Annotated in this window: 47 protein-coding genes (2 of these 47 running past the window's edge); 22 read left to right on the forward strand and 25 right to left on the reverse strand. The window is 64.0% G+C overall.

What is annotated here, in order from left to right; all coding sequences use genetic code 11:
- The 5 genes in view from AC0ZZU_RS13110 to AC0ZZU_RS13130 are tightly spaced (at most 4 nt apart) and all read right to left on the reverse strand, a layout consistent with a single transcriptional unit that may run on beyond the window.
- Positions 1–1,392, reverse strand: partial view of a vWA domain-containing protein gene (locus AC0ZZU_RS13110; protein ID WP_476341214.1) — the 5' portion only. It extends 327 nt beyond the left edge of the window; only the first 1,392 of its 1,719 coding nucleotides appear in the window; its start codon is at positions 1,390–1,392; its stop codon lies off the left edge, out of view.
- On the reverse strand, positions 1,389–2,465 hold the full coding sequence (locus AC0ZZU_RS13115) for a vWA domain-containing protein (RefSeq protein WP_476341216.1): 1,077 nt from the start codon (positions 2,463–2,465) through the stop codon (positions 1,389–1,391). Before AC0ZZU_RS13115 ends, AC0ZZU_RS13110 begins: the two co-directional genes overlap by 4 nt.
- On the reverse strand, positions 2,458–2,952 hold the full coding sequence (locus tag AC0ZZU_RS13120; protein ID WP_476341218.1) for a DUF4381 domain-containing protein: 495 nt from the start codon (positions 2,950–2,952) through the stop codon (positions 2,458–2,460). Before AC0ZZU_RS13120 ends, AC0ZZU_RS13115 begins: the two co-directional genes overlap by 8 nt.
- Positions 2,949–3,893, reverse strand: a complete 945-nt coding sequence (locus tag AC0ZZU_RS13125; RefSeq protein WP_476341220.1) for a DUF58 domain-containing protein — start codon at positions 3,891–3,893, stop codon at positions 2,949–2,951. The genes AC0ZZU_RS13120 and AC0ZZU_RS13125 overlap by 4 nt, the downstream gene beginning before the upstream one ends.
- A 4-nt stretch (positions 3,894–3,897) precedes the next feature.
- The gene (locus AC0ZZU_RS13130; RefSeq protein WP_476341222.1) at positions 3,898–4,857 is read right to left on the reverse strand and encodes an AAA family ATPase; all 960 of its coding nucleotides are present in this window, start codon (positions 4,855–4,857) and stop codon (positions 3,898–3,900) included.
- A gap of 231 nt (positions 4,858–5,088) precedes the next feature.
- Between AC0ZZU_RS13130 and AC0ZZU_RS13135 the strand changes: the two genes are divergently transcribed.
- Positions 5,089–6,378, forward strand: a complete 1,290-nt coding sequence (locus AC0ZZU_RS13135) for a T6SS phospholipase effector Tle1-like catalytic domain-containing protein (protein WP_476341452.1) — start codon at positions 5,089–5,091, stop codon at positions 6,376–6,378.
- Positions 6,379–6,501: 123 nt separating this feature from the next.
- Here the strand turns inward: AC0ZZU_RS13135 and AC0ZZU_RS13140 are convergent, their stop codons facing one another.
- Positions 6,502–6,855 (reverse strand): hypothetical protein, encoded by a 354-nt coding sequence (locus AC0ZZU_RS13140; protein WP_476341223.1) that lies wholly within the window; start codon positions 6,853–6,855, stop codon positions 6,502–6,504.
- A 160-nt stretch (positions 6,856–7,015) separates the two neighbouring features.
- Between AC0ZZU_RS13140 and AC0ZZU_RS13145 the strand changes: the two genes are divergently transcribed.
- Positions 7,016–11,881 (forward strand): NAD-glutamate dehydrogenase, encoded by a 4,866-nt coding sequence (locus AC0ZZU_RS13145; protein WP_476341224.1) that lies wholly within the window; start codon positions 7,016–7,018, stop codon positions 11,879–11,881.
- Positions 11,882–11,997: 116 nt separating this feature from the next.
- Here the strand turns inward: AC0ZZU_RS13145 and ppsR are convergent, their stop codons facing one another.
- The gene (gene ppsR, locus AC0ZZU_RS13150) at positions 11,998–12,816 is read right to left on the reverse strand and encodes a posphoenolpyruvate synthetase regulatory kinase/phosphorylase PpsR (RefSeq protein ID WP_476341225.1); all 819 of its coding nucleotides are present in this window, start codon (positions 12,814–12,816) and stop codon (positions 11,998–12,000) included.
- A 176-nt stretch (positions 12,817–12,992) separates the two neighbouring features.
- On the opposite strand from ppsR, the gene ppsA reads away from it, so the two are divergent.
- From ppsA to AC0ZZU_RS13190, 8 genes are all read left to right on the forward strand, one after another.
- Positions 12,993–15,368, forward strand: coding sequence for a phosphoenolpyruvate synthase (gene ppsA, locus AC0ZZU_RS13155; protein WP_476341454.1), 2,376 nt, complete (start codon positions 12,993–12,995; stop codon positions 15,366–15,368).
- A gap of 99 nt (positions 15,369–15,467) precedes the next feature.
- Positions 15,468–16,457 carry an alpha/beta fold hydrolase gene (locus tag AC0ZZU_RS13160; protein ID WP_476341226.1) on the forward strand — a complete coding sequence of 330 codons (990 nt, stop codon included), beginning with the start codon at positions 15,468–15,470 and terminating at the stop codon, positions 16,455–16,457.
- A 58-nt stretch (positions 16,458–16,515) separates the two neighbouring features.
- Complete coding sequence (gene rraA, locus AC0ZZU_RS13165; protein WP_476341228.1) at positions 16,516–17,007, forward strand: ribonuclease E activity regulator RraA; 492 nt, start codon at positions 16,516–16,518, stop codon at positions 17,005–17,007.
- 27 nt (positions 17,008–17,034) lie between these two features.
- Positions 17,035–18,030 (forward strand): zinc transporter ZntB, encoded by a 996-nt coding sequence (locus tag AC0ZZU_RS13170; RefSeq protein ID WP_476341229.1) that lies wholly within the window; start codon positions 17,035–17,037, stop codon positions 18,028–18,030.
- A gap of 66 nt (positions 18,031–18,096) precedes the next feature.
- Positions 18,097–18,345, forward strand: a complete 249-nt coding sequence (locus AC0ZZU_RS13175) for a CrfX protein (protein ID WP_476341231.1) — start codon at positions 18,097–18,099, stop codon at positions 18,343–18,345.
- Between the two features lie 2 nt (positions 18,346–18,347).
- The gene (locus tag AC0ZZU_RS13180) at positions 18,348–19,172 is read left to right on the forward strand and encodes a mechanosensitive ion channel family protein (RefSeq protein WP_476341232.1); all 825 of its coding nucleotides are present in this window, start codon (positions 18,348–18,350) and stop codon (positions 19,170–19,172) included.
- 90 nt (positions 19,173–19,262) lie between these two features.
- Positions 19,263–19,853: an RNA polymerase sigma factor SigX gene (gene sigX, locus AC0ZZU_RS13185; protein WP_158459048.1), complete on the forward strand. Its 591-nt coding sequence runs from the start codon at positions 19,263–19,265 to the stop codon at positions 19,851–19,853.
- Between the two features lie 110 nt (positions 19,854–19,963).
- The gene (locus tag AC0ZZU_RS13190) at positions 19,964–21,001 is read left to right on the forward strand and encodes an OmpA family protein (protein WP_476341234.1); all 1,038 of its coding nucleotides are present in this window, start codon (positions 19,964–19,966) and stop codon (positions 20,999–21,001) included.
- A 77-nt stretch (positions 21,002–21,078) separates the two neighbouring features.
- Here AC0ZZU_RS13190 and AC0ZZU_RS13195 read toward each other — a convergent pair whose 3' ends face one another.
- The 4 genes from AC0ZZU_RS13195 to AC0ZZU_RS13210 form a co-directional block, all read right to left on the reverse strand.
- Positions 21,079–22,749, reverse strand: a complete 1,671-nt coding sequence (locus AC0ZZU_RS13195) for a bifunctional protein-serine/threonine kinase/phosphatase (protein ID WP_476341235.1) — start codon at positions 22,747–22,749, stop codon at positions 21,079–21,081.
- A 7-nt stretch (positions 22,750–22,756) separates the two neighbouring features.
- On the reverse strand, positions 22,757–23,968 hold the full coding sequence (locus AC0ZZU_RS13200) for a nitrate/nitrite transporter (RefSeq protein WP_476341237.1): 1,212 nt from the start codon (positions 23,966–23,968) through the stop codon (positions 22,757–22,759).
- A 155-nt stretch (positions 23,969–24,123) separates the two neighbouring features.
- Positions 24,124–24,699, reverse strand: coding sequence for an ANTAR domain-containing response regulator (locus AC0ZZU_RS13205; RefSeq protein WP_476341239.1), 576 nt, complete (start codon positions 24,697–24,699; stop codon positions 24,124–24,126).
- Positions 24,700–24,712: 13 nt separating this feature from the next.
- Positions 24,713–25,927 (reverse strand): CmpA/NrtA family ABC transporter substrate-binding protein, encoded by a 1,215-nt coding sequence (locus tag AC0ZZU_RS13210; protein WP_476341240.1) that lies wholly within the window; start codon positions 25,925–25,927, stop codon positions 24,713–24,715.
- A 126-nt stretch (positions 25,928–26,053) separates the two neighbouring features.
- Between AC0ZZU_RS13210 and AC0ZZU_RS13215 the strand changes: the two genes are divergently transcribed.
- On the forward strand, positions 26,054–27,088 hold the full coding sequence (locus tag AC0ZZU_RS13215) for a quinone-dependent dihydroorotate dehydrogenase (RefSeq protein ID WP_476341241.1): 1,035 nt from the start codon (positions 26,054–26,056) through the stop codon (positions 27,086–27,088).
- Between the two features lie 97 nt (positions 27,089–27,185).
- On the opposite strand, the gene rmf is transcribed toward AC0ZZU_RS13215, so the two are convergent.
- Positions 27,186–27,401, reverse strand: a complete 216-nt coding sequence (rmf, locus tag AC0ZZU_RS13220; RefSeq protein ID WP_003248687.1) for a ribosome modulation factor — start codon at positions 27,399–27,401, stop codon at positions 27,186–27,188.
- Positions 27,402–27,951: 550 nt separating this feature from the next.
- Here rmf and rlmKL point away from each other — a divergent pair.
- Entirely contained in the window at positions 27,952–30,144 is a 2,193-nt protein-coding gene (rlmKL, locus tag AC0ZZU_RS13225) for a bifunctional 23S rRNA (guanine(2069)-N(7))-methyltransferase RlmK/23S rRNA (guanine(2445)-N(2))-methyltransferase RlmL (RefSeq protein WP_476341243.1), read from the forward strand.
- Between the two features lie 243 nt (positions 30,145–30,387).
- On the opposite strand, the gene dacB is transcribed toward rlmKL, so the two are convergent.
- The 8 genes from dacB to AC0ZZU_RS13265 all read right to left on the reverse strand — a co-directional run bounded on the left by dacB (position 30,388) and on the right by AC0ZZU_RS13265 (position 39,491).
- On the reverse strand, positions 30,388–31,851 hold the full coding sequence (dacB, locus tag AC0ZZU_RS13230; RefSeq protein WP_476341245.1) for a D-alanyl-D-alanine carboxypeptidase/D-alanyl-D-alanine endopeptidase: 1,464 nt from the start codon (positions 31,849–31,851) through the stop codon (positions 30,388–30,390).
- Positions 31,852–32,053: 202 nt separating this feature from the next.
- Positions 32,054–32,398 (reverse strand): YggL family protein, encoded by a 345-nt coding sequence (locus tag AC0ZZU_RS13235; RefSeq protein WP_158459057.1) that lies wholly within the window; start codon positions 32,396–32,398, stop codon positions 32,054–32,056.
- Positions 32,399–32,483: 85 nt separating this feature from the next.
- Positions 32,484–36,107: a transporter substrate-binding domain-containing protein gene (locus tag AC0ZZU_RS13240; protein WP_476341247.1), complete on the reverse strand. Its 3,624-nt coding sequence runs from the start codon at positions 36,105–36,107 to the stop codon at positions 32,484–32,486.
- An 8-nt stretch (positions 36,108–36,115) separates the two neighbouring features.
- Positions 36,116–36,739 carry a response regulator gene (locus AC0ZZU_RS13245; RefSeq protein WP_476341249.1) on the reverse strand — a complete coding sequence of 208 codons (624 nt, stop codon included), beginning with the start codon at positions 36,737–36,739 and terminating at the stop codon, positions 36,116–36,118.
- 302 nt (positions 36,740–37,041) lie between these two features.
- Positions 37,042–38,373 carry a deoxyguanosinetriphosphate triphosphohydrolase gene (locus AC0ZZU_RS13250; protein ID WP_476341251.1) on the reverse strand — a complete coding sequence of 444 codons (1,332 nt, stop codon included), beginning with the start codon at positions 38,371–38,373 and terminating at the stop codon, positions 37,042–37,044.
- Positions 38,374–38,457: 84 nt separating this feature from the next.
- Positions 38,458–38,790 (reverse strand): hypothetical protein, encoded by a 333-nt coding sequence (locus tag AC0ZZU_RS13255; protein ID WP_476341252.1) that lies wholly within the window; start codon positions 38,788–38,790, stop codon positions 38,458–38,460.
- Complete coding sequence (locus AC0ZZU_RS13260; RefSeq protein WP_476341254.1) at positions 38,787–39,167, reverse strand: phage holin family protein; 381 nt, start codon at positions 39,165–39,167, stop codon at positions 38,787–38,789. The genes AC0ZZU_RS13255 and AC0ZZU_RS13260 overlap by 4 nt, the downstream gene beginning before the upstream one ends.
- 9 nt (positions 39,168–39,176) lie before the next feature.
- A complete protein-coding gene (locus AC0ZZU_RS13265; RefSeq protein WP_476341255.1) occupies positions 39,177–39,491 on the reverse strand; it encodes an ElaB/YgaM/YqjD family protein in 315 nt (104 codons plus the stop codon).
- A 297-nt stretch (positions 39,492–39,788) separates the two neighbouring features.
- On the opposite strand from AC0ZZU_RS13265, the gene AC0ZZU_RS13270 reads away from it, so the two are divergent.
- The 4 genes from AC0ZZU_RS13270 (at position 39,789) to AC0ZZU_RS13285 (ending at position 42,641) form a co-directional block, all read left to right on the forward strand.
- Complete coding sequence (locus AC0ZZU_RS13270; RefSeq protein ID WP_476341257.1) at positions 39,789–40,997, forward strand: ammonium transporter; 1,209 nt, start codon at positions 39,789–39,791, stop codon at positions 40,995–40,997.
- Positions 40,998–41,079: 82 nt separating this feature from the next.
- Entirely contained in the window at positions 41,080–41,316 is a 237-nt protein-coding gene (locus tag AC0ZZU_RS13275; RefSeq protein WP_476341259.1) for a glutaredoxin family protein, read from the forward strand.
- A gap of 81 nt (positions 41,317–41,397) precedes the next feature.
- Positions 41,398–41,706, forward strand: a complete 309-nt coding sequence (locus AC0ZZU_RS13280) for a transcriptional regulator (protein WP_476341455.1) — start codon at positions 41,398–41,400, stop codon at positions 41,704–41,706.
- 50 nt (positions 41,707–41,756) lie between these two features.
- Positions 41,757–42,641 carry a pseudouridine synthase gene (locus AC0ZZU_RS13285; protein WP_476341260.1) on the forward strand — a complete coding sequence of 295 codons (885 nt, stop codon included), beginning with the start codon at positions 41,757–41,759 and terminating at the stop codon, positions 42,639–42,641.
- 19 nt (positions 42,642–42,660) lie between these two features.
- On the opposite strand, the gene AC0ZZU_RS13290 is transcribed toward AC0ZZU_RS13285, so the two are convergent.
- On the reverse strand, positions 42,661–44,226 hold the full coding sequence (locus AC0ZZU_RS13290; RefSeq protein WP_476341262.1) for a methyl-accepting chemotaxis protein: 1,566 nt from the start codon (positions 44,224–44,226) through the stop codon (positions 42,661–42,663).
- 126 nt (positions 44,227–44,352) lie between these two features.
- A complete protein-coding gene (gene acnA, locus AC0ZZU_RS13295; protein ID WP_476341264.1) occupies positions 44,353–47,094 on the reverse strand; it encodes an aconitate hydratase AcnA in 2,742 nt (913 codons plus the stop codon).
- A 255-nt stretch (positions 47,095–47,349) separates the two neighbouring features.
- Between acnA and rlmM the strand changes: the two genes are divergently transcribed.
- Positions 47,350–48,408: a 23S rRNA (cytidine(2498)-2'-O)-methyltransferase RlmM gene (rlmM, locus tag AC0ZZU_RS13300; protein ID WP_476341265.1), complete on the forward strand. Its 1,059-nt coding sequence runs from the start codon at positions 47,350–47,352 to the stop codon at positions 48,406–48,408.
- Positions 48,409–48,451: 43 nt separating this feature from the next.
- On the opposite strand, the gene dsbG is transcribed toward rlmM, so the two are convergent.
- The 3 genes from dsbG to dsbD are packed head-to-tail and all read right to left on the reverse strand — an operon-like array spanning position 48,452 to position 51,758.
- Positions 48,452–49,210 (reverse strand): thiol:disulfide interchange protein DsbG, encoded by a 759-nt coding sequence (dsbG, locus tag AC0ZZU_RS13305; protein WP_476341266.1) that lies wholly within the window; start codon positions 49,208–49,210, stop codon positions 48,452–48,454.
- Complete coding sequence (locus AC0ZZU_RS13310; protein WP_476341268.1) at positions 49,210–50,040, reverse strand: TlpA family protein disulfide reductase; 831 nt, start codon at positions 50,038–50,040, stop codon at positions 49,210–49,212. Before AC0ZZU_RS13310 ends, dsbG begins: the two co-directional genes overlap by 1 nt.
- The gene (gene dsbD, locus AC0ZZU_RS13315; protein WP_476341269.1) at positions 50,040–51,758 is read right to left on the reverse strand and encodes a protein-disulfide reductase DsbD; all 1,719 of its coding nucleotides are present in this window, start codon (positions 51,756–51,758) and stop codon (positions 50,040–50,042) included. Before dsbD ends, AC0ZZU_RS13310 begins: the two co-directional genes overlap by 1 nt.
- A gap of 174 nt (positions 51,759–51,932) precedes the next feature.
- Here dsbD and AC0ZZU_RS13320 point away from each other — a divergent pair, with 174 nt between their 5' ends.
- The 5 genes from AC0ZZU_RS13320 to pdxB form a co-directional block, all read left to right on the forward strand.
- Complete coding sequence (locus AC0ZZU_RS13320; protein ID WP_476341270.1) at positions 51,933–52,616, forward strand: response regulator; 684 nt, start codon at positions 51,933–51,935, stop codon at positions 52,614–52,616.
- Positions 52,613–53,932 carry an ATP-binding protein gene (locus tag AC0ZZU_RS13325; RefSeq protein ID WP_476341271.1) on the forward strand — a complete coding sequence of 440 codons (1,320 nt, stop codon included), beginning with the start codon at positions 52,613–52,615 and terminating at the stop codon, positions 53,930–53,932. The genes AC0ZZU_RS13320 and AC0ZZU_RS13325 overlap by 4 nt, the downstream gene beginning before the upstream one ends.
- A 150-nt stretch (positions 53,933–54,082) precedes the next feature.
- Complete coding sequence (locus AC0ZZU_RS13330; RefSeq protein WP_476341273.1) at positions 54,083–55,483, forward strand: diaminobutyrate--2-oxoglutarate transaminase; 1,401 nt, start codon at positions 54,083–54,085, stop codon at positions 55,481–55,483.
- Positions 55,484–55,575: 92 nt separating this feature from the next.
- On the forward strand, positions 55,576–55,818 hold the full coding sequence (gene tusA / locus AC0ZZU_RS13335) for a sulfurtransferase TusA (protein ID WP_324118140.1): 243 nt from the start codon (positions 55,576–55,578) through the stop codon (positions 55,816–55,818).
- A 93-nt stretch (positions 55,819–55,911) separates the two neighbouring features.
- On the forward strand, positions 55,912–56,772 hold the 5' portion of the coding sequence (pdxB, locus tag AC0ZZU_RS13340) for a 4-phosphoerythronate dehydrogenase PdxB (RefSeq protein ID WP_476341275.1). 282 nt of this gene lie beyond the right edge of the window; 861 of the gene's 1,143 nt are visible here — the first part of the coding sequence; it begins with the start codon at positions 55,912–55,914; its stop codon lies beyond the right edge, outside the window.

A 56,772-nucleotide genomic window follows, 5' to 3' on the forward strand; every position in this document is an offset into this window, starting at 1 on the left:
GCTGCCAGACGATTGCGCCTGGGCCTTGGCTTCGCGCTGGCGCAGCAGCTGCTCGACCAGCACCTGGTTGTCGAGGGCGGGCTGGAAGTCAGGCTGACGTTCGAGCGCCTGTTCGTAGGCATCCAGCGCGGCTTCCAGCTCACCGCCCCGGGCCAATGCGTTGCCCCGGTTGAAGTGCGCCGCAGCGGTGTTGCCCTGGGCAAAGGCGCGCGCCGCCGCAGCATAGTCGCCTGCCTCGAAGAGCGCCATGCCTTGCCACTGCGGGTCGCGAAAATGCCGTGCCGCCTCCATGGGGCGCTGCTGCTGGAGCAAGCGCGCGCCCTGCTGATCGGGGCGCAGCCAGAGGTCCTTGAATTCGAATGCATGGCTGGGCTGCGGCAGGACAAACAGCAAGGGCAGGCAGAACAGCCAGCCGCGTCGCCCTGCGCAGGCTGCCAGCAGCAACAGCGGCAGCAAAAGCCAATAGCCCTGGTCTGCCCAGCTGTCCAGTTGCATGGTCTGGCCCTGGTTGCTCAGGCTGCGCGGGTTGTCGAACAACCCCAGGCCGCGCAGGTCCAGGTCATCGATGCGGGCGTGACGATAGCGTCCACCCGTGCCGTTGATGAACGGCTTGAGGCTGGCAGCGTCCAGGCGCGGCAACAGAATGCCACCCTGCTCATCCTTGAGGAATTCGCCGTTGGCCTGGCGCACCGGAGCGCCTTCGCTGCTGCCGATGCCAAGCATCAACAGGCTCGGGCCCTGGCGGCCCAAGGCGCGAAGGATGCCGTTGCGCTCGGGGGTGCTGAGCGAGGAGCCGATCAGTAACAAGCGCCCCTGGCCCAGGCCGCTCTGGGCCAGCAGCGCCAGGCCCTTGGCAACCGCCAGGTCGGCACGCTGGCCAGGTTGCGGCATGATCGAGGGGGCCACTGCTTCGAGCAGGTTGCGGGTCGTGGCCAGGTCGTCGGACAGCGGCACCAGCGTGTGGGCGCTGCCGGCGTAGACGATCAGTGCGGTCTGGCTGTCGCGGCGATGTTCCAGGAGGTCGAAAATCTTGCGCCGGGCTTGCTCCAGGCGATTGGGCGCGCTGTCCTCGGCGAGCATCTGCGGGGTCATTTCCAGCAGGATCACCAACGGGTCGGCAGGACGCTGGCGGGTTTCCTCGAGGCGCTGCCAGCTCGGCCCGAGCAGGGCCAGGCACATCAGCGCCCAGGCCAGGCCCACGGCGATCCAGGGCAACTTGCTGGTGCTGCCATTGCCACCGCCCAGCAGCACGGCATGAAACTGTGGCGGCAGGATCATCTGCCAGCGCCCGGCACGCTTGCGCCGGTGCCAGAGCTTGTACAGCAGCCAGGCGAGCAGCGGGATCACCAGCAGCCAGAGCGGGCGCAGCCATTGTGGCCAAAGGGCAATCATCGGCGTTTCCTCAGGCGCAGTCGCTCCAGCCGCTGCCGCCATTGCGGCAGCGGCTGCAGGAACAGCGGCCGGCGCATCAACTGTTGCAGCAGGTTGTCGGGCCACAACGCGGCAACCACCAGCAGCACGCTCAGCAGCAGCGCCAAGGCCAGCGGCCAGGCGTACAGCGCCTTGGCGGTACGCGCCTGGGTGGGCTGCTGGGCGACCGGCTCCAGCTCATCGAGGGTGTCGCCGATGTTGTCCAGCTCCGCACCGTCATGCGCGCGGAAGTAGGCGCCATGGGTGAGCTCGGCGATTTCCCTGAGCGAAGGTTCATCCAGGTCCAGGCTCGGGTTCAGCCCCAGCAGGCCCGGCGTGCCGCTGGCCTCGGGGTTGGCGCCGATGCCGATGGCATAGATGCGCACGCCCTCCTGGGCGGCCAGCCGCGCGGCGGTCAAGGGATGGATCTGACCGCCGTTGTTGGCGCCGTCGGTGATCAGGATCAACACGCGGCTCTGCGCCGGGCGTTGGCGCAGGCGCTTGACGGCAAGGCCCACTGCATCGCCGATGGCGGTGTTCTTGCCGGCGATGCCAATCTGCGCTTCGTCGAGAAACGCGCGCACCGTGCGCCGGTCGAAGGTCAGCGGCGCCTGCAGGTAGGCCTGGCTGCCAAACAGGATCAGGCCGACGCGGTCGCCCTCGCGGTCCTGCAGGAAATCGCCAAGGAGCGTCTTGACCAGGCTCAGGCGGCTGATGTCCTCGTCCCGCCAGTGCATGTCGGGGTAGTCCATGGAGCCGGACACGTCCACGGCCACCAGCAGGTCGCGGCCGCTGGCGGCGATCGGGGTTGGCTCCCCCAGCCACTGCGGCCGCGCGGCGGCCAGCAGCAGGAGCAGCCAGATGATCATGTAGGGCGCCTGCTGATCCCAGGTAGGCAGGTTGAGGCGGGCGCGGCGCCCGGCCAAGCCTTCGAGTTCGTCGAGAAACCCCACCTTGAGCACCGGCTCGCCGCTGTCGGCCGCAGGCAGCAGCAGGCGCGCCAGCCAGGGCAGCGGCAGGAGCACGAAGATCCACGGCCAGGCCAGTTCAAACATGCTTGCGGATCCAGGTTTCGACCGCCTGGCTGAGCCCGGCGATGGCTTTGTCGTCCAGCTTGCACTCTGGCTTGTAGGCGCCCTCGACCAGCACCATCCAGCGGGTCAGCCCGGCGGCGGGGCAGCGATTGTCAAGGAACGCCAGCCACTTGCGGCCGTTGAGGGTATGGCTGTTGGCACCAGGATAGTGATTGCGGCACAGGCGCTTGAGCAAGGCGTTGATCTGCTGCAGCCACGCGCCAGCGTGGGCGCCGTCATACGGACGCGGCAGCCGGGCCAGCTCGCTCAATGCCTCCTGGCGAACCGGGTCCAGCGGCTGTTCGACCGGAACCACCTGCCGCTTGGCCGGGCGCCAGTGACGCACGCGCCAGAGCCCCCAGCTGAGCAACGGCAGCAGTACCAGCAGCACCCACCAGCCCGGCGCAGGGGGCCACAGGCCGATATGCGCCGGGGAGATCAGCGGATGCAGCTGGTCGAGCGGGTTCATTTACCGCTCCCCGGCCGCTGGGCCTTGAGGTACTCGCGCAGCTGCTCGACCATTTCGCTCTGGGTGCTCAAGGGCATCAGCACCACCCGCATCTTCTGCGCCAGCCACTCCCAGCGCTCGATGCGCGACTCGCTGCGCTGGCGGTAGAGCTGGCGCAGGTTGGCGTCCAGCGTGTCGAGCTCCAGGTGCGCACCGCGCTGGGCGAAGCGCAGCAGGCCAGCGGCCGGCAGGGCATGATCGAGAGGGTCGGACAGTGGCATCAGCAGCACGTCGCAGTGGCGTGACAGCAGGCTCAGGTGCTGCTCGACTGCAGGCGTCAGCGCGCGTTCGTCGCAGATGATGATTGCCAGGCTGCCCGGGCGCAGCACCTCACGGGCTCGGCGCAGGGCCAGTCCCAGGCTGTCGGGTTGCGGCGCGGCCTCGGTGTGCAGCGACTGGTTGACCCGCGCCAGGCGGTTGAGCAATTGCAGCAGGCTTTGCTTGCTGCGCCGGGGTTTGACCTCGTAGTGCTCGTTGTCGCCGAACACCAGGCCGCCGATGCGGTCGTTGTGGCCCAGCGCGGCCCAACCCAACAGCGCCGCCGCCTGGGCCGCGAGCACTGACTTGAACATCAGCCCCGAGCTGAAGAACAGCCGCTGGCTCTGCTCGACCATGATGAAGATCGGCCGCTCGCGTTCCTCGTGGAAAAGCTTGGTGTGCGGCTCCTGGGTACGGGCCGTGACGCGCCAGTCGATGTTGCGCACGTCGTCGCCTGCCTGATAGACCCGCACCTGGTCGAAGTCGACACCGCGCCCACGCAGCTTGGAATGGTGCAGGCCGACCAACGGGCTGCGCTGTCCCGGCCGGGAAAACAGCTGGATTTCGCGCACGCGATGGCGCATCTCGATCAGCTCGCCGAGGCTGATGCGAATGCCGGGGGAGACCAGCTGGGAGGCAGGCATGGGGTCAGGCGACAGCGACAGCGTCGAGGATGCGCTGTACCACCCGGTCCTGGTCGACCCCGGCAGCTTCGGCCTCGAACGACAGGATGATACGGTGGCGCAGCACGTCGAACAGTACGGCCTGGATGTCCTCGGGGCTGACGAAATCACGTCCGGCAAGCCACGCGTGGGCCCGCGCGCAGCGGTCCAGGGCGATCGAGCCGCGTGGACTGGCGCCGTAGGCGATCCAGTCCGCCAGCTCCGGGTCGAACTTGGCCGGGGTGCGCGTGGCCATTACCAGTTGCACCAGGTACTCCTCCACGGCATCGGCCATGTACAGGCCGAGGATTTCCTTGCGCGCGGCGAAGATTGCCTGCTGGCTGACCCGCCGCTCCGGCTTGGTCTCGCCATTGAGCGCCTCGCCCCGTGCCTGTTGCAGGATGCGCCGCTCCACGGCGGCATCGGGGAAGCCGATTTTCACGTGCATCAGGAAGCGGTCGAGCTGGGCCTCGGGCAGCGGGTAGGTACCTTCCTGCTCGATCGGGTTTTGCGTCGCCATCACCAGGAACAGTGGCGACAGGTCGTAGGTGCTGCGCCCCACGCTGACCTGGCGCTCGGCCATGGCCTCGAGCAGCGCCGACTGGACCTTAGCTGGCGCGCGGTTGATTTCGTCGGCCAGCACCAGGTTATGGAAGATCGGTCCCTGCTGGAACACGAAGCTGCCGGTTTCCGGACGATAGATCTCGGTGCCGGTGATATCGGCCGGCAGCAGGTCGGGCGTGAACTGGATGCGGTGAAACTGCGCCTCGACGCCCTCGGCCAGTTCCTTGATGGCCTTGGTCTTGGCCAGGCCCGGGGCACCCTCGACCAGCATGTGGCCGTCGGCCAGCAACACGATCAGCAGGCGCTCGACCAGCTTTTCCTGGCCAAGGATCTGGGTGGAAAGAAAAGTGCGCAGCGCGTTGAGCGCTTCACGGTGTTCCATCGTCGGTGATTCCTGGGCGTAGGCCCGGGTGTGCGGCGCTGCGGCCACCCGGGCGGGGGCTGATACTTTAATCCATCCGGCCCTGCGCCGACCAATGACCGCGTGGAAAAATCTCGAAAAACCTCGTCGTGGCCGAGGTTTGGGAGATTTCCTTCAGGATTTGTTGAGCTGGCTGATTTAGCCCGAGGCGCAGATGTCTTCCCATTCAGCTTTGACCGGGAGGGTCAGGCGATGGGAAATCAAGCGGTGACGGTACGCATCGGCGTCTTTTTCGACGGCACCGGCAACAATCGAGACAACAGCGTGCAGGGGCTGCAGAGCCCGGACGGGGTGCCGGTCGGCTTCATGGGCGGCAGCTACCTCAATGCCCAGACCAATGTCGCGCTGTTGCATGCGTTGTACCCGGAGGATGGGTGTCTCTATCTGAAACAGTATGTGGATGGAGTCGGAACGCTGGCGGGAGAGGCGGACTCCTGGTTCTCCCAGGCGACCGGGCGTTGGGATACAGGCGTGCAGGCGAGGGTGGCCGAAGCGGCGCAGGCCATCGGGCGGCAGTTGCTCGCGCTGTCTGTGGAGGATTCGGCGGTAGTCATCGGCGCGCTTGAGTTCGACCTGTTCGGCTTCAGCCGGGGCGCCGCGGCTGCCCGGCATTTCGCCAACGACCTGCGCAGCGGGTCCGGCAGCCTGCTGGCGCTCGCCCTGAAGGAATGTCCTGGCCTGGCCGCCGGTCGGTTCTCATGGGACGAAGGTGTTGTCATCAACTTCATCGGGCTGTTTGACACGGTAGCCGCCATTTTCTCGCCGCTGACAGACCAGAAGGGCATGGGCGACCTGCGCCTGCGACTCGATGCGGGCCTGGCGCGGCGTACGGTTCAGCTGGTGGCGGCAGACGAGCAGCGGCACCATTTTCCATTGGTCGGCAGTGAATACGACATCGTACTACCCGGCGCGCATGCTGATATCGGCGGTGGCTATCCAGAGGTGATGCAGGAGCAGGTGCTGGTGTGCAAGCCGCGCTCGAACCGCGTATCGCTGGGGACGCCGGTGGAGCGGACGGCGGCATATGCCGAAGTCAGTGGTCTGCTGGAAAGTGAAGGCCCGCGGACCCCGGCGCGCGTCGTGACTTGGACGCAGCCTCTGGAGCAGCACCGGGCGCGCCGGGAGGAGCCGCAGAAACAGGTATATGTGGCTTTATACCGGGAGCGAGAGGTGTTGGGTCATCTGTCCAGGATATATCTGCGGGTGATGCGGGAGCTGGCGGTCGAGGGTGGGGTGCCGTTTGCAGAGGTAGAGGAGGAGTTACCTGGGGAGCTCGAGATGATCAGCGGCAAACTGCTTGATTTTGCATTGGGGCGGGTGGCCGGGCCCGGGCTCAGCGAGGAAGAGGCAGGATTGCTGGATGCATGGTATATCCATGCCTCGGCGCATTGGAACCCGCTGAAGGGGTTGCGCAATAGTGGGCTGGACCTGCTGTATCTGGATCGGCCGGCGGAGGGGGGCAGGGTGGTGTTGACGGCGTGAGGGTTGCAAGGTGCGTGCCTTGAGGCTTGCAGCGCCCATGAGATCGAGCGCCGCTCGGGCAGTGGCGCGCCGTCCGCGCGAAGCGTGCGCTTGGGGCCTTGTGGCGCCGCTCATCGCTCGCCCTCAAACCTCGCTCACAAACACCCCAGTCCCCTGCAGGATGTTGCGCAAGGTCAACTCCACCTCCGCCAGATCCCCCGCCGGCGTCGCATGCAGAATCTCCAGGAAATCATCCCCCCGCAACGCATCTGCATCCCCGGCGGCCACTTCGATCAGCAACCGGTCCGCCCACAGCGTCACCTTCAACCCATCCAGCGTCGAAGGCTCGTCATCCAGCGTCAGGTCCACCGTGTCTTCATCCGGATAACGGGTCAGCAGAAACATCTGGCCCTTGTCGCTGTGGCAGCACAGCGTGGCCATGTTGTCCTCTTCATCGTCGCAGGGGGTGGCGAAGAGCAGGGCGGTTTTCAGTTGCATGGGGGGCTCAATTCAAGAGGATGAGATGGAATTCTGCCAGTCTTGAGGAGTTCTATAAACGCAATGTTGCAGGTCTTGACCGAATATGTCGCAGCACCGCAAGCAGCCACGGCCTGCCACTCGTTAAGCTCATGACAAAAGACCAAGCGGAGTACCACAGATGGCGTTTTTCACCGCAGCCAGCAAGGCCGACTTCCAGCAGCAACTGCAAGCGGTCCTGGCGCAGCACATCAGCGAACAGTCCTTGCCACAAGTGACGCTGTTCGCCGAACAGTTCTTCGGCATCATATCCCTGGACGAACTTACCCAGCGCAGGCTCTCTGACCTGGCGGGCTGCACCCTGTCTGCGTGGCGCATCATCGAACGCTTCAACCCCGAGCACCCCGAGGTGCGGGTCTACAACCCCGACTACGAACGCCACGGCTGGCAATCGACCCACACCGCGGTCGAAGTGCTGCACCATGACCTGCCGTTCCTGGTCGACTCGGTACGCACCGAGCTCAACCGCCGCGGCTACAGCATCCATACCCTGCAGACCACCGTGCTCAGCGTGCGCCGCGGCCTGGATGGCGAGCTGGCCGAGCTGCTGCCAAAGGGCACCTCGGGCGAAGGCGTGCAGCATGAGTCGCTGATGTACCTGGAGATCGACCGTTGCGCCAACGCCGCCGAACTCAGTGTGCTGGCCCGCGAACTTGAGCAGGTACTGGCCGAGGTGCGGGTTGCGGTGGCCGACTTCGAGCCGATGAAGGACAAGCTGCGCGACATCGTTGCGCTGGTCGAGCAAAGCCCGTACGCGCCGGCACAGAATGAAAAGGCGGAGGTCAAGGCCTTCCTGGAGTGGCTGCTGGGCAACCACTTCACGTTCCTGGGCTATGAAGAGTTTACCGTGTCGGGCGACGCCGAGGGCGGCCAGATCGTCTATGACCCGCAGTCGTTCCTGGGCCTGACCCGCCTGCTGCGCGCCGGCCTGAGCGCCGACGACCTGCGCATCGAAGACTACGCCGTCAACTACCTCAACGAGCCGCTGCTGCTGTCCTTCGCCAAGGCTGCGCAGCCGAGCCGCGTGCACCGTCCGGCCTATCCGGACTATGTGTCGATCCGCCAGCTCGATGCCGAAGGCCGGGTCATCAAGGAATGCCGCTTCATGGGCCTGTACACCTCGTCGGTGTACGGCGAAAGCGTGCATGCCATCCCGTATATCCGCATAAAGGTCGCCGAAGTCGAGCGCCGCTCGCTGTTCGACCCCAAGGCTCACCTGGGCAAGGAGCTGGCGCAGGTACTCGAGGTGCTGCCGCGCGATGACCTGTTCCAGACGCCGATCGATGAACTGTTCAGCACTGTGATGTCGATCGTGCAGATCCAGGAACGCAACAAGATCCGCGTGTTCCTGCGCAAGGACCCGTACGGGCGGTTCTGCTACTGCCTGGCCTACGTGCCGCGCGACATCTATTCCACCGAGGTGCGCCAGAAGATCCAGCAGGTGCTGATGGAGCGCCTGAAGGCCAGCGATTGCGAGTTCTGGACCTTCTTCTCCGAGTCGGTGCTGGCCCGCGTGCAGCTGATCTTGCGGGTCGATCCGAAAAACCGCATCGACATCGATCCGCAGCAGCTGGAAAACGAAGTGATCCAGGCCTGCCGTTCGTGGAAGGACGACTACGCAAGCCTGGTGGTCGAAGGCTTCGGCGAAGCCCAGGGCAACGATATCCTGGCCAATTTCCCCAAGGGCTTCCCGGCCGGCTATCGCGAGCGCTTCGCAGCGCATTCGGCGGTGGTCGACATGCAGCATGTGCTGGAATTGTCAGAACGCAAGCCGCTGGTGATGAGCTTCTACCAGCCGCTGACCCAGACCGGCAAGCAGCTGTTGCACTGCAAGCTGTACCACGCCGATACGCCGCTGGCGCTGTCGGACGTCTTGCCGATTCTCGAGAACCTCGGCCTGCGTGTGCTGGGCGAATTCCCTTATCGCCTGCGCCACGCGAACGGCCGGGAGTTCTGGATTCATGATTTCGCCTTCACTTACAGCGAGGGCCTGGACCTGGACATCCAGCAGCTCAACGACACCCTGCAGGATGCATTCGTGCACATCGTCCAGGGCGACGCGGAGAACGACGCCTTCAACCGCCTGGTGCTGACCGCTGGCCTGCCTTGGCGCGATGTCGCCCTGCTGCGTGCCTACGCCCGCTACCTCAAGCAGATCCGCCTGGGCTTCGACCTGGGCTACATCGCCAGCACGCTGAACAACCACACCGACATCGCCCGCGAGCTGACCCGGCTGTTCAAGACCCGTTTCTATCTCGCGCGCAAGCTCACCCAGGACGACCTGGGCGACAAGCAGCAGCGCCTCGAGCAGGCGATTCTCACGGCCCTGGACGATGTGCAGGTGCTCAACGAAGACCGCATCCTGCGCCGCTACCTCGACCTGATCAAGGCGACCCTGCGCACCAACTTCTACCAGACCGACGCCAAGGGTCACGCCAAGTCCTACTTCAGCTTCAAGTTCAACCCCAAGCTGATCCCCGAACTGCCCAAGCCGGTGCCCAAGTTCGAGATCTTCGTCTATTCGCCGCGGGTCGAGGGTGTGCACCTGCGCTTCGGCAACGTCGCCCGGGGCGGCCTGCGCTGGTCGGACCGCGAAGAGGACTTCCGTACCGAGGTGCTCGGCCTGGTCAAGGCCCAGCAGGTAAAGAACTCGGTGATCGTGCCGGTCGGCGCCAAGGGCGGCTTCCTGCCACGGCGCCTGCCGCTGGGCGGCAGCCGCGACGAGATCCAGGCCGAAGGCATCGCCTGCTACCGGATCTTCATCTCCGGGCTGCTCGACATCACCGACAACCTCAAGGACGGTGGCGTGGTGCCGCCGGTCAACGTGGTGCGCCACGATGACGACGACCCTTACCTGGTGGTGGCCGCCGACAAGGGCACCGCGACCTTCTCGGACATTGCCAACGGTATCGCCGTCGACTACGGCTTCTGGCTGGGCGACGCCTTCGCCTCGGGCGGCTCGGCCGGCTACGACCACAAGAAGATGGGCATCACTGCCCGTGGTGCCTGGGTCGGCGTGCAGCGTCACTTCCGCGAGCGTGGCATCAACGTGCAGCAGGACCCGATCACCGTCATTGGTGTCGGCGACATGGCCGGTGACGTATTCGGCAACGGCCTGCTGATGTCCGACAAGTTGCAGCTCGTGGCCGCGTTCAACCACCTGCACATCTTCATCGACCCCAATCCTGATCCTGCCACCAGCTTCGCCGAGCGCCAGCGCCTGTTCGACCTGCCGCGCTCGGCCTGGACCGACTACGACACCAGCATCATGTCCGAAGGCGGCGGTATCTTCCCGCGCAGCCTGAAGAGCATCACCATCACCGAGCAGATGAAGCAGCGCTTCGACATCGAGGCCGACAAGCTGACCCCGACCGAGTTGTTGCACGCGTTGCTCAAGGCACCGGTCGACCTGCTCTGGAATGGCGGTATCGGCACCTACGTCAAGTCCAGCGGAGAGAGCCATGCCGATGTCGGCGACAAGGCCAACGATGCCTTGCGTGTCAATGGCGACGAGCTGCGCTGCAAGGTGGTGGGCGAGGGCGGCAACCTGGGCATGACCCAGCTGGGCCGGGTCGAGTTCGGCCTGAACGGCGGCGCGACCAACACCGACTTCATCGACAATGCCGGTGGCGTGGACTGCTCTGACCATGAGGTCAACATCAAGATCCTGCTCAATGAAGTGGTGCATGCCGGGGACATGACCGAGAAGCAGCGCAACCTGCTGCTCGGCAGCATGACCGAGGAAGTGGGATCCCTGGTGCTGGGCAACAACTACAAGCAGACCCAGGCATTGTCGCTGGCGGCGCGTCGTGCCCGTGAGCGCATTGCCGAGTACAAGCGCCTGATGGCCGACCTCGAAAGCCGCGGCAAGCTCGACCGGGCGATCGAGTTCTTGCCATCCGAAGACAATTTGGCCGAGCGCGTCTCTGCCAACCAGGGCCTCACCCGGGCCGAGCTGTCGGTGCTTATTTCCTACAGCAAGATCGACCTCAAGGAGCAGTTGCTCAAATCGCAGGTGCCTGATGACGAGTACCTGACCCGCGACATGGAAACCGCGTTTCCGCCGTCGCTGGTCAACAAGTTCGCCGAGGCCATGCGCCGCCACCGCCTCAAGCGCGAGATCGTCAGTACCCAGATCGCCAACGACCTGGTCAACAACATGGGCATTACCTTCGTGCAGCGCCTGAAAGAGTCCACTGGCATGAGCGCGGCCAACGTGGCCGGTGCCTATGTGATCGTGCGGGACATCTTCCACCTGCCGCACTGGTTCCGCCAGATCGAAGCGCTGGATTACCAGGTGCCGGCCGAGATCCAGCTGACCCTGATGGACGAACTGATGCGCCTGGGCCGCCGCGCCACGCGCTGGTTCCTGCGCAGCCGTCGCAACGAGCAGGACGCCGGCCGGGACGTAGCGCACTTCGGGCCGAAGATCGCCCAGCTTGGGCTCAAGCTCGACGAGCTTCTCGAGGGCCCGACCCGCGACCGCTGGCAGACCCGTTACCAGGGCTTCGTCCAGGCCGGGGTGCCTGAGCTGCTGGCGCGCATGGTCGCCGGGACCACGCACCTGTACACCTTGCTGCCGATCATCGAGGCGTCCGACGTGACAGGCCAGAATCCGGCCCAGGTGGCCAAGGCCTTCTTCGCCGTCGGCAGCGCACTGGATCTAGCCTGGTACCTGCAGGAAATCAGCAACCTGCCGGTGGAAAACAACTGGCAGGCCCTGGCACGAGAAGCCTTCCGCGACGACATCGACCTGCAGCAGCGTGCCATCACCATTTCAGTGCTGCAGATGGCCGATGCCCCGGATGACATGGACGCACGCGTGGCGCTGTGGCTGGAGCAGCACCGTGTCATGGTCGAGCGCTGGCGCGCCATGCTGGACGACTTGCGCAACGCGACCGGGACGGATTACGCCATGTATGCGGTCGCCAACCGGGAGCTGGTTGACTTGGCGTTGAGCGGGCAGGTGGTGGTCGTGCCGTCCTGAGCGTGAGCTGAAGTGAAAAAGCCCCGGCAGAGATGTCGGGGCTTTTTCATTTCAGCAAATCTACCTTTGGCCGGTACTGCCACTGCAAATGACCGTCAACACGTCTGAGCCGGGCGTTATTTGAACCGCCGCTCCACCCCTTTCTCGACCAGGATCTTCGCCGAGATCTCCTCCACCGAAAAATGCGTCGAATTGATATTCGGAATATTTTCCCGTCGGAAAAGGCTCTCGACCTCCCGCACCTCGAACTCGCACTGGGCAAAGCTCGAATACCGGCTGTTGGGCTTGCGCTCATGGCGGATGGCGGTCAGTCGGTCCGCATCGATGGTCAGGCCAAACAGCTTGTGGTGGTACTTGCGCAGCACCGAGGGCAGTTGCAGACGCTCCATGTCGTCTTCGGTCAGCGGGTAGTTGGCGGCGCGGATGCCAAATTGCATGGCCATGTAGAGGCAGGTAGGGGTCTTGCCGCAACGAGACACACCCACCAGGATCAGGTCGGCCTTGTCGTAGTAGTGCGTACGGGCGCCATCGTCGTTGTCCAAGGCGAAGTTGACCGCCTCGATGCGCTCCATATAGTTGGAGTTGCCGCCGATCGAGTGCGATTTCCCCACCGAATACGACGAATGGGCGGTCAGTTCCTGCTCCAGCGGCGCCAGGAACGTCGAGAAGATGTCGATCATGAAGCCGTTGGAGGTCGCCAGAACCTCACGGATGTCCTGGTTGACGATAGTATCGAAGATGATCGGGCGCACCCCGTCCCGCTCTGCGGCGGCGTTTATTTGCTGGACCATGGTGCGGGCCTTGTCCAGGGTGTCGATATAGGGACGGGTGAATTTGTTGAAGCCGATGCTATCGAACTGTGCCAGCAGGCTCTGACCCAGCGTTTCGGCCGTGATGCCGGTGCCATCGGAGATGAAAAAGGCGGTTCGTTTCATTTGCACCTGGGGCCTTAAGCTGCTGACAATTCTTGGATATGATAGGTTCGGTTTGCCGAACACGACGTGCCGGCATTCTCACTTATTTTCCAGGTCCAGGCCACAAGCGCCCGGCCACGCCACAACGGCAGGCGGGTGACATGAGCGTTTCCAACACAGTTGATGGAGAGATCACCTTGGTAGAGTACGTAGTTTCCCTCGATAAGCTCGGCGTCCATGATGTAGAGCATGTGGGGGGCAAGAACGCATCCCTCGGCGAGATGATCAGTAACCTCGCAGGTGCCGGTGTCTCCGTGCCGGGCGGCTTTGCCACTACGGCTCAGGCGTACCGTGATTTTCTCGAGCAGAGCGGCCTTAACGACCGCATCCATGCCTCCCTCGACGCGCTGGATGTCGACGACGTCAACGCCCTGGCCAAGACCGGCGCGCAGATTCGTCAGTGGGTGATGGAGGCCGAGTTTCCCGAGCGTCTGAACGAGGAAATCCGCGTCGCCTTCGCCGAGATGTCGAAGGACAACCCGAACATGGCCGTCGCCGTGCGTTCCTCGGCCACCGCCGAAGACCTGCCGGATGCCTCGTTTGCCGGCCAGCAGGAAACCTTCCTCAATATCCGCGGCGTCGACAACGTGATCCGCGCGGCCAAGGAAGTCTTCGCCTCGCTGTTCAACGACCGTGCCATCGCCTACCGCGTGCACCAGGGCTTCGACCACAAGCTGGTCGCCCTGTCTGCCGGCGTGCAGCGCATGGTCCGTTCGGAAACCGGCACGGCCGGCGTGATGTTCACCCTGGATACCGAATCGGGCTTCCGCGACGTGGTGTTCATCACTGGCGCCTACGGCCTGGGCGAAACCGTGGTGCAGGGCGCGGTCAACCCTGACGAATTCTACGTGCACAAGCACACCTTGCAGGCCGGGCGCCCGGCGATCCTGCGCCGCAACCTGGGCAGCAAGGCGATCAAGATGGTCTACGGCGACGAGGCCAAGGCCGGTCGTTCGGTCAAGACCGTCGATGTCGACCGCGCCGAGCGCGCGCGTTTCTGCCTGAGCGACGAGGAAGTCAACGAACTGGCCAAGCAGGCCATGATCATTGAGCAGCACTACCAGCGCCCGATGGATATCGAGTGGGCCAAGGACGGTGACGACGGCAAGCTGTACATTGTCCAGGCCCGCCCTGAAACCGTGAAGAGCCGCTCCAGCGCCAATGTCATGGAACGCTACCTGCTCAAGGAGAAGGGCACCGTGCTGGTCGAGGGCCGCGCGATCGGCCAGCGCATCGGCGCCGGCAAGGTACGCGTGATCAAGGACGTCTCGGAAATGGACAAGGTCCAGCCTGGTGACGTACTGGTCTCGGACATGACCGACCCGGACTGGGAACCGGTGATGAAGCGCGCCAGCGCCATTGTCACCAACCGCGGCGGGCGGACCTGCCACGCGGCGATCATCGCCCGTGAGCTGGGCATTCCGGCCGTGGTCGGTTGCGGTAACGCCACCCAGCTGCTCAAGGACGGCCAGGGCGTGACCGTGTCCTGCGCCGAGGGCGATACCGGCTTCATCTTCGAAGGTGAGCTGGGCTTCGACATCAAGCAGAACTCGGTGGACGCCATGCCGGCCCTGCCGTTCAAGATCATGATGAACGTCGGCAACCCCGACCGTGCCTTCGACTTTGCCCAGTTGCCCAACGAAGGCGTGGGCCTGGCGCGCCTGGAATTCATCATCAACCGCATGATCGGCGTGCACCCCAAGGCGCTGCTCAACTACGCCGGCCTGCCGCCGGAACTCAAGGACAGCGTCGACAAGCGTATCGCCGGCTACAGCGATCCGGTCGGCTTCTATGTCGAGAAACTGGTCGAAGGCATCAGCACCCTGGCCGCTGCCTTCTACCCGAAGAAGGTCATCGTGCGCCTGTCGGACTTCAAGTCCAACGAGTACGCCAACCTGATCGGCGGCAAGCTGTACGAGCCCGAGGAAGAAAACCCGATGCTGGGCTTCCGCGGTGCGTCGCGCTACATCAGCGAGTCGTTCCGGGACTGCTTCGAACTCGAATGCCGCGCCCTCAAGCGCGTGCGCAACGAGATGGGGCTGACCAACGTCGAGATCATGGTGCCGTTCGTGCGCACCCTGGGCGAGGCCAGCCAGGTCGTCGACCTGCTCGCCGAAAACGGCCTGGCCCGTGGTGACAACGGCCTGCGCGTGATCATGATGTGCGAGCTGCCGTCCAACGCGATCCTGGCCGAGGAGTTCCTCGAGTACTTCGACGGCTTCTCGATCGGCTCCAACGACCTGACCCAGCTGACCCTGGGCCTGGACCGCGACTCGGGGATCATCGCCCACCTGTTCGACGAGCGTAACCCGGCCGTGAAGAAGCTGCTGGCCAACGCCATCCAGGCCTGCAACAAGGCTGGCAAGTACATCGGCATCTGTGGCCAGGGTCCGTCGGACCACCCGGACCTGGCCAAGTGGCTGATGGAGCAGGGCATCGAAAGCGTGTCGCTGAACCCGGACTCGGTGCTCGAGACCTGGTTCTTCCTTGCCGAAGGCCAGGCAAGCGCCTGATGCGATGAGCGCGGGGGTGGCTTGCCGAAAGCCGCTCCCGCTTGAATTTTCCAGGGCGAGTTCCAGCAATGGATCCCGCCCTTTTTGCGCACTCTACTTATGCAAAGCAGCAGCACCCTCTTTCCAGTGGCCTTGCTCAGCGCCGAACGTCGTGGCGACCTGAGCGAGGACGTCTACCGCATCAAGGCGGGCAACAGTCCCGATCCCAGCGTCAAACTGGCGGTGACCCGCCTGGGCCCGGCTGACCAGCGGCGTGTCCCCGGCACGCCGGTGATCCTCCTGCACGGCAGTTTTTCCAACCGGCGGTTCTGGTATTCACCCAAGGGCATCGGCCTGGGTGCATATCTGGCGCGCGCCGGATTCGACGTGTGGATCCCCGAGATGCGCGGACACGGGCTGTCACCGCGCAACCAGAGTTGGCAGCACAACCGAGTGGCCGACTACGCCCGCTACGACCTGCCCGCCATCGGCGCGTTCGTCCGCGAGCAGTCCGGCCAGGCCCCGCACTGGGTAGGTCATTCACTGGGTGGCACGACCCTGGCCGCCGCGCTGGGCGGGCATTACCTGGACGCCAGCCTGGTCGCCAGCGCGGCCCTGTTCGGCAGCCAGGTCAGCCGCGTCTATTGGCCGCTGAAAGTGCCGCCCGTGGCCTGGGGCAGCCGCCTGCTGCTCAAGCGCTTTGGCCATCTGTCCGGCTCGCGGCTCAAGCGTGGCCCGGAGGACGAGCCCATCGGCCTGGCGTTGGAGAGCCTGCGCTGGCATGGCCTGTTCGGGCGATTCGGCGCCGGCAAGGACGACTGGTGGGCAGGCCTTGCCCAGGTCGAGGTGCCGGTGCTGGCAGTGGCCGGGGCGGGGGATCATCAGGATCCGGTCTGGGCCTGCCGCAAACTGCTCGAGCAGGTGGGCGGCGAGCACAAGCAGTTCGTGTGCCTGGGCCGGGAGCACGGTTTCGAGGCGTTCGGGCATGTCGACATGCTGGTCAGCAAGGCAGCGCAGGAGCAGGTGTGGCCTTTGGTGGAGCGTTGGTTGCGCGATCCCTTGCAACCCCTGCTGGGCGAGGCAGCGGTGGTTTCGCCAGCGCTGGGTTAACGTTAGGATGCTTGAACCGGCTAGACCCGACTTTCGTTGTGACTGACAGGAGCTTCCCATGCAGCACTACATAACCCCCGATCTGTGCGATGCCTATCCTGACCTGGTTCAGGTGCTGGAGCCGATGTTCAGCAATTTCGGCGGACGTGATTCGTTCGGTGGCCAGATCGTCACCCTCAAATGCTTCGAAGACAATTCGCGGGTCAAGGAGCAGGCCGGGCTCGACGGCAAGGGCAAGGTACTGGTCGTCGATGGCGGAGGCTCGCTGCGCTGTGCCTTGCTGGGTGACATGATCGCCGAAAACGCAGCCCGCAACGGCTGGGAAGGTCTGGTGATCTACGGCTGCGTGCGCGATGTCGATGTTCTGGCACAGACCGATGTCGGCATCCAGGCCCTGGCCAGTCATCCCCTGAAAACCGAAAAGCGCGGGCTTGGCGACCTGGATGTGGTCGTAACGTTCGCCGGCGTGACCTTTCGCCCGGGCCACTACCTGTATGCCGACAACAATGGCGTGATCGTCTCGCCCACCCCGCTGAAAATGCCGGAGTAAACGCGCAACTGCGCTGATGGAGTGTTGATGTTCGAGGAAGACAACGCGCAGTGGGGCCTGGTGCATGCCCTGGTGCTCGATGGCAAAGGCGGGGCGCGCACCATCGCGCGCACCGAGCTGATCGATCTTCAGATGCAACCGGATGAGAGCCTCTGGCTGCATTGGGACCGCAGTCATCCGCAGACCCGCAGCTGGTTGCTGCACGAGAGCGGCCTGAGCGAGTTCGCTTGTGAGCTGTTGCTCGAGGAAAATACCCGGCCACGGCTTCTGCCGATGGCAGGCGAGCAGATGCTGCTGTTCCTGCGCGGGGTCAATCTCAATCCCGGTGCCGAGCCCGAGGACATGGTCTCGGTACGCATCTTCGCCGAGGCGCAGCGGGTGATCTCGTTGCGCCTTCGTCCCCTGCGCGCCAGTGACGAGATGCTGCAGCAACTGGCGGAGGGCAGGGGGCCCAAGACCGCCTCCGAGTTGCTGCTGGTGATGGGCGAGCTGTTGACCGAAAAGGTCCAGGCCCTGGTCAGCGAACTGTCCGAACTGGCCGATCTCGAAGAAGAACGGGCGGAATCCGACGAGCGGTACAAGCCCTCCCAGGGCGCTCTCCAGCAGATCCGCCGCCGTGCGGCTGGGCTGCGCCGTTTCCTGGCACCGCAGCGCGACATCTATGCCCAGCTTTCGCGTAGCAAGTGCAGCTGGTTCGCCCACGATGACGGCGATTACTGGAACGAGCTCAACAACAGCCTTATCCGCTACCTCGAAGAGCTCGAGCTCACCCGCGAGCGCGCGGCGCTGGTGCTCGAAACCGAGGACCGCAAGCGCGCCGAGCGCATGAACCGCACCATGTACCGCTTTGGCATCATTACCTGCATCTTCTTGCCCATGAGCTTTCTCACCGGCCTGCTGGGCATCAATGTCGGCGGGATCCCGGGATCTGACAGCCCGTATGGTTTCCTCTATGCGAGCCTGCTGGTGCTCGGCCTGGCCGTGGGGCAGTGGTGGATTTTCCGGCGGCTGCGGTGGGTCTGACCCACTGGGCGGGTGTGACCCGGCGTCTCTCCCTCTCGTCTCTGACTGACATTGCGCGAGGTGCCCATGCACGATCCGTTTGAAGAATCCCTGCGGGACCTGCTCCAGGCTTCCCCGTCCGGTAACGACCGCGACGACGATGCCTGCCTGGGCCGGGTCCTGAAAACCGCCAACCGCCAGGTTGGCGCGGGCGATCTGTTCAGCCTGCTGGGCCGCTGGAGCCAGGCACTGATGATCGCCGTGAACAATGGCTCGGCGCATGTGTCGCCGGTACGCCGCAAACCTGCCTCAGGCAAAGCTGATAAGGCTGATTGAATATGGAACTTGATCTCTGGACCCAGAGCCTGGTCACCGCCATGACCGCCCTATGGACAAAAATCGCGAATTTCATCCCTAACCTGTTCGGCGCGCTGGTTGTGGTGCTGCTCGGTTTTGTGGTCGCCAAGCTGCTCGATACCCTGTTGTCCAAGCTGCTGGCCAAGGTAGGCCTGGACCGTCTGATGGCCGGCACGGGTCTCACCAAGATGTTGAGCCGGATCGGCATTCAGGTGCCGATCTCGACCCTGATCGGCAAGATCGTCTACTGGTTCGTGCTGCTGATCTTCCTCGTCTCGGCAGCTGAGTCGCTGGGGCTGGAACGGGTTTCCGCCACGCTGGACATGCTCGCGCTCTACCTGCCCAAGGTGTTCGGCGCAGCGCTGGTGCTGCTGGCAGGCGTGCTGCTCGCCCAGTTGGTCAACGGCCTGGTGCGCGGAGCCGCCGAAGGCATCGGCCTGGACTACGCCGCCGGGGTAGGGCGCATCGTCCAAGGGCTGGTGATCTTGATCGCGATCTCGGTGGCCATCAGCCAGCTCGAAGTCAAGACCGACCTGCTGAACCACGTTATCGTCATCGGCTTGATAACCGTTGGTCTGGCCGTTGCCTTGGCCATGGGCCTGGGAAGCCGCGAGATCGCTGGTCAGATTCTAGCCGGCATCTATGTTCGCGAACTTTACCAGGTCGGCCAGCAGGTCCGGATTGGAGAGGTCGAAGGGCAGATCGAAGAGATCGGTACGGTGAAGACGACATTGCTCACCGATGATGGCGACCTGGTGTCACTGTCTAATCGGATCCTTCTCGAGCAGCGAGTCAATAGCCGCTAACCGGGCAAAAGCTGTTAATGTATGCCGCCGCAAAAATTGGCCCGGGTGGGTCTTGCGGCGACATTGACCTGACTGTCGGCCAGATCCGTTTTGAATAAAGTTCACTCGCTGCCCACGCGCTACGACCCACGCGAGCTCACCGACGAAGAGTTGGTGGCGCGTTCGCATGAGGAGCTATTTCACGTTACCCGCGCCTATGAGGAGCTCATGCGGCGCTACCAACGGACCCTTTTTAACGTCTGTGCGCGTTATTTAGGGAACGACCGGGACGCGGATGATGTCTGTCAGGAGGTGATGCTGAAGGTTCTGTACGGGTTGAAGAACTTCGAGGGTAAATCCAAGTTCAAGACCTGGCTTTATAGCATCACCTACAACGAGTGCATTACCCAGTACCGCAAGGAGCGACGCAAGCGTCGGTTGATGGACGCCTTGAGCCTGGATCCTGTTGAAGAGGCATCCGAGGAGAAGGCACCAAAGGCCGAAGAAAAAGGCGGGCTGGACAAATGGCTGGTGTATGTGAACCCGATCGATCGGGAAATTCTGGTGCTGCGCTTTGTCGCGGAACTCGAATTCCAGGAGATTGCAGACATCATGCACATGGGGCTGAGCGCGACGAAAATGCGTTACAAACGCGCGCTCGACAAGCTCCGGGAGAAATTTGCCGGTCTGACTGAAACTTAGTGGGATGCAAATATCTCTAACCAGTTGGCGAGTTCTGCTAGACTTGCCGACGAGTTGTCCCCCGGATTTTGGTGGGACTGCTTAACTATCACCAGATGGGGATTTAACGGATGAAATTGAAAAACACCTTGGGCTTGGCCATTGGTTCTCTTGTAGCCGCTACTTCGATCGGCGCTCTGGCACAAGGCCAAGGCGCGGTCGAAACCGAGATCTTCTACAAGAAGGAATACTACGACAGCCAGCGCGACTTCAAGAACGACGGTAACCTGTTCGGTGGTTCGATCGGTTACTTCCTGACTGACGACGTCGAGCTGCGCCTGGGCTACGATGAAGTCCACAACGTTCGTGGCGAAGATGGCAAGAACATCAAGGGTTCCGATACCGCCCTTGACGCTGTCTACCACTTCAACAACCCGTACGACGCAATTCGTCCGTACGTTTCCGCTGGTTTCTCGCACCAGAGCCTGGGCCAGACCGGCCGTGGCGGTCGTGACCACTCCACCTTCGCCAACGTTGGCGCCGGTGCCAAGTGGTACATCACCGACATGCTGTACGCTCGTGCTGGCGTCGAAGCGCAGTACAACATCGACCAGGGCGACACCGAGTGGGCTCCAAGCGTCGGTATCGGCATGAACTTCGGCGGTAGCCCGAAGCAACAGGCTGAGCCAGCTCCTGCTCCAGTTGCCGAAGTCTGCTCGGACAGCGACAACGATGGCGTGTGCGACAACGTCGACAAGTGCCCAGACACCCCGGCCAACGTTACCGTTGACGCCGACGGCTGCCCGGCTGTTGCCGAAGTCGTACGTGTCGAGCTGGACGTGAAGTTCGACTTCGACAAGTCGGTTGTCAAGCCGAACAGCTACGGTGATATCAAGAACCTGGCTGACTTCATGAAGCAGTACCCACAGACCACCACCACTGTTGAAGGTCACACTGACTCCGTCGGTCCTGACGCTTACAACCAGAAGCTGTCCGAGCGTCGCGCTGGCGCCGTCAAGCAGGTTCTGACCCAGCAGTACGGTGTTGAATCGAGCCGTGTTGACTCGGTTGGTTACGGTGAGACCCGTCCGGTTGCTGACAACGCCACCGAAGAAGGCCGCGCTGTGAACCGTCGCGTAGAAGCACAAGTAGAAGCCCAAGCCAAGTAATTGGTCTGACGCTTCACGAAAAACCCGGCCTCGGCCGGGTTTTTCTATGCCTGCGATTTGTCGATCCGGGCCTGCTTTCAGCCTTTGAGCAATACCACCAGCAGGGTCAGGTTGAGGACGAGCGACAGCAGTGCCAGTCCGCGCCAGACTTTCAGCGGTTCGCGTTCGAGCAGGGGGCGGGGGCGGCTGTCGATCACCTGTCGGTCGCCCTGTTCGAGCAACAGCAACCATTGCTCGGCCGTCTCGAAGCGTTGGGCGGGATCAGCCGCCACCGCTTGTTCAAAATTGCGTTGCAGCCAGTCGGGCAAATCGGGCCGGTAGCGTGCAGCGCTGACTGGCGTGCCGAAACGCGGGCGCTGGAAAGCTTCTATCTCGCCGAAGGGATAATGCCCGGTCAGCAGGAAATACAGGCTCACGCCCACGGCATACAGGTCCTGGCGTGGACTGGGCGGCTGTCCGTCGAATGCTTCTGGCGCGATGAATGAAGGCGTGCCCGGCAGCTCGCAGGGCCGGTCTTCGCAGAGGCCGGGACAATATGCCAGTCCGAAGTCGAGCAGGCGCAGCTGGCCGTCCTCGCCCAGGTGCAGGTTCTCGGGCTTGATATCCCGGTGCAGCAGGTTGCGCCGGTGCAGCACGCCCACCGCCTGCAGCAGCTGGCGCGCCAGGTCCAGCCATTGCGCCAGTGGCAGCGGCCCCTGCCTGGCAAATAGCGCTGCCAGGCTTTGCCCTGGATACTCACGCATGAGGTAGTAGAGGTGCTGGCGCTGGCTGGCCGGATGCACCTCGGGAAAATGACGCCCCGCGACTCGGCGCAGGAACCATTCTTCCATCAGCAAGCCTTGCAGCGCACCGATTTCCTGTTCGCGGGCAGTGGGAAGTGTCTTCAGCAGCCAGCTGTGCTGCTGCGGATCTCGCACGCGATAGAGCAGCGACTGACGGCTTTGGGCTACAAGCGAGTCGACCTGCCAGCCGTCGATCGACTGCCCGGGACGCAAATGCCCCGGCAACGGCCATTGCTGCAACTGGGCCAGGGTGTCGCCAAGATTGACTGGGCCAAGCTGGTCGATGCGCACCAGCAGGGCACTGGCGTTGTCCTGGCTGCCGCTGAGGTGGGCAGTGCTGACCAGGGTGTCAGCCGCTTGCTGCAGATCAGGTTGATCGCGCAGCACCGACTGGATCTGCTGGTCGCTAAGGCTCGCCCAGACGCCATCGCTGAGCAGCAGGAAGCAGTCGTGCGGCTGCAGCTCGCCCTCCAGGTAATCCACCAGCAGGTGCTGGTCCAGGCCCAGGGCGCGCTTGAGCACGTGCTGCATGCCCGGCTGGTCCCAGACATGGTCCTCGCTGAGGCATTGCAGCTTCTCCGATGCCCAGCGATAGGCCCGGCAATCCCCGACATGCGCCAGTGTGAAGCGCCGGCCCCGCAGCACCAGGGCACTCAGGGTCGTCAGCAGGGGCTGCCCGGCACCTTGGGCACGTAGCCATCGGTTTTGGGCCAGCAACAGCCGGTCGAGTGCCTGAGCCACGCCCCAGGTGGCGGGGGTGGCATAGTAGTCTATAGCCAGCGCCTGCAGGCTCGCGCGGGCGGCGAGACCGCCATCCGCGCACTGGCTGACACCGTCGGCCAGCGCGAACAGGTAGCCCTTGCTTGCGGCGAGCTCCGGTGCAGGCGTGACCAGGCGCAGCGCATCCTGGTTTTCCTCGCGTGGGCCGGTGGCGGTGGCCTGGGCAAAGCTCAATCTCAGGCTCATGGGATGCTCAGACGCGCGCTGCGGTCACGGCCGCCGAGCCCCAGGTGGTGCGCCAGCGCTGCTTGACCCCGTACAGGCCGAACCATGCCAGCAAGCCGAGGCTGGCGAACAGCCAGAGGCCCATCTGGTAGTCCCCGGTGTGTTGCTTGATGGTGCCCAGGCCTGCGGCCAGCAGGAAACCGCCGATACCGCCTGCCATGCCGATCAGTCCCGTCATGACACCGATCTCCTGGCGAAAACGCTGTGGCACCAGCTGGAACACCGCACCGTTGCCGGCGCCCAGGCCAAGCATGGCGCTGACGAACAGCGCCAGGGCGGCGGTGGCGCTGGGTACGTTGAAACCGACCGCGGCAATGCATACCGCAGCCACTGCGTACATGCCCAGCAAGGTGCGGATGCCGCCGAAGCGGTCAGCCAGGGCGCCGCCGAGAGGTCGCATCAGGCTGCCGGCGAATACGCAGGCAGCGGTGTAGTAGCCTGCGGTGATCGGACTCAGGGCGTACTGGTCGCTGAAGTAGCCGGGCAATGCGCTGGCCAGGCCGATGAAGCCGCCGAAGGTGACGCTGTAGAAGAACATGAACCACCAGCTGTCCCGGTCACCCAGGGCCTTGAGGTAGTCCGAGGTGGACTTGGGCTTGGGCCGCTCAGGGGCATTGCGCGCGAGCAGCGCGAACACAACCAGCGCCAGTACCAGGGGAATCAACGCGAAGCCGAACACGTTGCTCCAGCCGAAGCCTGCGGCCAGCGCCGGGGCGAGCAGGGCGGCGAACACGGTGCCGGAGTTGCCAGCCCCGGCGATGCCCATGGCCTTGCCCTGGTGCTGCGGCGGATACCACTGCGAGGCCAGCGGCAGCGACACGGCGAACGAGGCGCCGGCAAAGCCCAGGAACACGCCCAGCAGCAGTGCCTGCTCGTAGGTATGGATGCCCAGGTACCAGGCGCAGGCCAGGGCCACGATGACGATAACCTGGCCGATCATGCCCGCGGTCTTGGGCGACAGGCGATCGACCAGCACACCCATGGCCAAACGCAGGATGGCTCCGGCCAGGATCGGCGTCGCGACCATCAGCCCCCGCTGCTGCGGCGTCAATTGCAGGTCGGTGGCAATCTGCACCGCGAGTGGGCCGAGCAGGTACCAGACCATGAAGCTCAGGTCGAAATACAGGAAGGCGGCAAACAGGGTGGGCACATGGCCGGATTTCCAGAAGCTCGTATTCATCGGGCACCTCGCTCAGGCAAACAAAAAAAGACGCCGCTGCCATCTCCCGGTGGTGGGAGGGGCGAGCGACGTCTTTGTCGTGTTGGAAGGGCAACCGCCGTTGGTTGCCTGTCTCAGATGAGTAGCAAGAGCCGGGCCAATGCGCTGGGTCCTGGCTAACCCAGCAACTCCTGCATCGCAATGATCTGCTCCGCCACCTGTACCAGCTTCTGCTGCTTGCTCATCGCCTGGCGGCGCATCAGGGTGTAGGCCTGTTCTTCGTTGCAGTCCTTCATCTTCATCAGCAGCCCCTTGGCCTGCTCGATGCGCTTGCGCTCCACAAGTTGCTGGTCACGGGCTTGCAGCTGGGCCTTGAGCGCCTGGTCGCTCTCGAAGCGTGCCATGGCGACGTCGAGAATCGGCTGCAGGCGCGTAGCCTGGATGCCTTCGATAATGTAGGCGCTGACTCCGGCCTGGATCGCCTGGCGCATCACCGCCGGGTCGTGCTCGTCGGTAAACAGCACGATCGGGTGCGGCCGGTCACGGCTTACCAGCACCACCTGTTCCATCACGTCCCGTCCCGGTGACTCGGTATCGATCAGCACAACGTCCGGGCGCACCGTTTCGACGCAGGCGGGCAGGTCGATAGTCAGGCCGGCGGCGTCGATCACTTCGAAGCCGGCTTCGATGAGGGCAGCCTTCAGGCGGCCGACTTTTTTCTCGGTATCGTCGATCAGCAGGATCCGCAGCATGCTCATGCCCCCTTCACAGACCGACACGAGCGGTCGGCAGCTCGTTCATGGCATGCAGGTGGAAGCTGCGCGCATAGCCGTGGGGATCGCTGCCGTCCCAGCGGCTGCCATCGATCAGCTGGCTGCTGCGCATGGGCAGCTGGCTGCACTGTACGCCCACTGCCTCGGCCGCCTCGCGGTACAGCGCCAGCTGCTGGACCTGGCGGGCGACGCCGAGATAGTCAGGATCGTCGCGCAGCAGGCCCCAGCGGCGGAACTGGGTCATGAACCACATGCCATCGGACAGGTAGGGCAGGTTGCAACGGCCCTGGTCAAAGAAGCGTAGCGCGTGCGGATCTTGCCAGCGGTGGCCGAGGCCATCCTCGTAGTCGCCCAGCAACCGCGGCTCGATGCGCCCCACGGCGGTGTCCAGGTATGCCCTGCCGCTCAGCAGTTGCGCGGTGCCGCGGCGATTCTCGAGGCTCTGTTCCATGAAGCGGCTGGCGGCCAGGATTGCCTTGACCAGCGCCCGCGCGCTGTTGGGGTACTGCTCTACGAAGGCGCGGGCGCAGCCCAGGACCTTTTCAGGGTGATCAGGCCAGATCGACTGGCTCGTGGCAAGGGTGAAGCCCTGGCCCTGTGCCACGGCATCGGCTGACCAGGGCTCACCGACGCAGAAGCCGTCGATCCGCCCGGCCTGCAGATGCGCAACCATCTGCGCGGGAGGCACTACTACGCTGTCGACATCGCGTAGCGGATGGATGCCTTGGCTGGCCAGCCAGTAATACAGCCACATGGCGTGAGTGCCTGTAGGAAAGGTCTGCGCGAAGGTCAGTCGTGCGCCGTTCTGGTGCACGAGTCGAGCCAGTGCCTCGGGGTTGACCACGCCTTTGCGTTGCAGGGCAGCGGAAAGGTTGATGGCCTGGGCGTTCTGGTTGAGGCCCATGAGCACCGCCATGTCGGTTTCCGCGCCGCCGCCGATGCCCAGGTGGACCGCATAGATCAGGCCGTAGAGGCTGTGGGCGGCATCCAGCTCGCCACTGACCAGCTTGTCGCGCAGTCCAGCCCAGGAGCTTTGGCGCTTGAGATTCAGGGTCAGGCCATAGGGTTGGGCGAAGCCCTGGGTCGCCGCGACCACTACCGAGGCGCAGTCGGACAAGGCCATGAAACCGATATCGAGGACGGGTTTCTCCGGCGCATCGCTGCCGTTGACCCAGGCCAGGGGGGTTGCTGGAGGTGCTGTATTCACGAAAATCCTCGCCAGTACTGATAGGCTCTGTGCAACGTCTGTAGCAACCCATATGCCAAGGCCCTGTCGCCGAGGCGGCGCGATGGCTATAATCGCCGCCTCACTCACGTCGAGTCTTGCCCGCCCATGTATACCCTGGCCCGCCAGCTGCTGTTCAAGCTCTCTCCGGAGACCTCCCACGACCTGTCCCTGGACCTGATTGGCGCCGGTGGCCGCCTCGGTCTCAACGGCATGCTGTGCAAGCGGCCAGCCGCGCTGCCGGTCACGGTCATGGGCTTGAACTTTGCCAACCCGGTCGGCCTGGCTGCGGGCCTGGACAAGAACGGCGCCGCCATCGATGGCTTCGCCCAGCTGGGCTTCGGCTTTGTCGAGATCGGCACCGTCACCCCCCGTGCGCAGCCGGGCAATCCCAAGCCACGGATCTTCCGTCTGCCCGAGGCACAGGCCATCATCAACCGCATGGGCTTCAACAACCTGGGCGTTGATCACCTGTTGGGCCGGGTACGCGCCTCGCGCTACGACGGCGTCCTGGGCATCAATATCGGCAAGAACTTCGACACCCCGGTCGAGCGCGCGGTGGACGACTACCTGATCTGCCTGGAAAAGGTCTACGCCCACGCCAGCTACATCACGGTCAACGTCAGCTCGCCGAACACCCCGGGCCTGCGCAGCCTGCAGTTCGGCGACTCGCTCAAGCAACTGCTCGACGCTCTGGCGGTGCGCCGCGAGCAACTCGTTGCCACCCATGGCAAGCGTGTGCCGCTGGCCATCAAGATCGCGCCGGACATGAGCGACGAAGAAACTGCTCTGGTGGCCGCAGCGCTGCTGGACTCGGGGATGGACGCGGTAATCGCCACCAATACCACGCTGGGGCGCGAAGGTGTGGAGGGGCTGGAGCATGGTGCCGAGGCGGGCGGCCTGTCAGGCGCGCCCGTGCTGGAGAAGAGCACGCATATCGTCAAGGTGCTGGCCGGCGAGCTGGGCGGCAGGCTGCCGATCATCGCGGCGGGCGGGATCACCGAAGGCCGTCATGCCGCGCAGAAGATCGCCGCGGGCGCTAGCCTGGTGCAGATCTACTCGGGCTTCATCTACAGGGGCCCAGCACTGATTCGCGAAGCGGTGGATGCCATCGCGGCGCTGCCTCGCCACGAGCAGGTGTAGATGGCGTTGGCATAAAAAAGGGCCCCCTGAAGGGGCCCCTGGGCCTTAGCCCGCCGCCCGGATGGGGCGCGCATGGTGAATAAAATCAGATCCTCGTTCAGCCAACGGCGTGATTTTCGTTGAGTCGGTGAATCCCTGCGGTGCCGGTCATACCGTCCCAGTTGTCGCCGCGTCCTTCGCGCCAGCCATTGATCCATGCCTGGCGTACTGACGGTAGATTAAAAGGGCAAAGCTCGCGGGATTTGCCGGTGACCCCATATTGGTAGCCACGTGAATATGCTCTTTCCAACGGATCACGCTTAAGTCTTCTCATAGGGTGTTGCCCTCACTTGTTGACTGTAATGTCCCGTCGGCCTCTTTGAGGCCGGGCAGAATCTTTCTGCCGGTTTGCGCTCGCTGCCGGCGTCGCGAGCGGTAGTGTTGCCCCGTTGCGGTGACAACCTGATACGAGTTCTAACCAATGCAGGTCACAGTGTGAATGATCGATTTGTCATAAGGACGTAACCTTTCCAAAGGTGAAGAGATAAGTAAATGAATGCGTCGCAACTCGGTTTGACGCAAACCCCGCTATGATCGGGGTTTACGCGACACGTGCCCTCATTTGGCCATTGTTTCCAAGCGGTGACGGCAACATTTAGTAATGCGACGAAGGGTCATTAATCGGACCTTTTGCCGGAAATTTTCGTTCTGCCGGGTAATCAAAGCTTCTTTGCCATTGGCAAAAAGCTGGTTTATCTGGCGGCCCGGCAAACCTGGCTTACCAGGCTGCCACTCGAACGCTTGCAAGAAGGGCGTTCGAGCAAACATTGGCAGGGCATGCGTTGCCCTGTCACTTCATCTTGCCCAAGGCTCTGGATTTGCTCATGTCGGATCGTTTCGAACTTTATCTTACCTGCCCGAAGGGCCTGGAAAGCCTGCTAGCTGAAGAAGCTCGCGGCCTGGGCCTTGAGGATGTGCGTGAACACACCTCAGCCATCCGTGGCACCGCCGACATGGAAACCGCCTACCGCCTGTGCCTCTGGTCACGGCTGGGCAACCGCGTCCTGCTGGTGCTCAAGCGTTTCAACATGAAGAACGCCGACGACCTCTATGACGGTGTCAACGAGGTTGACTGGCACGACCACATGGCCTGCGACGGCACCCTGGCCGTGGAGTTCAGCGGCCATGGCTCGGGGATCGACAACACTCACTTTGGCGCCTTGAAGGTCAAGGACGCCATCGTCGACAAGCTGCGCAACCGCGAGGGCGAGCGTCCTTCGGTCGACAAGCTCAACCCGGACGTTCGCGTGCACCTGCGCCTGGATCGCGGCGAGGCGATCCTGTCGCTGGACCTTTCCGGTCATAGCCTGCACCAGCGCGGCTATCGCCTGCAGCAGGGCGCCGCGCCCCTCAAGGAAAACCTGGCCGCTGCGGTACTGATCCGCGCTGGCTGGCCTCGGATTGCCGCCGAGGGTGGCGCACTGGCCGACCCGATGTGCGGCGTGGGCACCTTCCTGGTGGAGGCAGCGATGATCGCCGCCGATATCGCCCCCAACCTCAAGCGCGAACGCTGGGGCTTCACTGCATGGCTGGGCCATGTACCGGCCCTGTGGCGCAAGGTCCACGACGAAGCCACCGCCCGTGCGCAAGCCGGCATGGCCAAGCCGCCGTTGTGGATTCGCGGCTACGAAGCTGACCCACGGCTGATCCAGCCAGGACGCAACAACGTCGAGCGTGCCGGCCTGAGCGACTGGGTGAAGATCTACCAGGGTGAGGTCGGTACCTTCGAGCCACGTCCAGACCAGAACCAGAAAGGCCTGGTCATCAGCAACCCGCCGTACGGCGAACGCCTGGGCGACGAAGCCAGCCTGCTCTATCTCTACCAGAACCTTGGCGAGCGCCTGCGCCAGGCGTGCCTGGGCTGGGAAGCGGCGGTGTTCACCGGCGCCCCGGAACTGGGCAAGCGCATGGGCATTCGCAGCCACAAGCAGTACGCCTTCTGGAACGGCGCGCTGCCGTGCAAGCTGTTGCTGATCAAGGTCACCGCGGACCAGTTCGTCACCGGTGAGCGGCGTCAGCCTGAGCAGGCCGGTAGCGACCAGCCGCGTCCGACGCCAGTCGCGCATGAGCCCGCGCGCCTGAGCGAGGGTGCGCAGATGTTCGCCAACCGGCTGCAGAAGAACCTCAAGCAGCTGGGCAAGTGGGCCCGCCGCGAGCAGGTCAGCTGCTATCGCCTCTATGATGCCGACATGCCCGAGTACGCCTTGGCGGTCGACCTGTATGAAGGCTGGGTGCATGTGCAGGAATACGCGGCGCCTCGTTCGATCGACCCTGAGAAGGCCCAGGCGCGTCTGTTCGATGCCTTGGCGGCAATTCCCCAGGCGCTTGGCATTGATCAGGATCGCGTGGTGCTCAAGCGCCGCGAGCGCCAGAGCGGCACCCGCCAGTATGAACGTCAGGCCACTCAAGGCCAGTTCCGCGAAGTCAGCGAGGGTGGCGTCAAGCTGCTGGTCAACCTCACGGATTACCTGGACACCGGGCTGTTCCTCGACCACCGCCCGATGCGCATGCGCATCCAGCGCGAGGCTGCGGGCAAGCGCTTCCTCAACCTGTTCTGCTACACCGCCACCGCCAGCGTGCATGCGGCCAAGGGCGGCGCGCGCAGCACCACCAGCGTCGATCTGTCCAAGACTTACCTGGACTGGGCGCGCCGCAACCTTTCGCTGAACGGTTTCTCGGACAAGAACCGTCTGGAGCAGGGTGATGTGATGGCCTGGATGCAGGAGTGTCGGGAAAGCTACGACCTGATCTTCATCGACCCGCCGACCTTCTCCAACTCCAAGCGTATGGAAGGCGTGTTCGATGTGCAGCGCGACCATGTCGAGCTGATCGACCTGGCCATGGCCCGTCTGGCGCCTGGCGGCGTGTTGTATTTCTCAAACAACTTCCGCAAGTTCCTGCTCGACGAGCATCTGGGGGAGCGGTACGCGGTGGAAGAAATCAGTGCCCAGACCCTGGATCCGGACTTCTCACGTAACAGCCGCATCCACAAGGCCTGGCGCCTGCAGTTGCGCTGAGGGTCGTTGTAGGAGCGGCCTTGTGCCGGGACGCAGGGGGGCGGGTTGTGTGCTTGTAGAAGGGGGGCGCGTTGCAGTCTCGAATTGCTGTGTCGGGTTTGCGATTTTGGGGCCGCTTTGCGGCCCTTTCGCGACACGAGGCCGCTCCTCCAATGGGGGCGCTTTGCGGCCCTTTCGCGCGGTCCGGCGTCCCGGCACAATGGCCCGGCGTTGCGGCGCGACGCGGCCCCTGCGGACTCTACCTCAAGGAGTCGTGGAGGCCGTGCTGTTCACCAGCTTGGGCTGGCGGTACAGGTCCAGCAACACCTGGTCCAGCACCGCCGAGGCGCCCCAGGGCTTGGGGTCGTTGAGGATCGCTGCCACTGCCCATGTATGTCCATTGCTGTCGCGGCTGAACCCCGCGATGGCACGCACAGTGTTGAGCGTACCGGTCTTGATGTGCGCTTCACCGGTCATGGCGGTGCGCTTGAGCCGCTTGCGCATGGTCCCGTCCATACCGGCCAGCGGCATCGAGCTGATGAACTCCGCCGCGTAGGGGCTCTTCCAGGCCGCTTGGAGCAGAGCCGCCATCTCGCGGGTGCTGACCCGTTCGGCACGCGACAGGCCCGAGCCGTTTTCCATCACTAGGTGCGGCGAGGTGATGCCCTTCTTGGCCATCCACTGGCGTACCACACGTTGCGCCGCGCGGGCGTCATCGCCATCGGCATCGGTACGGAACTGCGCACCCAGGCTCAGGAACAGCTGCTGGGCCATGGTGTTGTTACTGTACTTGTTGATGTCGCGGATGATCTCGACCAGGTCTGGCGAGAATGCCCGGGCCAGCAAGCGCGCGCCCTTGGGCACATTCTCGACGCGGTCTGCGCCCTGGATAGTACCGCCCAGCTCTTTCCAGATCGCCCGTACCGCGCCTGCGGCGTAGCTCGAGTGGTCAAGCAGCGCGAGATAGGTCTGCGAGTTGCAGCCTTCGCCGAGCTGGCCGGTGACGGTCACGCTGACACCGCCGGGCTGGGTAACGGGGTTGTAGCGCACGTCGCCCGTGCACTTTGTCGATGCCACGGCCTTGACCTGATTGTCGATGCGGATGCTGGCGATTGGCGGCTCCACCGAGACCAGGACCTTGCCGCCATCATTGCGAGCCACGAAACGCAAGGCCTTGAGGTTGACCAGCAGGGAGTCGGGCTTGACCAGGAAGGGTTTGTTCACATCGCCGCCATCATCGTTGAAATGTGGCAGGTTGGGTTGCACGAAATGACTGCGGTCCAGCACCAGGTCGCCGGTGATGGTGCGCACGCCATTGGCCCGCAGGTCGCGCATCAGCAGCCAGAGCTTTTCCATGTTCAGCTTGGGGTCGCCACCGCCCTTGAGATACAGGTTGCCACTGAGCACCCCGTTGCTCAGCGGGCCGTCGGTGAAGAATTCGGTCTTCCACTGGTGAGTGGGACCGAGCAGTTCCAGCGCGGCGTAGGTGGTGACCAGCTTCATGGTCGAGGCCGGATTGACCGAGACATCGGCATTGAACACAGTCGCGGTGCCAGGTCCGTCAAGCGGCAGCATCACCAGCGACAATGCCGAATCCTGCAGCTTGTTGGTCTTGAGTGCCTGCTGCACCTTGGGCGACAGGGTGGTGTTGACGGGAGCGGCCTGGCTTGGCATGGCCAGCGGCAGGAGCAGACCGGCGAACAGCAGAGGGCGAAGCGATTTGATCATGTGTGCGAAAACCCTGCAGGCGAGGGGTGAAAAAACGGGGCGTGGAAAGATGACTGCCCCCTTGAAAAATATAGCGCGCATTATGCCCCAAGCGCGCCGCCTATGCGTCCCGTTCGACGCAAAGCTGGTCCAGGTCGATGAATTGGTGGCAAAAAAAAGCCATCCTCAAAGGGATGGCCTTTTCATCTATCGACAGCGGGTATCAGACAGCCGGGTTGATCGGCTTGTCCGGGTACCAGGCGTCCAGCAGCGGGCTGACTTCGACCTTGGTCAGTTCGCCACGGCCTTTGAGCCAGGCTTCGACAGCAGCGCGCTGCTCTTCGCTGACCGAGCCGCGATTGGCCAGGCAGACCAAGCCGAAGTCGTCGCCGCCAACGTAGTCAAGGCCGTTGGCGTCCATGGCTTCAGTCAGGAAAGCATCGAGGAATGCGTCGATTGCCTCGTCATCCAGATCTTCTTTGAAGTCCAGATTCAATTCGAAACCCAATTCCTGGAACTCGTCTACACACAGTTTTTTGCGCAGACGGCGGGAACGGTTAGTGGCCATGAAACAATCCTCTTAGGTAAATACGCGGCGGATTCTATCAGCTATGCCGCATCGCTGCCTGTTTCGCGCCATGTGGCATTGCGCCCTACCTGGGGTCCTCGCGGTTCAGTTGCCGGGCGAGGGCGTTTTCCGTACGCCGCATCTGCCGTGCCACGCGCTGACGGTACTGTCTGAGCAGGGCCGGTGGCAGCTCCTGGAGGCAAGCTGCCTGCAGTTCGCCGCATGCGTGCTCCAAGGGCGCAGACTCAACCATCCGTGCCACGCTGATGATCTTGTGCGCCTGATCTCTCAGTGCGTCCGCGTTGCTGTCCGGATCGATGGCCAGCAGCATCCGCAAGTCCTCTCCCAGGCTCTGGCGCAAGGCCGCCAGCAGTTCGCCGCGAGCGCTGTGGCTGTCGCCTACGATGACGCTCAGGCCTTGCAGATCGAAGGGTGCCGCAGGGCCGCTGGCGGAGGGGCTTCTGCAGGGTACGACCGCCAGACGTTCGCCCAGGGCCTGCAGGGCGATGGGCTTGAGCAGGCAGTCATCCATCCCGGCATCCAGGCAGCGCTGGCGCACTTCGGGCTGGGCATTGGCGGTATGAGCAAGGATCGTGCAGGGAGTGCGTCGTGAGCTGCGCTCCTCGGAGCGCACCGCGGCGGCCAGCTGGTAGCCACTCATGTGGGGCATGTTGCAGTCGATCATCAGCACGTCGTAACGACCTTGCCGCCAGGCGCGAAGTCCCTCCTCGCCACTGCCCGCGCTATGCTGGTACAGGCCCAGGTAGCTCAGTTGCTGGGCCATCAGCAGCAGGTTGGCCGGGTGATCATCGACCACAAGCACCCGCAGCCTTGGGTCGGGTTCCTGCTGCCGAGGCAGCAGCGGCGCAACGGCGCAAGACGGGTCTGCGTCCTGCAGCGGCATCAGCAACCGGACCCGGGTCCCCACCCCCTGGAGGCTGTCGAGTTTCAATTCCCCGCCCATCAGCTCGCACAGATTGCGGCTGATCACCAGGCCAAGCCCGGTGCCGCTTCGTCCGGTATCGCTATGCGGGTCTACCTGGGCGAACGGGCTGAACAGACAGGGTTGATCGTGTTCATGAATGCCGATGCCGCTGTCACAGACCTCCAGGTCCAGAATCGGGCCGGTTCCAGCATCGCGCACATCCAGATGGATGCGGACATAGCCTTGCTCCGTGAACTTGATGGCATTGCTGACCAGATTGGACAGCACCTGCTTGAAGCGCAGGGGATCGAGCAGGGCCTGGCGGCGTGATGAAGGTTCGATCAGCAGCTCCAGCAGCAAACCCTTCTGGCGCGCCAGGCCGTCGAAAACCCTGCCGACCGACTCCACCAGCTCATCCAGGGAGACCGGCTCGGGGGCCAGTGTCATGTGACCGGATTCGATGCGTGCGATGTCGAGAATATCGCCGATCAGGCCGAGCATGTCCTTGGCCGAGTGGTAGGCGACCTCGATGGCCGAGCGGTCGGCGAGTCCCTGTTCGGCCCGTTTGAGGGCCAGCTCCAGCATGCCGATGACGGCGTTCATCGGAGTGCGGATCTCGTGACTGATGGTTGCCAGGAAGGTGCTCTTTGCCCGGTTCGCATCGTCTGCCTGCTGTTTGGCCAGACTCAGGTCCTGGACCAGCTTGCGCCGGTCGCTGATGTCGATCCAGCCACCAATGATGCCCTGTATTTCGCCCAGTGAGTCGTAGTAGGGGAGTATCCAGTGGTAGATCGTCAGTTCGCGGCCGTGCAGCCGCAGGGGGCGGTCCTGAATCAGCGGTTTGCCGTGAGCCATCACCTTGCCGTAGTCAGCCTCGATCTGCCGGGTCACGTCGCCGTGAGTGAAAAGGCTGTCGTACAGGCGCTTGCCGATGATCTCTTCGCTCCGGGCCTTGACCGCCTCGAGGTAGCTGTCATTGCAGCTTTGCAGACAGCCATCGCGATCCCGTACATACATGGGATGAGGTGTTCCGTTGAGCAGGGCGCGCATGAACGCGAGCTGGTCATTGAGGGCCCGCTCGGCCGCCTGGCGTTGCTTGATCTGCCCCCGCAGCCGGGCATTCCAGACCAATGACAGCAGCAGCATCAGGCTGGTGCCGATGACCACCTGCAGGATCAGCTGCTGATAGGTCTGCCAATAGGCATCGTCATGGGAGCTGTAGCCGCGCCAGCGGCTGTTGATCACGCCCAGCTCCTCGGGGGAGATGCTCAGCAATGCCTTGTCGAGGATCGAGGCGAGTTCGAGCGCCTGTTTCGAGGTGGCCATTGAGAAGGTGGCAGGCTCGGCGCCCACGCTGTTGCGAATCGTCAATCCGGTGTTGCTGGCTACGACGAAGTTGGCGTTGATCAGCGCCATGACCGCGGCATCGACCTGACCGCTGGCAAGCAGAGTGGAGGAGTGGAACGCGCTTTCCGTCACTGATTGCTGGATGTGCGGGTAGTGCGTGGCCAGCAGTTCGGTCATGGGGCTGTCGCGAGTGACAGCGATGCTGCGTCCGGCCAGCTGCTCGAGCGAGGCTGGCTGTGCCTTTCCCGTGCGAGTGACCAGAACGTAGGAGTTTTCCAGATACGGGCGGCTGATGTTCAGCAGTGAACTACGTTCTCCGCCAGAGGAAATGGCCGCGATCACGTCGGCTCGCCCTTCGTGAACCTGCTTGAGCATGTCGCTTACCCCCGAGGCGGACTGGATCTCGAAACGCAGCCCGGTGCGCAGGCGGATCAGCTCCAGCAGGTCGGCGCTGATGCCCCTGAAGTTGCCATGGTTGTCGAAGAAGGTCAGCGGCGCCGCGCTCTCGTTGACGACCACCCGCATCGTCGGGTGGTTTTGCAGCCAGCGCTCCTCGCGCGGCGACAGGTGCAGCTTGCGGTCGGTGAGCAGGCTGGCGCTGCCGGCGCTCCAGCGTTTGAAGATGTCTTCGCGGGTGGCACTGGAGAGGCGGTCGAGCGTGGCATCCAGCAGGCCCAGCAGCACCTTGTTGTCACGCTGCACGGCAAAGCTGAAGCCCACGGGCTCATGCTTGCCAAAGTTGGCCATCTTTATGTTTGGGAGATGACCCTGGTTGATCAGGTAATGAGTGGAGATGGTATCGCCGATGAACACATCGGCCTCGTCGAAGGCCACGGCATTGAGCGCGTTCTGGTAGGACGGGTAGGACAGCAGGGTCGCCTTGGGGTACGCAGCGTGTACTTCATCAAGCGGCAGATAGTGGTACAGCATGCTCAACCGCATCCCCTCCAGCCCCATGTCCAAGGGGCGATTCTCGTCCTCGCGGGTGACCAGCACCGGCTGATCGATCGCATACGGGCGCGACAGCACGACCTGGTCATCGGCTGCTTCGAACCCGTTGGCGCTGCCCAGCAGGTCGATCCGACCCTGGATCAGCGCATCGACCGCTTCCTGGCGTGAGGCGAAGCGCTCGACCCTGATGGGCAGGCCCAGCGCGGCGCCGATCAGGCCGGCGTAGTCAGCGGTGAGGCCTTGGTAGTCGCGGTTTCCCGCGGTGATATCGAAGGGTGGATAGTCTGGCGCCGAGGTCCCCAGCAGCAGCGCCTGCTTGCCTGCAAGCCAGCGCCGCTGTTCCGTGGTCAGCGGGAGCGGGGAGGGGGCTTCACTGGAGCGGGCCAGCAAGGTATAGGTAGCCGCCTGGCCGGTTCCAGCGGCCGGCGCGCCCGCCGCGAACAGCCACAGGGAAAGCAGGCATCCGCGGGCGATGCGCCTGCGCATGGTCGGGATCACACCAATGCGTTGCGTTTGGCCATGTCGATCAGATCGACCAGAGACTCGGCCTGCAACTTTTGCATGAGTCGCTTCTTGTAGGTGCTGACGGTCTTGTTGCTGAGAAACATGCCCTTGGCGATTTCCTTGTTGCTGCGTCCTTGGGCGAAAAGTTGCAGCACCATCAGTTCGCGGTCATTGACCTTGCGGAACAGCTCCAGGTCATGGCTGCAGTTTCCATCCTGCCCCGGCTTGATCGCCTGGCTTGGGAAATAGTTGTAGCCCGACAGCACTGCCTTGATAGCACTCAGCAGCTCGCTCAGGTCTTCCTGTTTGCATACGTAGCCGGCGGCACCTGAGTGCATGCAGCGCACGGCGAACAGGGCTGGAGACTGGGCGGTGAGCACGAGTACTTTGAGCGGCATGGCCATTGCCTGGAAGCGTGAAAGTACCTCCAGCCCGTCCAGCTTGGGGATGCTGATGTCGAGAATGACCAGGTCAGGCCTGACTTCGCGAATCATCTGCATGGCATCGACGCCATTGTCCGACTCTCCTATGACCTTGTAGCTCTGGTTCTCGAGCAGCATGCGTACAGCCAGGCGAATGACAGGGTGATCGTCCACGATAAATACGGAATGCATAATCAACTTTCCAGGCGGCAGGTGTCAGAAACAGAGCCGCACCTTATCGCACTTGAAAGTCTGCTGGCACGAGGCGGAGAGGTGGTAAGTTCTATAAAAGAAAAGACTCACACAATAAAGGCCGTAGTATTACGCAATCTCCTATGCCTGAACTTTGTCAACCGTTGTTGAGTAACTGCTTATTGGTAATGTTTATACCAGTGTTTATCCCCATTACGCGTGCGTAGGAAGTTTCTCATTTGAATTGTGGAACCAACGCAGCCACGGCAGGAGAAGGAACTCCGCCGTGACAGCAGCGGATATCAGACAGGACTCGAACGGCCAGTCATTTCCCGGGCCATTTCGGTCGCGTAGCTGTCGGTCATGCCAGCGATGAAGTCGATCATTCGCAGGAACGCGCTGTACAGCGAGCCGCCTGGGTCAGGTGCGTTGTTGCCCAGCAGGTCGAGAATGCGACGGCTCTTGAACGATGGTACACGCCCGCCGTGCTGCTCCAGGGCGGCGCCGCAAAAGGCGTTGAGCAGGATCTCCAGCGTGGTGTACGCACCGATCTCGTGCAGGGTCTTGCGCTTGTCCTGGAAGATCTTGTTGCGCGCCATGTCCTTGGCCTGTAGCACGCAGCGCTTGGCGGGGCCATGCATGTGCTCGACAAGGTCGCCAGGCAGCGTGCCGGCGAGCAGCGCATCATGCTGCTCGACAAACGCCCTGGCCGCGGCATTGGTGAGGTGCTCGATGGCCTTGCCGCGCAGGATGGCCAGCTTGCGCCGCCGGGAATCATCCGGCCCTAGCTGGCGGTAGGTGTCAGGCAGGTCGTCGCCGACCAGGCTGAGCAGCAACGACTCCACCTCGGCATAGTGCAGGAGGTCCATTTCCAGGCCGTCTTCCAGGTCGATCAGGGCATAGCAGATGTCATCCGCCGCTTCCATCAGATAGACCAGGGGATGGCGCGCCCAGCGTTGTTCGTCTACCTGCGGCAGTCCCAGCTTGCCGGCGATCTGCTCCAGCAACGGCGCTTCGCTCTGGTAGCAGCCGAACTTGTGCTTCTTGTAGCCAAGCGCATCGGCGTGGCGTGAGCTCCAGGGATATTTGAGGTAGGTGCCCAGTGTGGCATAGGTCAGGCGCGTACCGCCGTCGAACTGGTGATACTCAAGTTGGGTCAATACCCGGAAACCCTGGGCATTGCCTTCGAAATTGAGAAAGTCAGCCCGTTCGTCATCGCTCATTGCATCCAGCCAGCCGCGGCCGGCCGCTTGCTGGAACCAGTGGCGGATGGCGTCCTCGCCCGAATGTCCGAACGGTGGATTGCCAATGTCATGGGCCAGGCACGCAGACTGCACCACCATGCCCAGGTCGCTGGGTTCGCACCACTGCGGCAGGCGGTCACGCAGGGTTTCGCCCACGCGCATGCCAAGGGAACGGCCGACACAGCTGACTTCCAGCGAGTGGGTCAGACGGGTATGGATGTGATCATTGCTGGAAACCGGATGGACCTGCGTCTTGCGTCCCAGACGGCGGAAGGCGCCGGAGAAGATGATGCGGTCATGGTCTTTGTGAAAGGGGCTGCGGCCAAGCTCTTCGGGACTGTACAGGGCTTTGCCGAGGCGTTCGCGGGTAAGCAGGGTATGCCAATCCAATGCTGGATCTCCCATGGGGTGGATCGTCATAGCTTCCCGTTTCGGCAGCGCCCGCGCAAGCGGCGGGCGCTGCCGTTTTCCGGGTCAACGGTGGCGGCCGCCACCTTGCATGAACACACGAATCAGCGGCGCCAGGCTGCTGCCCAGCTGCAACAGACGGGGGAGGTGGCCACCGCGAACGCCTTTGCCGGTGAGAAAGCCCAGCGCGACGACCGCGCCGATGCCCCACAGCGGAGCGTGCTTGACGCCAAGCCCGTCGTGCAGCGAGTTGCCCATCCCGCGCAGGCGGTTGATGGGGCTGAGCAACTGTGCGGACTCATTGCGGATTTCCTGGCGATGCATCTCCAGGCGCAGGCGGATCAGGGTCTTGCGCATTTCGCGGCGGTTGGCGCCGGTAGGCAGGTCGTGCAGGCTCATGGCAACAGGCGCTCCCGATCCTTGGCGATTTCATCGAGGGTGGCATTGAACGGCGAGGATTCGTCGAATACCGCTGCCTTGAGGCGCAACCCGCAATAGATGGCTGCCAATCCGTAGAACACGCACAGGCCGATGATCCCGGCCAGGCGATAGCTGTCCCACAGCATGACCAGCAGCAACCCGGAAAGCGCCGTGAGCAGCAGAAGGGCGAACACCAGGGCCAGGCCTGCAAACAGCAGCAGGCTCAACGTACGTGCCTTCTGCTCCTGCAGTTCGATTCCAAGCAGTTCGATATGGCCATGCAGCAGCCCAAGTACGGCGGCGCCCAAGCGCTTGCCGGTACTCGAGGTGCCAATGCCGAGGGCGTCATTGTCCATGGCTGATCCTCAACGCCGACCGGCGAGCAAGCCGACCAGCAGGCCCACGCCCGCAGCGATCCCTACGGCTTGCCAAGGGTTTTCCTTCACGTACTGTTCCGCGTCGATCAGGACAACTTCGCTTCGCTCGCGAACCGACTCCTTGGTCACCTGCAGGGTTTCACGAGCGCGCAGCAGGCTCTGGTTGAGCTGGCCACGCAACTCTTCGGCTTGATCACCCGCAAGGTTCGCCGTGTCGGCGAGCAGTTTTTCGGTGTCACGCACCAAGGCCTGGAAGTCAGCCGCCAATATCTCTTGAGCATTCTTTGCCGATTTGCTGGCCATATGTGTCTCCCTGTGAATGTATGTGGCTATTTCGAGTCTTGAGGTGTACGGAAGGTTCACTGCGGGGTGATGGTACAGCCTTTGCTACGGAGTGGGGCACGGCCGCACGCTGTAGCGCCATCAGGGTGCGCAGCATCGGCGAAGCCCAATAAACCTTGATGCGATCCACGACAGGCGCGGTCGAAACCGTACCTTTCTGCCTCTTGCTCTTCCTGGCAGGGTAGCGACTGTGCACCGATTCGGTGCCATGTGCGGAGTTCTGAACTGTCGTGGTGCTTTTTTGCAGGTCTGCCCTCAATGGAACATATGCACAGCGCAATGGATTCTCTGGTCCATGGCTCCAACACCTTGTTCATCCTGCTCGGCGCCATCCTGGTGCTTGCGATGCATGCCGGTTTCGCGTTTCTCGAAGTCGGCACCGTGCGCTACAAGAACCAGGTCAATGCCCTGTCGAAGATACTCAGTGACTTTGCGGTCTCGGCACTGGCGTACTTTTTCGTCGGGTACTGGGTCGCCTATGACGTCACGTTCTTCCACCCTGCCGGCGAGCTGGCGGCCGATCACGGCTATGCGCTGGTCAAGTGCTTCTTTCTCCTGACCTTTGCCGCCGCCATCCCTGCGATCATCTCCGGGGGGATCGCCGAGCGGGCGCGCTTCGTGCCCCAGCTGTGCGCCACGGCGCTGATCGTTGCCTTCATCTATCCGTTTTTCGAGGGGCTGGTGTGGAACGGCAACCTGGGCTTGCAAGCGTGGCTGCAGGTACGTTTTGGTGCAGGCTTCCACGACTTCGCAGGTTCGGTGGTGGTGCACGCCATGGGCGGTTGGCTGGCGCTCGCCGCGGTATTGCTGCTGGGGCCTCGTCGAGGCCGTTACCGGGAAGGGCGCCTGGTGGCGTTCGCGCCGTCCAGCATCCCGTTTCTGGCACTGGGCTCCTGGATACTGATCATCGGCTGGTTCGGCTTCAACGTCATGAGCGCCCAGACGCTTCAAGGCGTCAGCGGCCTGGTGGCGATCAATTCGCTGATGGCGATGGTCGGCGGTACCATGGCGGCCCTGATAGCCGGGCGCAATGACCCGGGGTTTCTGCACAACGGTCCGCTGGCCGGACTCGTCGCGATCTGTGCCGGCTCCGATGTGATGCATCCGGTCGGTGCGCTGGCGACCGGGCTGGCCGCAGGCGTGCTGTTCGTCTGGACGTTCACCGCGGCGCAGAATCGCTGGAAGCTCGATGACGTGCTGGGTGTCTGGCCGTTGCACGGGATGTGCGGGGTCTGGGGTGGGATCGCCTGTGGGATTTTCGGCCAGACCGCGTTGGGTGGGTCAGGTGGCGTCAGCCTGGCCAGCCAGTTGCTGGGCAGCGTCGCCGGAGTGTTGCTTGCACTGGCCGGGGGCTTCGCGGTGTATGGCCTGATCAAGCTGCTGCATGGCCTGCGCCTGAGCCAGGAGGAGGAGTTTCATGGCGCGGACCTGTCGATCCACCGCATCGGCGCCACCAGCCAGGACTGAGCCGGCACCCGACCGGCGTGCAACCCGCGCCGCCCGGACCTAGAATGAGTATCCATCCCCTGGCACTGCGGACACCATGCCCATGCTTCCTGAATGCCAACTGTTTGGTACCCTGGGGTGCCACCTGTGCGAAGTGGCGGAGGCACTGCTGATGCCGTTCGTCGAGCATGGCCTGCTGGTGGAGCTGGTCGACATCGCCGAACACGAGGCGATGTACGAGCGCTATTCGCTGACCATCCCGGTGCTGCGCCGCTGCGACACGGGGGGGGAGCTGAGCTGGCCGTTCGATGCGGAGCAGGTAGTGGCCTTCCTTCGCTGAAAGTCGTCACCCGGAGTTTGACGGCATGGGTGACGCGCCCTACACTGTATATCGATACAGTATGCGGGTGGAGCGGGAATGATGGTCAATGTCGAACAACTGAAGTACAGCGTCAATCGCATGTCTCCCGACCTGCTACGCGATGCGGTGCTCGAACTCCGTCTTGACGGCCTGGTCACCGAGGGCAAGACGCCATTTGGCAAGGTGCACTTCAATACCTGTTTCGCCGAGATCGAAGCGTCGTTCCAGCGCGCCGGCTACCATCGGCCACTCGACGTGGTGGGCTACGAGGGGCTTATCTACGCCCTGTACGATCCCAGCCGGTGGGAGGCTGTGCAAGTGCTGCGCTGGCTCAAGGAATACAGCGAAATGGCCGCCCACGCTGGTTGAACGGGCGTCCTTTGGAGGATAATGCCCGGCCCGATTCCACGAGCCTTGCCATGACTTCCCCTTTCGATCCGGCACGTCACCAGGCCAGCACCCTTTGCCTGCCGCCCGGCAACTGGGCGACGGTGCTTGATTGCCTGTGCGATCACTTCAAGGCCATCAGCCGCGAGCAGTGGCTGGACCGCATCGCCCGCGCACGTGTGCTCGATGCATCGGGGCAGGCCATCAGCATCGACCTGCCATACCGTCAGGGTCTGAGAATCCACTATTTCCGCGAAGTGCCGAACGAGAAGGCGATACCGGTAGAGGAGACGATCCTGTATGCCGATGAGCATCTGGTGGTGGCTGACAAGCCGCATTTTCTGCCCGTGACGCCGACAGGCGAGTATGTAGAGCAGACTCTTCTGCGCCGCCTGATCCGCCGTCTCGACAACCCGCACCTGGTGCCCTTGCACCGGATCGATCGGCATACCGCAGGGTTGGTGCTGTTTTCAGCCGACCCCCAAAGTCGCTCCGCCTATCAGTCGCTGTTTCCCAACCGCCAGATCGACAAGCGCTACCAGGCGATTGCCGGTGCCTTGCCAGCGCTTGAGTTTCCTCTGGTGCACAAGAGCAGGCTGGTCCACGGCGAGCCCTTCTTCCGCATGCAGGAAGTGCCTGGCATCGCCAACAGCGAGACCGTGGCCGAGGTGCTCGAGCGCAACGGCGAGTGGTGGCGCTATGGTCTGTCGCCGGTGACGGGCAAGACCCATCAATTGCGCGTCCACATGAGCGCCCTGGGTGCCGGGATCTGCAACGACCCGTTCTACCCCGAGCTGCGCAAGGTCGAAGATGACTACTCCAGGCCGCTCAAGCTGCTGGCGAAGAGCCTCAGGTTCAAGGATCCGCTGACCGGCGATGAGCGCTGCTTCGAGAGCAGGTTGAGCCTGGAGTGGTAGGTGGAAGGTAGCCGCGTGGCTACCGGTTGAACCGCTCCACCAGCGAATACTGGCTGGTCGCTGTACGCGTCAGTTCTTCACTGAGCTGCGCCGAATGCTGGGCCTGCTCGGACGTATGATCGGCCAGCTCGGCAATGGTCGTGATATTGCGGCTGATCTCATCCGCCACGGCCGTCTGTTCCTCGGTGGCAGCGGCGATCTGGGTCGTCATGTCGGTGATATTGGCAACCGCATCGCTGATCCCGGCCAGTGCCTGGTCCGCTTCCATTACCCGCGCCACGCCTTCCTCGGCTTGGCGATGCCCGGCTTCCATGGTCTGCACGGCGTTGCTGGCGGTCTGCTGCAGTTTGGCGATCAGGCCATGGATCTGACCAGTGGACTCAGCCGTGCGCTGGGCCAGCTGACGGACTTCATCGGCGACCACGGCAAAGCCGCGTCCCATTTCGCCAGCACGCGCGGCCTCGATGGCGGCGTTCAGAGCCAGCAGGTTTGTCTGGTCAGCGATGCCTTTGATCACATCGACCACCCCGCCGATTTCATCACTGTCACGGGCCAGCTGGGTCACGGTCTGACCCGTTTCGCCCACGGCCGCTGACAGGCGCTGTATGGCCGCGCGGGTTTCACCGGCGATTTCACGGCCCTGGCTGGTCAACCGATTGGCCTGCTGCGTGGCATCGGCGGTGCGCTGTACATGGCTGGCCACCTCCTGGGTGGTGGCGGCCATCTGGTTGACCGCTGCGGCGACCTGCTCGGTTTCGACCCGCTGGCGCTCAAGGCCCGTCGAGCTGTTGTGGGCAAGGGTATCGGACTGGCGAGCCTGCGCGTTGAGGTGCTCGGCGCTGTCCTGCAAGCGAGTCAGGCAGGTCTTCATGCGTGCGTCCTGGCTGAGCATGGCCATTTCCAGGCGAGCCTGCACGCCCCGGCTGTCGGTATACATCTGCGCGATAAGCGGGTCGGAGGTAGTCTGGTCGGCCAGGCGCAGCAGGCGCTTGAGACCGCGCTGCTGCCAGCCAAGGCCCAGCAGGCCGAGCGGTACGGACAGCGCCGCGGCCAAGGCAAAGCCCCAGGAATGGCCAATCCAGTTGCCGATCACGAAACCGATCTGGCTGACCAGGATGAACGGCAGCCAGTCCTGCAGTACCGGCAGCCACCGATCACGGCGCGGCACCGCAGGCTTGCCCTGGTTCAAACGCTGGTACAGCGCTTCGGCGCGGCGGATCTGTTCGGCGGTGGGTTTGATCCGCACCGATTCAAAGCCTGCGACCTGGTTGTTTTCGAACACAGGCGTGACGTACGCGTTTACCCAGTAGTGATCGCCCGACTTGCAGCGGTTCTTGACCACGCCCATCCAGGGCTGGCCCTGTTTCAAGGTGCTCCACATATGCTCGAACACCGCGGACGGTACATCCGGGTGACGCACCAGGTTATGCGGCGCATGGATCAGCTCATCCCGCGTGAAGCCGCTGATATCGACAAAGTCATCGTTGCAATAGGTGATCACACCCTTGGAGTTGGTGGTGGAAATCAACCGCTGTTGGGCAGGGAAAGTCCGTTCGCGCTGAGTAATCGGTTGGTTGTTACGCATCTGTAGTTCAATCCGCAGGTCTTTCCAGAGGTATCGGCACAACCTTGTTTTTATTGAGGGAATATTTGTGCGGACTACTGGGCAGGGGCGGCATCAAGCCGCCCCTGCAGCGGGAGGGCGGGAGGGTCAGGCAGCTATCAACTGCCGCAGTACATAATGCAGGATCCCACCGGCCTTGAAGTACTCGACTTCATTGAGCGTATCGATGCGGCAGAGCACCTCTATCTGCTCCTGCTGGCCATCTTCGCGAGTGATACGCAGGGGCAGGCTCATCCCGGGCCGGATGTGCGCATCGCTCAGGCCGAGTATGTCGACGCGCTCCTTGCCGGTCAGGGCCAGGCTCTTGCGGTTCTGTCCGGACGTGAACTGCAGGGGCAGGACCCCCATGCCGACCAGGTTGGAGCGGTGGATGCGCTCGAAGCTCTCGGCGAGAACCGCCTTGACCCCCAGCAGGTTGGTGCCCTTGGCGGCCCAGTCGCGGCTGGAACCGGTGCCGTATTCCTGGCCGGCGATCACCACCAATGGCGTGCCTTCTGCCTGGTAGCGCATGGCGGCATCATAGATTGCCAGTTTTTCGCCGCTGGGCACGTGCACGGTATTGCCGCCCTCTTCGCCGCCAAGCATCTCGTTGCGAATGCGGATGTTGGCGAACGTGCCGCGCATCATTACTTCATGGTTGCCCCGGCGCGAGCCATAGGAGTTGAAGTCGCGGGGCTCGACGCCCTTGTCGCGCAGGTAGCGGCCCGCCGGGCTGTCGGCCTTGATGTTGCCTGCCGGGGAAATGTGGTCGGTGGTCACGGAATCACCAAGCAGCGCCAGGATATGCGCCTGGTCGACGTCGCCGATACTCGGCGGTGGGCCTCCAATGGCGTCAAAGAAGGGCGGATGCTGGATGTAGGTGGAATCGTCCTGCCAGACATAGGTCGCGGCTTGCGGCACTTCGATCGCTTGCCATTGCTCATCACCGGCGAAGACCTCGGCGTATTCCTTGTGAAACATCGTCGTGTCGACGCGCGCCACGGCGTCGGCGATTTCCTGCTGGCTTGGCCAGATGTCACGCAGGTAGACCGGCTCGCCATCGGTGCCCGTGCCCAGGGGCTCGCTGGAGAGGTCGATGCGCACGCTGCCGGCCAGGGCATAGGCCACTACCAGGGGCGGCGATGCCAGCCAGTTGGTTTTCACCAGCGGGTGTACCCGGCCTTCGAAATTGCGGTTGCCCGAGAGCACCGAGGCCACGGTGAGGTCGGCGCTGCTGATGGCCTTCTCGATGGCGTCGTCCAGCGGCCCCGAGTTGCCAATGCAGGTGGTGCAGCCATAGCCGACCAGGTCGAAGCCCAGTTGGTCCAGATAGGGGGTGAGACCGGCGGCCGCATAGTAGTCGGTCACCACCTTGGAGCCAGGAGCCAGCGAACTCTTGACCCATGGCTTGCGCTGCAGCCCTTTTTCCACGGCCTTCTTCGCTACCAGGCCTGCCGCCATCATCACGCTCGGGTTGGAGGTGTTGGTGCAGGAGGTGATCGCGGCAATGACCACGGCGCCGTCGTGCAGCGAGTGATGCTTGCCGCCATGCTCGAAGCTGACTTCTCCGGCCTGGTCGGCATTGCCGACTGCCACGCCGCCACCGCCCTCGCTTTCCAGGCGGCCGACTTCCTTGCTCTGCGGCTTGGGCTGGAGGCCCATGAAACCGTCGAAGGCCTTCCCCACATCGGGCAGCGCGACCCTGTCCTGGGGCCGCTTCGGCCCCGCCAGGCTGGCGACCACTTCGCCCATGTCCAGGCCCAGCGAATCGCTGAACACCGGTTCCTGGCCGGGCAGGCGCCACAGACCCTGCTCCTTGCAATAGGCCTCGACCAATTGCACCGTTTCATCCGGGCGCCCCGAAAGGCGCAGGTACTCCAGGGTCACCTCGTCGACCGGGAAGAACCCGCAGGTCGCGCCGTATTCCGGTGCCATGTTGGCGAGGGTAGCGCGGTCCGCGAGCGGCAATTGGGCCAGGCCATCGCCGTAGAACTCGACGAACTTGCCGACCACACCCTTCTTGCGCAGCATCTGCGTCACTGTCAGCACCAGGTCGGTGGCGGTGATGCCTTCGCGCAGCTTGCCGGTCAGCTTGAAGCCGATCACTTCGGGGATGAGCATCGACACCGGCTGGCCAAGCATGGCCGCTTCCGCCTCGATGCCGCCTACTCCCCAGCCCAGCACGCCGAGCCCGTTGATCATGGTGGTGTGAGAGTCGGTGCCCACCAGCGTGTCGGGGAAGGCATAGGTGCGGCCATCCTCCTCACGTGTCCACACGGTGCGGCCCAGATATTCCAGGTTGACCTGATGGCAGATGCCGGTGCCCGGCGGCACCACGCGGAAATTGTCGAAGGCGCTCTGGCCCCAGCGCAGGAAGGCGTAGCGCTCGCCGTTACGTTGCATCTCGATGTCAACGTTGGCGGCGAATGCCTGCTGGCTGGCATAGCGGTCGACCATCACCGAGTGGTCGATCACCAGGTCGACCGGCGACAGCGGATTGATGCGCTGCGGGTCGCCACCGGCCTTGGCCATGGCCGCGCGCATCGCCGCCAGGTCGACTACCGCCGGGACGCCGGTGAAGTCCTGCATCAACACCCGGGCGGGGCGGTACTGGATCTCACGATCGGAGCGGCGCGCCTTGAGCCATTCGGCGAGCGCGCGCAGGTCGTCGCCGGTGACGGTCTTGCCATCCTCCCAGCGCAACAGGTTTTCCAGCAGGACCTTGAGCGACATGGGCAGCTTCTGCAGGTCGCCGAGCTGACGGGCAGCCTCTGCCAGGCTGAAGTAATGATACGGCCGGCCAGCGATGGTCAGGGTCTTGAGGGTGTTCAGGCTATCGAGCGAGGGCATTGCCAACTCCTTCTGCGCCGGTGGCCGACAATTTTCTGGGTGTTGCCGGTATCACCGCCTCTGTGGAGGTCCGCACGGCACGGACCTGGCTGAAATGGTCAGGTTAGACCGGCTTTGCCGGCCCCAACCCAATACTGGACCGGCGGGGCGTGTCGCAGGTTCCGATCTTCCTTTATCATCTGCCGCTTTGCCGGTGCATGCCTGTGCACCGGGTCAAGGTTGGCGGAATCCGCGCCAACCGTCGTGGAGTGAGAAATGAATACCCTGTTCATGCATTGTCGGCCCGGCTTCGAGGGCGAAGTCTGCGCCGAGATCAGCGAGCACGCTGCTCGCCTGGGCGTTGCCGGTTACGCCAAGGGCAAGCCGCACAGCGCCTGCGCCGAATTCGTCTGCAACGAGGCCGCTGGCGCCGAACGGCTGATGCGTGAACTGCGCTTCTCCCAGTTGATCTTCCCGCGCCAGTGGGCCCGTGGCAGCTTCATCGAACTGCCTGAAACCGACCGTATCAGCGTACTGCTCGCTCATCTCGCCGATCTGCCGGTGTGCTCGAGCCTGTGGCTGGAAGTGGTCGACACAAACGACGGCAAGGAGCTATCGACCTTCTGCCGCAAGTTCGAAGTGCCGCTGCGCAAGGCGCTCGAGAAGGCCCGCCGGCTGGTCGACGGCGGCCCGGGCCCACGCCTGCTGCTGACCTTCATCAGCGGTCGCCGGGTCTTCGTCGGCGTTGCAGAAGCAGGCAACTCAGCACTGTGGCCCATGGGTATCCCCCGGCTCAAGTTCCCCCGCGAAGCCCCCAGCCGCTCGACGCTCAAGCTGGAGGAGGCCTGGCATCAGTTTATCCCGCGTGACCAGTGGGAAGATCGTCTGTCCGGCGACATGACCGGCGTCGACCTCGGCGCGGCTCCCGGTGGCTGGACCTATCAGCTGGTGCGCCGCGGCATGTTGGTGACCGCGATCGATAATGGGCCGATGGCCGAGAGCCTGATGGACACCGGCCTGGTCCAGCACCTGATGGCGGACGGGTTTACCTGGCGCCCGCGGCAGACGGTGGACTGGATGGTCTGCGATATCGTCGAGAAGCCGGCGCGCAGCGCGGCGTTGCTCGAAACCTGGCTGGGGGAGGGCTTGTGCCGTGAGGCGGTGGTCAACCTCAAGCTGCCGATGAAGCAGCGCTATGCGGAGGTCCGGCGGTTGCTGGACCGTATCGAGGAAGGATTCAAGGCGCGCAAGGTCAAGGTTTCGATTGCTTGCAAGCAGCTGTATCACGACCGCGAAGAGGTCACGTGCCACCTGCGGCGGCTGGATCTGAAATAGCGGCTGCACTGGAGCCACCGTGGCAGGCGGCGGCTCCAGAGTTCTACTGTTTCCCCATGATCTTCCCGAGTATCTCTGGCCGGGGCGCGCCTTGCTGGCTTTGCAGCCGACCATTCTCGTCCTGATAGAAAATCGCCGGGGTCGCTGCCAACCCTAGCTGTTCCATCAGCGCAAGGTTGCCGTCGAGCCGGGCCTGGACTGCTTCGGGTATCTGCTTGAGTGCCGTCAGCGTGCTGGCCTTGCCTGCCTGCTCATGGGCATGAAGTGCTTGGGCCGGGTCCTTGCTCGCCAGCAGGGCTGCCGACTTGCCAGGGCTGTCCTCGCGGATTATCCCCACCATGATGTGCCGCAACTGCACCTTGCCCGAGTCGACCCAAGGACGTGCCTGCTGCCAGAACAGATTGCAGTAGGGGCAGTTGGGGTCGCTGAACACGTAGATCGTGCGCGGCGCATCGGCCTTGCCGTCGGCGATCCAGGCAGAGGTCTGCATCCTGGCCCAGACCGCCTTGCTCATCGGCGCATACACCAGTTTGTCCAGGGGGGCAGCGCTGAGGTCCTGGCCCTGTTCGTCCATCAGGCTGCCGACCAGCACATGCTTGCCATCGGGGGTCAGGTACAGGGCGACACCGTTGTTCTGATACTCGGCGGCGTAGCCGCGCAGGCCGTCGGGAGCATCGAAGCTGCCCTTGATCACGGCGCCCTTGGCTTGCAGCTGCTGGATCGCCCTGGGTAGCTCTTCGGCGTGGAGGATGGGGGCGGCCAGCAATGTGAACGCCAGGGGCAGCAGGGGAGTGAAGCGCATCATTGCTTTCCTTGTGCGGAGGGCGTGGGGCGTTCCAGAGGTTCCAGCGCATGCTGGAGACTCGCGCGCGACAGCTCGCCCATGTGGCTGCCGACCAGATGGCCTTCAGCGTTGTAGAAGAGTGTGGTGGGCAGGGCCATGGAGCCGACGTGCCGGGCCAGCTGGCCGCTGCCGTCGAAAAGTACGTGGACCAGGTTCAGCCCGGTGGTGTTGAGAAAGGTGGCCACCGTCTGGGGCGTTTCACCCTGGTTGACGAACAGGAAGGTCACGTCCGGATGCTCGTGCTGGGCCTGCTGCAGCACCGGCATCTCCCGCCGGCAGGGCGGGCACCAGGTGGCCCAGATGTTCACCACAAGCGGGCGTCCCCGGTATTGCGCCAGGGCAACCGGCCGGTCGCTGGCATTGCGCAGGGTCAGGTCCGGCAATTGCGTGCCTTGGCTGTAGAGATGGCTGGCCAGGCTGCCGAGGATCCAGAACAGTGCGCCACTGAACAGTCCCCAGCCCAGCGGACGCCGCAGGCCGGCATGCCGGCACCCGTACCAGAGGGCGCCACACATTACCGCCAGTACGCCGGGCCAGAGCAGAAAGCCACCGTCGCGCAGGTCGATCACCTGGGCCAGGTCGTCCCGGTACATCGGCCAGTAGTTCGCCACAAACCCCACGCGCGCGCTGAGCAGGCCCACCACGAACAGGTTGAACAACGCCGATTCCGGATTCTGTCCGCTGCGGCGTCCGACCCACCAGCCGACCACGCTGGCGATCAGGAGCGCGCACAGCAACAGCAGGTGGTTGAGGGCCATGGTCAATGGCCCGAGGGTCAGGGTCAGCATCAGCCTTGGCTCCGTGTCTGGGTCCACTGTTGGATGAAGCTTGCGGCGTCGGTCTCGCCGGTGATGCGCCTGGACCGGCGCTCATCGCCCTCCGGCCCGATCCATATCAGGCTTGGCGGGCCAGGGACCTCATAGCGCTGCAGCAGCGCGCGGCTTGCCGCTGTATCGGCGGTGACATCCAGGCGCAGCAGGTGTACCCCGGCCAGGCCTGCCTGCACGTCATCCCGGGCGAACACCTGCTTTTCCATGACCTTGCACGACACGCACCAGTCGGCATAGTAGTCCAGCAGCACCCATTGGCCACGGGCCTTGGCAGCGTCGAGCTCACGCTGCAGTGCCTCAGGCTGGCTGACCGTGATGAAGGCGTCGTGTGCCTGGATGGGCTGTGCCGGGGCGGGGCCTGCGGTAAACGGCTGCAACGGCTGCCAGGGATCGCTGCCGCCTGCGGCAGCGCCGACCAGCAACAGGCCTCCCCATAGCGCACCCAGCAGCGGCACCGCGCGCAAGGGCTGCAGGCGTTGCAGCGCGGGCCATGCAGCCCATGCCAGGGCGATCAGCCACGCACCCGCCAGGCCCAGGAACAGTGAAGGCGCCAGCGTGCTGCGCAGCGTATACAGCGCCATGCCGAGGAACACGAATCCGAACAGCCCCTTGACCCGATCCATCCAGGCACCCGGGCGGGGAAGGTAGCGGTTGCCCAGGGTCACCAGCAACAGCAGCGGGACGCCCATCCCGAGGCCAAGGCTGAACAGCACCAGCGCGCCTTGCAACACATCACCGCTCTGCGCGATGAACAGCAGCGCGCCGGCCAGGGGCGCGGTCATGCAGGGGCCCATGAGCAGCCCGGACAATGCACCAAGCAGCCCGGCGCCGTAGAGGCTGCCGCCCTGTGTGCCTTGGCCCGCGCGGTTCAGGCGGTCTCGCAGTGCCATCGGCAATTGCAGCTCGAAGGCGCCAAACATCGGCAGGGCCAGGAGCACGAACAGCGCCGCCAGACTGCCTAGCAGCCAGGGTTGCTGCAGCCATGCCTGCAGGCTTGCGCCGAGCAGCGCGGCGACCACCCCCAGGGAGGCATATACCAGCGCCATGCTCAGCACATACACCCCGGCCAGCAGCCAGCCGCGCCGGGCACTGGCGCCATTGCCCAGGACCAACCCGGCGAGGATCGGCAGCATCGGCAGCGAGCACGGCGTGAACGCCAGCAGCAGGCCCAGGCCGAAGAATGCCAGCAGGCTCCAGGCGAGGCTCGCGTCGCGCAGGCCGCTCGCCAGGGTCTGGTCGCTGGCGAGCTCGGCCGCGGCCCCTGCAGTCGGACTCGCGCCCAACTCGATCAGGGTCGTCTGCGGCGGATAGCACAGGCCGGCATCGGCGCAGCCTTGCCAGCCTAGGCGCAACTGCCCGCTGGCGCTGCCAGGCACCACCAGCTCCAGCTCGCCGCGGTAGACCGGGCTGTCGCCGAAGAACTCGTCATGGTGATTGAGCGCCTCGGGCAGGATCGGCTGCTGGGCGGCGGCGAGGCCGTCGAACTTCAGGCGCTTCTGATAGAGGTAGTAGCCCTCCTTGATCGTGAAATGCACGCGCACTTCGCCCGAGGACAGGCGCTCATGGGACAGCACGAACGCCTTGTCCACGGGCAGGAAGTCTGGCTGCGTGAAAAAAGGGTTGGCCTGAAGAGGCCCGGCGAGCAGAAGCATCAGTGAAAGAAAAAGAACGCGCATGTCGACGCCTTGGCAGTGCAGTTGAGCCGTTCATGCTGATGCGCATCGATTAACCGAGGGTTAACCCACGCCGGCGCGATGGTCGCCGGGCCCGCGACGGCGAGGGCGTAGCGGGGCATAATCCTGTCTTAATCGCTCGCCTGTGCAATGCACCTTTCCCTTGGAGGCTCCTTCATGCACGTCCTGCTTTGCGAGGATGACGACCTGATCGCCAGCGGCATCAGCGCAGGCCTTGCCGCCCAGGGCTTGACCGTCGACCGGGTGGGTACTGCCTCGGCGGCCCGGGCACTACTGCAGGCGGCGAAGTTCGACGTGATGGTGCTGGACCTGGGCCTGCCCGACGAGGACGGCCTGAAGCTGCTGCGCCGCCTGCGTCAGCAGGGCGAGACGCTGCCGGTGCTCATTCTGACCGCCCGCGACGCCATCACCGACCGCGTCGAGGGGCTGCAGGCAGGGGGCGACGACTACCTGCTCAAGCCCTTCGACCTGCGAGAGCTCGCAGCGCGCCTGCATACCCTGGTACGCCGCGCAGTGGGCCGGGCGGTGAACGTCATCGAGCATGGCCCGCTGCGTTACGACCCCAGCAGTTGCATCGCGACCCTTGGCGGCCAGCCGGTCGACCTGTCGCGGCGTGAGCAGGCGTTGCTCCAGGCACTGCTCAACAATCCCGGGCGTGTGCTGAGCAGCGAGCAGCTCAAGGACTGCGTGTACGGCTTCAGCGACGAGGTCGAGAGCAACGCCCTCAACGTGCATATCCACCACCTGCGCCGCAAGCTGGGCAACGGCATTGTCGAGACGGTGCGCGGCTTGGGCTACCGCCTGGGAGCGGCGCAGATACCGCAGGGGGCGTCATCGTGAGCCTGCGGGTGCGCCTGAGCCTGATCCTGGGGAGTGCCTTTGTGTTCATCTGGGCCCTGGCCGCGGCCTGGATGCTGCAGGACCTGCGCCAGCAGATGATGTTTTCCCTGGACCAGCGCCTGGTGGCCTCGGCCCGAATGGTGGCCGGACTGATCGAGCAACTGCCCCAGCCACTTTCCGCCCAGGGCCGGGAGACGCGGTTCGCCGCCGACCAGCTCAGCGTGCCGGACGGGATGGCGTGCCAGGTCAGCTCATTGCGTGGCGAGATACTTGCCAGCAACCACAAGCATGACGGCTCGATGGATGCCGAGCGCAGTGGTTTCCAGGACCAGACCATCGACGGCGCGTTGTGGCGCACGTTCACCTACACACGGGGTGACGTGCGCATCACCACCGCCGACCGCCATATGGAGCGCGAAGCCCTGAATCGTTCGATCCTGCTGGCCGCCTCCGCACCAGTGGTGATGGCCCTGCTTGGCAGCCTGGGCCTGCTGTGGATTGGATTAGGCAAGGGTCTCGAGCCACTCAACCGCATGCGTGATGCCCTGCGCAAGCGACGCGCCGACAGCGTCGAGCCGCTGCAGGTGGCTGGCATGCCGAGCGAGTTGCAGCCCCTGCTCGAGACCCAGAACCAGCTGTTCTTGCGTATCGCCCAGGCCCTGGAGCGCGAGCGGCGCCTGACCGACGACGCTGCCCACGAACTGCGCAGCCCGCTGACCGCCATCAAGACCCACCTGCAAGTCGCGCGCATGACTGAGGGCGCGGTACGCGAGCAGGCCCTGGAGCACGCCGAACAAGGCGCCGACCGACTGCACCGGACCCTGGAGCAGTTGCTGATGCTGGCGCGGGTCGAAGGTAGCCTGTCATTCGACGACGGTGTGCGTTGCAGCGCCGAACAGGTCGCCTTGCAGGCGGTGCAGGACGCAGGCGGGGGCGACAAGCGCCGCATTACCCTGCGCCTGCCCGCGGAGGCCGCCGAAATCTACCTTGGCATGCCGGCGCCCCTGGCGGTGGCGGCCCTGCGCAATCTGCTCGACAACGCCTTGCGGCATACCGCCGGGAGTGAGCCGGTGGAACTCGAGGTGCAGATGGCCGACGGGCAAGTGGGCTTCCTGGTGCGGGACCATGGCCCAGGGATCCCGGCGGATGATCTGCAGCACCTGACCGAACGGTTCTGGCGCACCAGCCAGAGTGGGGGTTGCGGGCTGGGGCTGGCGATCGTTCAGGCGATCGCGCAACGCTGTGCGGGCAGCTTGCGGTTCGAGAGCGGCCATGATGGCTTGCGGGTCTGGTTGCGGGTGCCTGCAAGAGGGTAGGGGTATGGTCTGCGGTCAGCGGGAAGGCCCCAGGCGTGCAAATCCGCTAAATCCTTTCCTTCCTGAAGCGTTCTCCATGCATCGAACCCGGCACACATCTGGCTACAGGAAGTGGCGGGCCCCTTCGCTTGCATGCCCGAGGTGCTTCACATGTCGACCGCTTCCAGCCTTGCCCAGGTAATGCCGGGTTCCGAGCCGGAACGCCTCTATGAGTTCGCTGACTCGCCCCTGCTGGTGCGCCAGCAACAGCAGGAGTCCAATGCCCGCAGCTACCCGCGTCGTCTGCCGTTGGCGCTCAAGCGTGCGCGCGGCATCTACGTGGAAGACGTCGAAGGCCGGGAATTCATCGATTGCCTGGCGGGCGCCGGGACATTGGCGTTGGGCCATAACCATCCGGTGGTGATCGAGGCGATCCGGCAGGTGCTGGCCGACGAGCTTCCCCTCCACACCCTGGACCTGACCACGCCGGTCAAGGACCGGTTTGTGCAGGACCTGTTCGGCCTGCTGCCCGAGGCACTGCGTCGGGAGGCAAGGATCCAGTTTTGCGGGCCGACCGGCACTGATGCGGTCGAGGCCGCGCTCAAGCTGGTGCGCACGGCGACCGGGCGCAGCACCGTGTTGGCCTTCCAGGGCGGCTATCATGGAATGTCCCAGGGCGCGCTGAGTCTGATGGGCAGCCGGGGGCCGAAGCAGCCCCTGGGAGCCTTGCTGAGCAATGGCGTGCAGTTCATGCCCTATCCCTACGACTACCGTTGCCCGTTCGGCCTGGGCGGCGAAGCCGGCGTGCAAGCCAACCTGCATTACCTGGAAAACCTGCTCAGCGACCCGGAAGCTGGCGTAGCGCTCCCGGCTGCGGTGATTCTCGAAGTGGTGCAGGGCGAGGGCGGCGTGATCCCCGCCGACTTGCAATGGCTGCGTGGCGTCCGGCGGATCACCGAGGAGGCCGGTGTCGCCCTGATCGTCGATGAAGTGCAAAGCGGCCTTGGCCGGACAGGACGGATGTTCGCCTTCGAGCATGCCGGTATCGTGCCGGATGTCGTCGTGCTATCCAAGGCAATCGGCGGCAGCCTGCCGCTGGCGGTAATGGTCTATCGCCAGTGGCTCGACACCTGGGCGCCCGGCGCCCACGCCGGCACCTTCCGTGGTAACCAGATGGCCATGGCGGCAGGCTCGGCAGTGATCGAATACCTGCTCGAACACGACCTGTGTGCGCACGTCGAAGCCATGGGCCAGCGCCTGCGTGGACAGTTGCAGGTGCTGCAGCGCGACTTCCCGCAGCTGGGCGACATCCGTGGCCGTGGCTTGATGCTGGGGGTCGAGCTGATCGATCCGCAAGGCGCCATCGATGCCTTGGGCCATCCGGCCGCGTCGCGCAGCCTGGCCCCACGTGTGCAGCGTGAGTGCCTCAAGCGTGGGCTGATCCTGGAACTGGGCGGTCGCCATGGCGCGGTGGTGCGTTTCCTGCCGCCGCTGATCATCACCGCCGTGCAGATCGACGAGGTCGCGGCGCGCTTTGCCCGTGCCCTGGCAGCGGCGGTCGACGCCGGCTGAGCCATTAGGCCCGGTGCCATCGCGCCGGGCCATTGAGGATAGCGGCGCTTGACGGCATGAGCGACAATGGCGGCTCTTGCACGGAGTACCCCATGACCGATTTCACCCCTGACGCCATTCTCGACGCCACCGGCCTGAACTGCCCGGAACCGGTGATGATGCTGCACCAGCGTGTTCGCGACCTGGCCGCTGGCGGCCTGCTCAAGGTCATCGCCACCGACCCCTCGACACGCCGCGATATTCCCAAGTTCTGTGTGTTCCTTGGCCATGAGTTGCTGGAGCAGCAAGAGCAGGCCGGCACCTACCTGTACTGGATCCGCAAGAAAGCCGACTAGACGCCGGGCTTGACGCCTCGCCCGGCATGCCATGAGCGGCTGGAACAGCTCGCGCGGAGCGCCTACACTGCGTTTCCCCTACAGGAGAGCGCCATGCTGATTGTTGCCGACGAGAATATTCCGTTGCTCGATGCCTTCTTTGCCGGCTTCGGCGAAATACGCCGCTATCCGGGCCGGGCCATCGACGCCGCCTGCGTCAAGGACGCCGATGTGCTGCTGGTGCGTTCGGTCACTCGGGTCCATCAGCAGTTGCTCGAGGGCAGCCGGGTGCGTTTTGTCGGCACCTGCACCATTGGCACCGATCACCTGGACCTGGATTATTTTGCCCAGGCCGGCATCCACTGGAGCAGCGCTCCGGGTTGCAATGCCCGAGGCGTCGTCGATTATGTGCTGGGCAGCCTGCTGACACTCGCGGAACTCGATGGCGTGGCGCTGGAGGACCGGGTCTATGGCGTGGTCGGCGCCGGGCAGGTCGGCGAGCGGCTGGTACGCGTGCTGCGCGGCCTGGGCTGGAAAGTGCTGGTCTGCGACCCGCCCCGCCAGGTCCGTGGAGAAGGCGATTTCGTAGACCTCGACACGATTATCGAGCAGTGCGATGTGATCAGCCTGCACACCCCACTGCTGCGTGATGGCTCCGATCCCACCTGGCATCTGATGGGTCGTGAGCAACTGGCACGCTTGCGCACCGGTGCCTGGCTGATCAATGCCAGCCGCGGGCCGGTGGTGGATAACCAGGCCCTGCGCGAGCTGCTGCTGGCGCGCGAAGATGTGCAGGCTGTGCTGGACGTGTGGGAAGGCGAGCCGCAGGTCGATCTTGCCCTGGCCGACCTGTGTACCCTGGCCACGCCGCACATTGCCGGTTACAGCCTCGATGGCCGGCAGCGCGGCACGGCGCAGGTCTACCAGGCGTTCTGCCGCTGGCGCGGCGAGCCCGAACTGGTGCGCCTGGCGGCC

Source organism: Pseudomonas sp. JE3303, from assembly GCF_056312565.1.

What these genes read in the sequence shown, in the direction of transcription:
- AC0ZZU_RS13115 (WP_476341216.1), bottom strand. Translation starts at nt 2,465, where the DNA reads ATGTTTGAACTGGCCTGGCCGTGGATCTTCGTGCTCCTGCCGCTGCCC.
- AC0ZZU_RS13120 (WP_476341218.1), bottom strand. Translation starts at nt 2,952, where the DNA reads ATGAACCCGCTCGACCAGCTGCATCCGCTGATCTCCCCGGCGCATATC.
- AC0ZZU_RS13125 (WP_476341220.1), bottom strand. Translation starts at nt 3,893, where the DNA reads ATGCCTGCCTCCCAGCTGGTCTCCCCCGGCATTCGCATCAGCCTCGGC.
- AC0ZZU_RS13130 (WP_476341222.1), bottom strand. Translation starts at nt 4,857, where the DNA reads ATGGAACACCGTGAAGCGCTCAACGCGCTGCGCACTTTTCTTTCCACC.
- AC0ZZU_RS13135 (WP_476341452.1), top strand. Translation starts at nt 5,089, where the DNA reads ATGGGAAATCAAGCGGTGACGGTACGCATCGGCGTCTTTTTCGACGGC.
- AC0ZZU_RS13140 (WP_476341223.1), bottom strand. Translation starts at nt 6,855, where the DNA reads ATGCAACTGAAAACCGCCCTGCTCTTCGCCACCCCCTGCGACGATGAA.
- AC0ZZU_RS13145 (WP_476341224.1), top strand. Translation starts at nt 7,016, where the DNA reads ATGGCGTTTTTCACCGCAGCCAGCAAGGCCGACTTCCAGCAGCAACTG.
- ppsR (WP_476341225.1), bottom strand. Translation starts at nt 12,816, where the DNA reads ATGAAACGAACCGCCTTTTTCATCTCCGATGGCACCGGCATCACGGCC.
- AC0ZZU_RS13160 (WP_476341226.1), top strand. Translation starts at nt 15,468, where the DNA reads ATGCAAAGCAGCAGCACCCTCTTTCCAGTGGCCTTGCTCAGCGCCGAA.
- rraA (WP_476341228.1), top strand. Translation starts at nt 16,516, where the DNA reads ATGCAGCACTACATAACCCCCGATCTGTGCGATGCCTATCCTGACCTG.
- AC0ZZU_RS13170 (WP_476341229.1), top strand. Translation starts at nt 17,035, where the DNA reads ATGTTCGAGGAAGACAACGCGCAGTGGGGCCTGGTGCATGCCCTGGTG.
- AC0ZZU_RS13175 (WP_476341231.1), top strand. Translation starts at nt 18,097, where the DNA reads ATGCACGATCCGTTTGAAGAATCCCTGCGGGACCTGCTCCAGGCTTCC.
- AC0ZZU_RS13180 (WP_476341232.1), top strand. Translation starts at nt 18,348, where the DNA reads ATGGAACTTGATCTCTGGACCCAGAGCCTGGTCACCGCCATGACCGCC.
- AC0ZZU_RS13190 (WP_476341234.1), top strand. Translation starts at nt 19,964, where the DNA reads ATGAAATTGAAAAACACCTTGGGCTTGGCCATTGGTTCTCTTGTAGCC.
- AC0ZZU_RS13195 (WP_476341235.1), bottom strand. Translation starts at nt 22,749, where the DNA reads ATGAGCCTGAGATTGAGCTTTGCCCAGGCCACCGCCACCGGCCCACGC.
- AC0ZZU_RS13200 (WP_476341237.1), bottom strand. Translation starts at nt 23,968, where the DNA reads ATGAATACGAGCTTCTGGAAATCCGGCCATGTGCCCACCCTGTTTGCC.
- AC0ZZU_RS13205 (WP_476341239.1), bottom strand. Translation starts at nt 24,699, where the DNA reads ATGCTGCGGATCCTGCTGATCGACGATACCGAGAAAAAAGTCGGCCGC.
- AC0ZZU_RS13215 (WP_476341241.1), top strand. Translation starts at nt 26,054, where the DNA reads ATGTATACCCTGGCCCGCCAGCTGCTGTTCAAGCTCTCTCCGGAGACC.
- rmf (WP_003248687.1), bottom strand. Translation starts at nt 27,401, where the DNA reads ATGAGAAGACTTAAGCGTGATCCGTTGGAAAGAGCATATTCACGTGGC.
- rlmKL (WP_476341243.1), top strand. Translation starts at nt 27,952, where the DNA reads ATGTCGGATCGTTTCGAACTTTATCTTACCTGCCCGAAGGGCCTGGAA.
- dacB (WP_476341245.1), bottom strand. Translation starts at nt 31,851, where the DNA reads ATGATCAAATCGCTTCGCCCTCTGCTGTTCGCCGGTCTGCTCCTGCCG.
- AC0ZZU_RS13235 (WP_158459057.1), bottom strand. Translation starts at nt 32,398, where the DNA reads ATGGCCACTAACCGTTCCCGCCGTCTGCGCAAAAAACTGTGTGTAGAC.
- AC0ZZU_RS13240 (WP_476341247.1), bottom strand. Translation starts at nt 36,107, where the DNA reads ATGCGCAGGCGCATCGCCCGCGGATGCCTGCTTTCCCTGTGGCTGTTC.
- AC0ZZU_RS13245 (WP_476341249.1), bottom strand. Translation starts at nt 36,739, where the DNA reads ATGCATTCCGTATTTATCGTGGACGATCACCCTGTCATTCGCCTGGCT.
- AC0ZZU_RS13255 (WP_476341252.1), bottom strand. Translation starts at nt 38,790, where the DNA reads ATGAGCCTGCACGACCTGCCTACCGGCGCCAACCGCCGCGAAATGCGC.
- AC0ZZU_RS13260 (WP_476341254.1), bottom strand. Translation starts at nt 39,167, where the DNA reads ATGGACAATGACGCCCTCGGCATTGGCACCTCGAGTACCGGCAAGCGC.
- AC0ZZU_RS13265 (WP_476341255.1), bottom strand. Translation starts at nt 39,491, where the DNA reads ATGGCCAGCAAATCGGCAAAGAATGCTCAAGAGATATTGGCGGCTGAC.
- AC0ZZU_RS13270 (WP_476341257.1), top strand. Translation starts at nt 39,789, where the DNA reads ATGGAACATATGCACAGCGCAATGGATTCTCTGGTCCATGGCTCCAAC.
- AC0ZZU_RS13275 (WP_476341259.1), top strand. Translation starts at nt 41,080, where the DNA reads ATGCTTCCTGAATGCCAACTGTTTGGTACCCTGGGGTGCCACCTGTGC.
- AC0ZZU_RS13280 (WP_476341455.1), top strand. Translation starts at nt 41,398, where the DNA reads ATGGTCAATGTCGAACAACTGAAGTACAGCGTCAATCGCATGTCTCCC.
- AC0ZZU_RS13285 (WP_476341260.1), top strand. Translation starts at nt 41,757, where the DNA reads ATGACTTCCCCTTTCGATCCGGCACGTCACCAGGCCAGCACCCTTTGC.
- AC0ZZU_RS13290 (WP_476341262.1), bottom strand. Translation starts at nt 44,226, where the DNA reads ATGCGTAACAACCAACCGATTACTCAGCGCGAACGGACTTTCCCTGCC.
- acnA (WP_476341264.1), bottom strand. Translation starts at nt 47,094, where the DNA reads ATGCCCTCGCTCGATAGCCTGAACACCCTCAAGACCCTGACCATCGCT.
- rlmM (WP_476341265.1), top strand. Translation starts at nt 47,350, where the DNA reads ATGAATACCCTGTTCATGCATTGTCGGCCCGGCTTCGAGGGCGAAGTC.
- dsbG (WP_476341266.1), bottom strand. Translation starts at nt 49,210, where the DNA reads ATGCGCTTCACTCCCCTGCTGCCCCTGGCGTTCACATTGCTGGCCGCC.
- AC0ZZU_RS13310 (WP_476341268.1), bottom strand. Translation starts at nt 50,040, where the DNA reads ATGCTGACCCTGACCCTCGGGCCATTGACCATGGCCCTCAACCACCTG.
- dsbD (WP_476341269.1), bottom strand. Translation starts at nt 51,758, where the DNA reads ATGCGCGTTCTTTTTCTTTCACTGATGCTTCTGCTCGCCGGGCCTCTT.
- AC0ZZU_RS13320 (WP_476341270.1), top strand. Translation starts at nt 51,933, where the DNA reads ATGCACGTCCTGCTTTGCGAGGATGACGACCTGATCGCCAGCGGCATC.
- AC0ZZU_RS13330 (WP_476341273.1), top strand. Translation starts at nt 54,083, where the DNA reads ATGTCGACCGCTTCCAGCCTTGCCCAGGTAATGCCGGGTTCCGAGCCG.
- tusA (WP_324118140.1), top strand. Translation starts at nt 55,576, where the DNA reads ATGACCGATTTCACCCCTGACGCCATTCTCGACGCCACCGGCCTGAAC.